This is a genomic window from Parasaccharibacter sp. TMW 2.1888 (assembly GCF_023167265.1).
In the GTDB taxonomy this organism is placed as follows: Bacteria; Pseudomonadota; Alphaproteobacteria; order Acetobacterales; family Acetobacteraceae; genus Bombella; species Bombella apis.
This window is the reverse complement of sequence record NZ_CP030979.1, coordinates 1,080,001-1,137,671: the sequence shown is the minus strand read 5'-3', so window position 1 is coordinate 1,137,671 and position 57,671 is coordinate 1,080,001. Positions and strand designations below refer to the sequence as shown.

The following is a 57,671-nucleotide window of genomic DNA, read 5'->3' as shown; positions in this document are numbered from 1 at the left end:
CAATACTCTGGACCGCATATACCTGCTCAGTGGCCGCTTCCCACGGGAAAACCTCCACATCACCGGGCAGGACATCCTCCATGAAGCCCTGCACCAGAACAGGGGATGCATCATCATGGGGGCGCATATCGGATCATTCGATGCCCTGCGCCAATGCGGCCTGAATGCCTCTGTTCCGTTCCGCATGCTGATGTATCGCCGCTTCATCGGGGCCACATCCCGTTTCATTGAGGCCCTGGCACCGGGCTTCAATGCCGACATCATCGAGCTGGGGCAGCCAGACAGCATGCTGGCAACCCTCAAGGCCCTGCGGAACGGTGAATTCATCGGAATTCTGGCAGACAGGGCCCATAATGGTGGCCGCTCCATACCCATCCGCTTTCTGGGCGAGGAAGCTCCCATTCCCGCAGGTCCATTCCATCTGGCCAGACTGACCGGCGCACCGGTTGTGCTCGTCTCCGCCATAAGGCAAAAAAATGGCACCTACCATATTGCCTGCACAGGTCTGGCTGATACTCTTCTCCCGGAAACAGAGCCAGCCCCCGCACGGGAGGCGCTGCTCTCCCCCATGCAGGCTTATGTCCGCTGGATGGAAGAGCTGTGCCAGCGCCATCCCTACGCATGGTTCAATTTCTTTGATTTCTGGGAAAAAGGCCTCTGACATCATGAAATGCCTGCCCCTCTTCCTCCTTGTGCTGCCCCTCTTCTGGCGGGAGGCACAGGCAGACACTGCGGCCATGTCGCCTCCTGCCGCCAGTGCCATCACCTCGCCCACCGCAGAGGAGGAGGCTCTGGCTGTCAACATCCTGCACCACATTGGTCTGGTCTCGCAGAGGGAAAACCACTTCACGGAGACACGCCAGCTGCACGCTCTCAAAGTGCCACTTCACAGCGAGGGAACACTCCGTTTCATTCCCCCCGATCGGGTGGAAAAACTCACCCTCACCCCTGTGCAGGACAGTTTCATCATGCAGGGGGACACGGCATGGCTCCGCCATGGCCAGACCCCCGCGCGGGCCGTACCATTACACATGAGCCCGGCGCTGCAGGTCATGGCCGCCACAATCCGGGGGCCGTTGCAGGGAGATGTCGCACTGCTCCAGCAGTATTACACGCTCTCCGCCACGGGTGACATGGGACGCTGGACCCTGACAATGACACCCCGCACACACGACACCGGCCAGATCGTCCGGCTCGTCCAGATACAGGGCCGCAACAACTCGCTGGACAGCCTTCATCTTGTCCTGGCCAATGGCGATGTGACCGATACAGCCATCACCTCACCATGAAACGCCGTCTCCCCCTTCTGCTGGCCCTGCTCGGTGCCATCATGGTGGCGGCGGCAACATTCTCTGCCATCCCCCTCCGCATGGGGATGCAGGCCTTCCTGCCCCGCCCCCATGACGCAGCGTCCCAGTTCCTGCTGGATGAGCTGAACCACGGGCCTACCCAGTCCATCATGATCGCCTCCATCAGGGGCAACGATACGGCCAGCCTGCTCCAGACCGGGCACAGATTCCATGAGGCTCTGGCCGCAACGGGGCAGTTCAGCCTCATTCTGGATGGCCCGGCCTCCCTCTCATGGCAGAAGGACCAGCCGCTTTTTTTCGCCCACCGTTATGGACTGGCCCCTCATGACCGGACACGCCTTTTCTCCCCGGACGCCCTGAAAGCCGATACTGCCCAGCTTTATGACCTCCTCCAGTCCATGGCGGCTCCGCTGGTGGAGGATATCGGACTGAAAGACCCGACCGGCGCCTATGCCGACTATCTGGCCAGTCTGGAAAGCAGCACACCCCCCGCCAGCCTGGATGGCCTCTGGCTGACAGCAGACCACCATGCCACGCTCATGCTGCTCCAGCTTCGCCAGCCGACACTCGACCCCGCACAGCTGAAACACCTGCACCAGGCCATCCGGCAGGCTTTCGAGAACAGCAGGCCACCCCATGGCGGGGACTGCCAGCTGCTTCTGACAGGCTCCCCGGCTTTCTCCTTCATCGCCGCCCGGTCCCTCCGCCAGGACATGGACCGCCTCGCCCTTCTCTCCCTTCTCGTTGTGGTCGGCATCCTTTACTGGCGCTTCCGCTCTCTCTGGGTGCTGGCCACACTGGGCGTACCTTTCCTGCTCTCACTGTCCCTCTCCATGCTGGTAGTCCAGCTCTGTTTCGGCTGGGTTCATGGCATTGCAGTCGGCTTCGGCATGACCATGCTGGGTGTGTCGCTGGACTACCCTGTCCTTCTGCTGGGGCACCGGGACAGGGGGGAAGCCATTCCTGTCGTTCTGGGCCGCATTGGCACCAGCCTGAAACTGGCCACCCTCACGGCCATTGTCGGGCTGCTGAGCATGATCTTCTGTGGTCTGCCCGGCCTCATGGAACTTGGCCTTTTCTCCGCCACCGGGATTCTGACCGCCGCCTGCATCACTATCTGGATTCTGCCCCATCTGGTCACACAGGCTGACCTGGCCGCCCATCATCAGGGTATATCCCCCTCGCTGCTGCGCTGGGAGGCACTCCGCCGTTACCGTGTGCTCTGCCTTATGGTAGCACCTCCCGCCATGGCCGTGCTTCTGCTCCATCCCTTCAGGATCGAAAGACAGGGGGAAATCCTCAACCCCATCCCACCAGCCCTGCTGGAAGTGGACCATCAGCTGCACGAGCAGCTCGGCTCCCCCCAACCTGGTCTGATTGCCGTTGTCCACGCCCCGGACAGTGAACACATCCTGCAACAGGAGGAAGAGCTGCTCGGCCACCTGCCCGCCAGCCAGGACATGGACGATGCGGCCCGCCTGCTGCCCAGCAGAGCCCGCCAGCAGCAGCGGCTGGCCACCCTGCCCGCAGCGGACAGCATCCGGGCCAACCTCCAGACAGCCCTTCAGGCCTCCCCCTTCCAGCCCGAGGCTTTTGCCAACCTGCCAGAGGATGTGGAACAGGCCCGCCATCTACCACCTCTCGGGCTGGACGACATCGCCCATACAGCCGTGGGCCACCGCATCGATCTGCTGCTCATGGCCCGGCATGGTCTGTGGTATGGCCTCATCCTGCCCCGCTCACCTGCGGCATCTGCCTCTCTCGAGCGGCTTCACCAGCAAAAGCCTGACCTGCTGCTCGTCAACATGAAAACAGCCGTGGGAGACCTGCTGCGCCCCTATGTCCGAAAAGCGGCTTTCTGGCTGGCCACAGGGATTGCCGTTGCCCTGCTTACGCTGCTCGTCTGCCAACGCAGCCCGGCCTGCACGGGGCGTCTTGCCCTCACCCTTGGCCTGACAGGCCTGAGCGTGCTGGCCCTGCTGCGCCTTCACGGCCCTGTCTTTTCCATCATCCATATCGTGGCACTGGCCTTCGTGCTGGGTGTTGGCATAGATTACGCCCTCTTTTTCGGCCGCCCCCAGCTTGATGCCGCTGAGCGGACCCGGACACTCCGCACCCTGCTGACCTGCAACATGATGACCGTTCTCTCCTTTGCCATTCTGGCAAGCTGTCAAACCCCTCTCCTGCGGGAGCTGGGTCTCACCATTTCTTCTGGAGCCTTGTTCGCCATGATCTTCAGCTTCCTGCTGATGGGCACCATCCCAACCTCCTCCCAGCAGGGAGACCACGCATGACCGCATTGATCATCACGGCCGGAACAGCCATCAGCGCCATGGGGCGGGGCATGGAAGCCACCCGGACCTGTCTGCTGGAACAGCGCCAGACCCTCCAGCCTGACACGTTCCAGTCTCCGGGGCATGGCTATATCGGGCGCGTTGCCGGTGTGGAAGACCATCAGCTGCCAGGAGCCCTGCACCGGTTTGACTGCCGCAACAACAGGCTGGCCGACATGGCCCTGATGACCGATGATTTCATGGAGGCTGTCGCCGATGCCCGGGCCCATTATGGTCGCCATCGCCTTGCCGTTGTCATGGGCACCAGCACATCCGGCATCCTGACAACGGAAAAAGCCTATGCTGCCCGCAAAGACCGGGATGAAGCCCTGCCGCCGGATTTCCCCTATGACGGCACGCAGGACCTCTCCTCCCTGCCACGCTATGTGGCAGCCCGGCTGGATGTCACCGGGCCGATGCTGACAGTCTCCAACGCCTGCGCCTCCTCTACCCGTGCTTTCATTGATGCCGCCCACCTGCTGGCTACCGGTCTCTGCGATGCGGCCATTGTCGGCGGGGCGGACAGCCTCTGCCGCATGACACTCCAGGGCTTTGCCTCTCTCGGGCTGGTCTCGGCCCATCCCACCCGCCCCTGCGATGCCGGGCGCAGCGGTATTTCCATCGGCGAAGCCGCAGGCTTTGCCCTGCTGGAACGGGCCGATGGCCGGCCACGCCCTGCCCGGCCAGCCGGTTACCGTCTCCGCCTTCTGGGATATGGAGCCAGCAGTGATGGCCACCACATGTCCTCACCCGACCCGACAGGCAGCGGCGCCGCTCTCGCCATACAAAAAGCCCTGGCCCGGGCCAGCCTGCCACCAGAGGCCATAGGGTACATCAACATGCATGGCACGGGGACACCGGCCAATGACCAGATGGAAGACAGGGCCATGGCTTCCATCTTCGGCCGGGCCGTTCCCTGTTCTTCCACCAAAGGCTGGTCCGGGCACACATTGGGGGCCTCCGGAATTCTGGAGAGCATGATCTGTGCCATAGCCATACAGGACCAGTATCTACCACATTGCATGAACAGTCAGACGGTTGATCCTCTCTTCCAGAGTGATATTCTCCTTGCACCCCGCCACGGCAAGCTGAACTTCGTCATGAACAATTCTTTTGGTTTTGGTGGCACGAACAGCAGTCTCATCTTCGGACCACTGACATGATCATTTCCATCGCAGGTATCGGATGCTGGGGGGACGGCCTGCATGGTTGGGCGGAAGCGAAACCTGTCCTGCGAGGGGACACCCCCCATGACGGAACCAGCCTGACACTGCCCCCACCCGCCAGTCTGCCCGCCAATGAGCGCCGGAGAGCCAGCCAGGTCATCCGGCTGGCCATGCTCTGTGCCGAGGAAGCCTGCCAGCAGGCTGGGTGCCATGCCGGGGACCTGCCTGCCATCTTTGCCAGCTCCAACGGCGATGGTTTCATCATCAACCGTATTCTGGAGTCTCTCGCCAGCCCGGCAGGAGCTGTCTCACCCTCTCTTTTTCACAACTCCGTCCATAATGCGCCTGCCGGATACTGGATGATAAGCCACAAGAGCCACCAGCCTGCCGTCTCACTGGGGCTGCATGACGAAACCCTGCCCGCCGCCCTGCTGAAAGCGGCTGCCGAAGCCCATGCAGAGGAAAAGCCCGTTCTCTTCTGCCTGTATGATGCGCCCATTCCCGGGTCACTCGGCACGGTCAGGCGGACCAGGGGCTCCTTTGGCTGTGCTCTCATCCTGACACCAGGCCGGGACACGTCACTCCAGCTTGCACTGTCCCTGAAAAATGGCAGGGATGTGCATGACCCTTTTTCCTCCCTGCCTGAAAGCCTGGCAGACATGGCCCGCCACAATCCTGCGGGCCAGATACTGCCCCTGCTGCAGGCCATTGCCTGCGGGCAGGATCAGTCCATTTCCCTGCCCTACGGGGCCAACCATATGACAATTGCGCTGACCCATGCTCAACCGTGATGCCATCCTCCGCCATATCCCCCACCAGGGAGCCAGCTGCCTGCTGGATGCTGCGAACCATTGGGATGAAACACAGCTTGAGGCCACGACCCACCTCCATAACGACCCGGCCAACCCCTACCGGGTGGCGGGCCAGCTGCCCCCCGTCACCGGCGTGGAAATGGCCATGCAGGCGGCTGCCCTGCATGGCGCGCTGACAGCCCATGAGGCACGGCAGGGGTGGCTGACCAGTATCCGGGATGTCCAGATCCACTGTGACCGGCTGGACAATCCCGACTGGCCGCACCTCATCATCACCGTCATCCAGAAGCACCAGGCCCATGGCGGCATGATCTACGATTTCACCCTGCGGACCCCCTCTGCCAGACTGCTGATGGCCGGAACGGGTACCGTCATGCTCCCAACGGAATAAACCACCATGACCCAGTCCCCTCTCCCCTGTGATGTCCTGATCATCGGCGGTGGCCCCGCTGGCAGCACGGCTGCCACCGTTCTGGCCCGACGCGGGCTGGATGTCATCATGCTGGAAAAAGACCAGCATCCCCGCTTCCACATCGGTGAATCCCTGCTGGCCTGCAACCTGCCCATACTGGAGACGCTCGGTGTGCTGGACGATGTCGCAGCCATGGGGGTCTACAAACCCGGAGCCGAATTCGTGACAGATACCGGGGAAGGACGGCTTTCATTCCCCTTCCGTTACGCCATCGACCCGCAGGCAGATCATGCCTATCAGGTTCGCCGGTCAGAATTTGATGAGCTGCTCTTCCGCAATGCCGCCAAAGCAGGCGCAAAGACCTTTGAAAAAACCCGTGTCACGAAGGTCACCTTCCCGACACCGGATGCTCCCCTCGTGGAAGCAAAAACGGATGGAGAAAATCCCCGTTTCTTCACCCCACGATTCATTCTGGATGCGTCCGGCCGGGATACGCTCATGCTCCGCCAGCATGGAAAGAAATACAGCGACCTCCGCAACAACAAGGCCGCCATTTTCAGCCACTTCCGCAATGTCCCCCGGGCAGAAGGCGAAGGAATGGAGGGCTATATTTCCGTCCATCTCGTCAAGGGTGGGTGGTTCTGGATGATTCCCCTGCCGGATGACATCATGAGTGTCGGCTTCGTGGGGGACCATGACAGCTTTAAAAATCACGGTGGCTCGCTGGATACTCTCTTCTGGAAGACCGTACAGTCCAGCCCCAGCGTACGGGAGCGCATGAGCCAGGCGGAAGCACTGGCACCACTCACCACGACCGGCAACTACTCTTACAAGGGGAACAAGGCCTGGGGAGAGCGCTATTTCATCATCGGTGATGCTTTCGGCTTTCTGGACCCCGTTTTCTCATCAGGAATCATGCTGGCCATGCAGGGAGCACTCCGCGGCGCCGATGTTGCCAGCGCCTGGCTGCTTGATCCAGCCCGGGGGCGCAGGGCGGCCCGCAAGGCTGAACGTAAAACAAGACAGGAAATGCGGCTGATCGGCTGGCTCGTCTATCGCATCAACGACCCGCTGCTGCGCTACTTCTTCATGCGGCCAAAGAACAGTCCGCTCCGGATGCGGGATGCCATCATCTCGCTTCTTGCTGGCAATTTCTCGCCCTCATGGCGGATCATGCTCCCCTTCCGGGCCTTCACGGCCATTTTCGCTTTTGCCAAGCGCTTCGGCCGCCAGCAGGGGAAAAACGCCTGATCAGACCGGATCAATCAGTCAACCACTCTGCCGCCACACGCTGCACATTCTGGCTCAGCCGGTTCAATGCCGAACCATAAAGGCGGGGGACTGACCAGAAAAGCGGCATGGAAGGCCGGTGCGCTGGAGGCAGTTCCACCAGGGCACCGCTTCGCAGATGATGTTCCACAAGCGGCAGAGGATGCATGGCCCAACCAAGACCATGAAGGCAGAGGTCCAGAAACGCTGTGGAAGAACGTATCCAGCAGGCGGGGGCACCCAGCGTGACGCCATACACTGCCTCTGCCCACCGGGCCTGAAACATATCCCGCCGATCGAACCGCAGATAGGGAGCCTTCTGCACGGTTTCGGCCGTCACACCCTGAGAAAAATGCACCCCCATGAAGGACGGGCTGGCGCAGGCCACATAAACCATACGCCCCAGCGAGACCGTTCTGCACCACGGGAGCGGATCGGACGATGCCGTCACAGCAGCCATGACATCCCCGGACCGCAGCCGCTCCGCCGTACAGCTCTCATCATCAATGGAAATATCCAGTGTTATGGCAGGGTCCTGCCGGGCAAAGGCCATCATGGCATGAGAAAACCACGTCGTGATGCTGTCCGCATTGACGGCAAGTTTCACCGTAGCCGGAAGTGTGGCCCCTCTGTCCTGCCAGGCCAGCCGGGCGGCCAGATCACTCTCCAGCACCCTGACACAGTCGAAATGACGGCAGAGCATCGTCCCGAGTTCTGTCAGCCGACATGGCTGCCCACGAATGACCAGAACACCCCCCAGACGTTCCTCAAACCCACGGACACGCTGTGAAACGGCAGACGGTGTCAGCCCGAGTACAGCGGCTGCCCTCTCGAAACTACCTTCCCGCACGACAGCACTAACGGCTGTCAGGGCGGCGTAATCGAACATGATGAAGTTTTCCTTCATTCAGTGAAATAAAATAAGCTGTTCTGTATATACCCTGCCTGTCATAGACAGGCCATGCACACGATCATCACCCCCATCATGACCGGTTTCTGCCTTGGCGCCTCTGCCATCATCGCTGTTGGAGCCCAGAATCTTTTCATTCTGCGACAGGGCCTGAAGCGGGAGCATGTCCTGCCCATCATCCTGCTCTGCGCCTGTGTGGATGCGGTCTTCATCACAGCCTCCGTCCACGGCGTTGGAAAAGTTGTCGCCGCCATGCCGTTCTTTACGGACATCCTGACCTATGCTGGCGCTGCTTTCCTCATCTGGCAGGGCCTCTCTGCCTTACGCCACATGACAACCAGCAGCTCTGTCACACTGGAAGACCAGCCTCCGCAGAGCCTGCGCAAAGTCATTGCCATGACCTGCGGCTTCACACTGCTGAATCCTCATCTGTATCTGGATACGGTGCTCCTCATGGGGTCTGTCAGCCTCACCCAGCCTGAAGGCAGCCGCTCATGGTTCGGGCTTGGTGCCGTACTGGCCAGTTTTGTCTGGTTCCCCCTGTTGGGTTACGGAGCCAGAGTGCTGCGTCCCTTTTTCAGCAATCCACTCTCATGGCGAATTCTGGATGGGGTAACTGCCGCCATCATGCTCACCCTGGCAGGAACCCTGCTCTATCACGCTGGCCTGGCAGGGTGAGCCTGCGCCCCCCTGACACGGCAGACACAAAAAAGGCCGCCCATGATGGACGGCCTTTTTCCTGATCCATTCCTGACGCCTGTCAGAACTGCACTTTGACGGACCCTGTAGCACCACTGTCCATGGCATGCTCGCCATACTGCCCCGTGTAGGACAGGTCGAGATCCACAGAATCCGTGACCCGGGCCGCTACACCCGCCTTGATCACAGCAGCATCACGGGACAGCAGCACGCCATTGACATTCATGCCACTGCCATCACCCATGAAACGTTCCGTCCTGCTGGAGCCGAGGCTGCCATAGGCACGGCGGTAAGCCCCCATGGCATGGGCCCGCAGCCACATCTCTCCAATCTGGAAGCTGCGTGCCACACGGAAACCAAAGCTGGTGAAGCCCACGCTACGATCCTTGGACTGACCATACAGGGCAGCCACGCCATGCTCCTGGAAACGGCCTGCGTACTGGTTGACGTAGGATCCCTCGAAGAAAGGTTCAAACTGGAACTTGTCAAAGTCAAACTTGTAGCTCAGCTCCGTAAAGGCACGGGCCGTCCCGTTACGGTAATTGCTGGTCTGCCGGCCACCAAAATCAGCCACCTGCACATGCCGACGCATGTTCATCAGGTTCCAGGTGTAGAAGGCCCCCAGACGCAGATTGAAGCGTCCCCAATGAGACCCGGCATAACTGCCCAGGCTGATGTTGTTGCTGTTACCAGACGAGTTGCTCGTCCCATTGGCATTGAACATGGAATGCCCGTAGGCAATCATGCCACCCACACGCCACCGGTCATCAACTGGTGTATCCACACCCATGACGAATCCGGCTGTCTGATGGTGCAGCAGGCTTGCGTTCCCGCCGCCACCATTATGCCCCAGGCTGCCATAAGCCTGACCCCACATGATGGTGTGGTCGCTGTGGCACTGGGATTCCTTGCGCCGCGTGTAGAAATTGTAATGCCCCTGGGCGGACATTTTTCCATCACCATCACAGCCTGCCTCAACCAGACGGTCCAGCACGGCCTGTTCCAGCAGATAGCTGTCCTGGATCAGGGCAGTCCGGGCAGATGCGTGGATGTCACCAGAGAGATTACCCAGTGCACGACGGGCCTCACCAGCAGAACTGACGCCTGTCATGGCCTGCACCACGCTACTGCCACTGGCCATGCCATCAAGTGCATGGCCAACTTCACGCTCGTTCTGGTTCCCCGCCACGCTGCTGAAGGAGACATTATTACGGGCATAGACCACGTCCACGGCCTGATTCTCGAACGCCAGATAAGGCGACACGAACAGGCCATCTGGCAGATTGCCTGTCAGGGCGTTGTCATGATTGGCACTGACCGTCCCTGTTGCTGTGAGGATACGGTAACCATCCCCTGCATAGATACGGTCATTGTCGTTCTTCACAACATTGAGGGTCGCACTGTTCAGCTGGGCATCACCATTCACATGGATCAGGCCACTATTGAGCTGACGGTAGGAGCCTGTCAGCGAACGGCCGGTCGTATCGATCGTACCATTCTGGCGGCTATACCCCTGAACGTTGTTCAGCGTGATGTAGGAGTTGGACGAAACCGGTGTGGAGCTTGCGCCCACGGACAACACAGACTGGTGACCCGCAGTGCCATTCATTGCCAGAGCCGTCCCCTGATGCCCGGCAGCACCGATATTCAGGGTTCCACTGCTCTGGTTCCAGTTAGCCTCAACGGTACCACCTGCCGCAACTGTCGTGACGGCAGCAGCCCCATTATCTGTTGTGTTACCTGTCAGACGGGCACCATCCTCAACCGTGATCCCGGAAGAAGAAGAATTGTTGCTGTCAGACGCCTGACCATACCCGGAAGCAACGGCCAGCGTCGTGTCCTTGCCCGACACGACCGTCTCACCCTGGTAGCTGTTGTCATGATTGGCCACATACAGCGTACCGCCGCCTGTTGCCGTCAGACCGCCAGTCCCCGTCAACTTGCCTGTCAGATAGGTGCTCTGCTGGTTTGTATCGAATGTCCCATGCCGGACAGCCTCCCCGGAGGGAGTCCCATCGGACAGATAGACATTGGAATCCACATGCAGGTCGCTGCCCTGACGGTTCTGGATGACGCCGTTACCGTACAGGACCACGCCACCATTCTCCTTGGCAGACGTCCCATTCGTCTGAGTGGCATCACTGCTGATACCACTGCTGCCGTTCGTGTCGCCAGCAACCAGAGTACCGGTTGCTGCCCCGGCATTGGACTGATCCTCACCACCAACCCGCAGCTGACCATCGCTCATGATATGAACATTGCCAGCATTGTTGATGGTACCACCAGCAGTCACACCGGCATAATAGCGGGGTGCTGTACCATTGCCCTCACCAATGACCATGCCACCCTGACCAACATTCAGCTGACCACCGGGCTGGGTCACACCACCTTCGGCAGAACCAACAGTCAGAGAGCTGTTAGAGGCCAGGTGCCCGTCCGTGTCCTCGCCACCAACGGCCACGCCATAGGCTGTCACCTCACCACCCTTCTGGATGCTCAGATGACCGGTCCCCTGCTGGCCAACAACGAGGTTCCCCGTGTCGCCGCTACCCGTCAGATCCATTCTGGACTGGACATTGCCACTGGCATTCTGCCCGTCACCGACTGTCACATACCCAACGGACCCAGCCTGATTCCCGAGGGTGACATTGCCATCCGTGGTGACCGTACCGCCATTCCGGACATTCAGCGCCCCCTGGCCCTGGTCACCGACAACCATCTGTACGGCCTGGTCCCCATCCTTCTTGGCTGTCAAGGACGAACCGGAGCCATCAACCGTCACGCTACCCTGGGAGCCAGCACTGCCACCGACAACCACATCGCCACCCACAACGGCCTTGCCGCCCTGCGTGACAGACAGGTTGCCCTCGCCATCAGCCCCAACAAACATGCCACCAGCACCAACGGTCAGACCGCTGCCTGCCCCGGTAACAGACACATCACCCTTGCCGGAGGCCTGGTTGCCGATAGCGACAGTCATGGCACCCACCTGGCCACCATTCTGGACAATCAGACGGTTTTCCTGCCTCGTATCGCTGGCACCGTAGCTCTGATCGCCATTGCCAACAATCAGCTGACCATAAGGCTGCATGACCTTGCCATCACTGTCTGTCTGGCCACGCAGCAGCAGGATGCCATCCTTGTCCACCGTCAGCGTACCAGAATCGTTGGCGGCCAGGCCAACTATCGTTGCCCCCCCAGAAGTGATGCCACCAACCTTGCCATCACTGCCTGTCAGGGTCAAAGATCCGTTACCACGGACAAACGTACGCCCATTATAGACATTCTGCCCCGTGAACGTCACGTTGTTGGGCTGGGTCTGCTGCGTCTGATTGACAGTCTCGCCCGTATTGACATCAACACCACCGGCCTGGTCGATGGCGGCTGTCTGATCAGCACTCCCACGGATGGAACCCGAGAAGGTCTGATCCGTTCCATCTCCTTTGACACGATAGATATCGCTGCCCGTATTGATGACGCTCCCCTGATCGGACAGGTTCGTCACTTCCTTGACGGACGGCTCCTGACCATTGATCGATACCGGCATGGCCGCCGAGACCGTGTCCGCAGCCTGGACAGGCGTAAAGACAGGCCCGAAAGGCGTTACCTCCACACAGAACAAAGCTGCTGTAAAGAAAAGTTTATTCCGCATGACTTTCCCCGCACCCGTACTCCATTGCAGTCCTCTCCTCCCAACAATGCCAGAAAACAGACTGCCCCCCCGGAAGGGCACAGTCCAATGAGAAGAGCGACTATGTTCATCGAAAAGTAATATAAAATTAAAATTAATACAAGTTTTTTGTTAAGCCAATAATAACCATAATGAAACCATATTTTCACTCTATTATGACCGAGCGAGCTCGTGATGCCGACATGACAGAGCCCCTCCGGAATCAGCAGAAATGCTGTCCGGACATGGAGAAGCAGTCTCATCAAAAAAGAGAGGGATCTTATATGGTGAAGGAAATGGGCGCCTGTCTGGGCCGCTCCAGCCCTTCACGCTCGGCCTTCTGGAGAAGATCAGCCAAGGTGATCGCTGAAAGCCGATCCTTGATTCCTTCATTCAGATCAGCCCACAATGGTGCAATCACCAAAGACTGGAGGGGACTGCCATCCCGCTCCTGCAAGGCAGCCACCTGGTCCCGCACACCAACAGCACAGACAATCTCGTGGAGGCTGACCACCCGTGGGGACCGTCCCAGCCGGTATCCCCCTTTTGGCCCACGAACACTGTCCAGAAGCTCCGCCCGTGAAAGAGCCTGGAGCACCGGCTCGATTCCACGCCTCAACAGACCGCTGCGCCTGGCTATGTCCGCGCCACTCACGACCCCGGACCGTCCGGCATAAAAGGCCACATCAAGCATGATGGACAGGGCCGTCAGGATACGATCGTTTTTCAGATACATCATTCACTCTTCAGCCATCAAAGCGTCAGCCTCCTTTTAGCCCATCTCGCGTTATAAGAAAGAAAATTATGCGAATGTTTCGCGATCCTTTACCGTTTCTTCTCCAGTCTTTCCAAAGCGACATGACGAATACCGGGCAGACCTGCTAGTCTTGTTCTTACATTCATCATGGCAGGGAGTACCAACGATGACAGAACCTCGCTCATCAGATTTTCCTTTCCCTCTTTCCACGACCCCGTTCGCAGCCCCCCGTGGGCATGTCTATCCTTCTTTCATGGAAGTCGTGGGCGGCACTCCGCTGGTGGCCGTTCCCCGACTGACAGAAAAGGAAGGGTTGAAAGCCAACCTGCTGCTCAAGCTGGAGTTCTTCAACCCTCTGGCCTCCGTCAAGGACAGGATCGGCGTGGCCATGCTGCGGGAAGCACAGGAAAAGGGACTGATCACACCGGGCAAGTCCGTTCTCGTGGAGCCGACATCCGGCAATACCGGCATCGGCCTCGCTTTTGCGGCAGCCTCCATGGGCTACCGGATGATTGTCACCATGCCGGAAAGCGCCTCGATGGAGCGGCGTAAAATGCTGGCCCTGATGGGAGTGACCCTGGAGCTGACCCCCGCCCCGCAGGGCATGAAAGGGGCCATCAGCAAGGCACAGGAGATCCTTGAAAAAACCGAAAATGCCTGGATGCCCAGCCAGTTCACGAATCCAGCCAATCCGAAGGTTCATGCCGAGACAACCGCTGAGGAAATCTGGACAGACACGGCCGGTGCCGTGGATGCCGTCGTGGCAGGTCTGGGTACTGGGGGAACGGCGTCCGGCATTGCCCATGCTCTCAAGCCACGCAAGGAAGGGCTGAAAGTGTTTGGTCTTGAGCCCTCCGAAAGTGCCGTCCTCAATGGTGACGATCCTGGCCCGCATGGCATCCAGGGGCTTGGCCCGGGCTTCAAGCCCGATACGCTGGACATCCGTGCGCTGGACAAGGTCATCCCCGTCACCGAGCATGATGCCCTGACAACAGCCCGCCTCTGCGCCCGCACGGAAGGTCTGCCCATTGGCATTTCCGCTGGGGCAGCCCTGTTTGCCGCCATGGAGCTCGCCAAAAAAGACGAATGGGCTGGCAAGACCATCGTAGCCATCGTGCCTGACTTTGCCGAGCGTTACCTTTCAACGGCTCTGTTCTCCGGCCTTTGAGAGACCTGATCCCGCCTGCCAGACCGTAGGCTACTCTCCGGCTGGCAGACATGCAGCGATGAAAAAAGCCTCCGTTCCCGGCATGGGAACGGAGGCTTTTTTTAAAGACTCGCGGGCCTGCTTCGGCCCTGCGCCTTACTCGGCGGTATAACCACCGTCGATCACCAGCTCGGTTGCCGTGACGAACTTGGATTCGTCAGAGGCCAGGTACAGAACACCGTAGGCCACGTCTTCCGGCGTGCCCAGATGACCGACCGGATGGATGTCCACCAGATGCTGATAGGCGGCCTTGTCGGTACGGGTCAGCTCATCAACCAGCGGTGTCTGGATGTAACCCGGGCAGACGCTGTTGATGCGGATCTTGTACCCGCTGCGGGCACAATGCAGGGCAGCAGACTTGGTGAGCATCTTCACGCCGCCCTTGGAGGACCCATAGGCAGCCAGATTCGGGATACCAACCAGTGCAGAGCTGGAACACATGTTGACGATGGAACCGCCCTCACCGCCATTCAGCTCCCGCATGATCTCGACGGCATATTTGGTGCCGAGGAACACACCATCCAGATTGATGGACTGCACACGGCGCCAATCCTCCAGAGACGTGCTCTCGATGGTCCCGTCATAGGCGATGCCAGCGTTGTTGACGACAATGTCCAGACGGCCATCATGTTCCTTGATGGCAGCCATCGTCTTCTTCCACTCGTCTTCCTTGGCCACGTTCAGGGGCAGGAAGCAGGCCTTGCCGCCAGCCTTGCGAATTTCTTCCACAACCTCTTCACCACCCTTCGGGTTGAGGTCAGCCACGATGACCTTGGCACCTTCCTTGGCCAGAACCTTGGCAATCCCCTTGCCAATGCCGCTGCCGGCGCCTGTCACGAGTGCAATCTTTCCAGCAATCCGTCCCATCTGTCATCTCCTCAGATAAAGGTGTCTGTTGTCACGCTACTCTCTTTGCATGAAAGGTCTTTGATTTATATCAAATTAACTACTGCCCTCTGCCACTCCATTACTGTTTCCCGTCATCGACTCCATCATGCTCCGCAGTCTTCAGCGCTTTTTCATTCAGCATCCATTAATGCATATCATCCATGCCCTTACGGCACTCCCACATGGCCCGATGGGGAGCCGGTCCCCCATCGCATGCCACAATAACCGGGCCATCAATTAATACGAAATAATATAGTTGTTTATAGAGAACTGGAAAAAACACGCTACCAGGCCTTTCACCCAGCAGGATCACTTCACAAAAATATATATAAAACAGTATGTTATGAAAAAATTTACTCAAAATGACATTTTTCACTTTCAAATAAGATGAAATACCACATTATGACATTAGGATATGTTGTTTTATAAAATGACTATCATAATTCGTTTTATGGAGTTCCTACCATGGCTTCCACCGCTGCTGCTTTCGCTCCGCTACACCGTGCCCCGGTCACCCTGAAGGCCATCCCCCTCAGCCCGGCCATCGGCGCCATCGTAGAAGATGTGGATATTTCACAACCCCTGTCTCCGTCGCAGAAGAACGACATCCACGAGCTGCTTCTGCGCCATCAGGTCCTCTTCTTCCGTAAACAGACCATCACACCCAAACAGCAGCGGGACTTTGCCCGCAACTTCGGCAAGCTGCATCTCCACCCCATATTCCCGACCGTCCCCGACGTGCCGGAAGCCATCGTGCTGGATACCGCCAAGAACGACCTGCGGGACAATGCCCTGTGGCATACGGATGTCACCTTCCAGCAGGAACCGCCAAAAGCTGCCGTGCTGACCAGCCGCCTCCTCCCGGAAACAGGCGGGGGAGATACGCTCTGGGCCAGTGGTACCGCTGCCTATGATGCCCTTTCCGACGGCATAAAACAGCGCATCGACACGCTGACAGCCCAGCACGACTTTCTCCGCTCCTTTCCTGTCTCCCGTTATGGCCGCACGGATGAAGAGCGGAAAAAGTGGGCTGAAACACGCAACAATTTCCCACCCGTGACCCATCCTGTCGTCCGCATCCACCCGGAAACGGGAGCAAAGGGGCTGTTTGTCAGTGAAGGCTTCACGACCGAAATCAACGATGTGGACCCCGAAGAAAGCGCTGCCCTGTTGGCTTATCTGACCCGTCATGCCACAAAACCTGAGTTCTCCGTCCGCTGGCGGTGGGAAGAGGGTGACGTTGCCTTCTGGGACAACCGCATCACGCAGCATTATGCCGTGAATGACTATCTCCCCGCCCGGCGGATCATGAACCGCATCACCATCATCGGGGACCGCCCCTATGGCCCCGGTCAGAAAGGATAACGTACCCGATGAGCCAGCCTCCTGCGTCACCGTCATCCTCGTCCGGTGCCCCTGCCGCAAGCCGTTTCAAAGGGCTGCATGTCGCCATGATCTCCATTGGCGGCATCATCGGGGCGGGGCTGTTCGTCGGAACGTCCGCCACCATCGCCGCAGCCGGTCCTGCTGTCCTGCTGTCCTATCTGGCAGCGGGAATCGTTGTCTGGCTGGTGATGCGTCTGCTGGGAGGGCTGGCCATCAACGCACGGGGGCAGGGGTCCTTCATCACCCACATCGCCACCCATAACGGCCCCAGGGCAGCCTTCATTACAGGCTGGAGCTATGCCTTCCTCTGGGCCGTGACGGCCGGAGCACAGGCCGTTGCCGGTGGCATGATCATCGGACGGCTGGCAGGCGTTGCCCCCCTCTGGGGAGCGCTTGTCCTTGTTGCCATTGCCTGGACGATAAACCGTCTCTCCCTGCGCCATTACGGGCAGGCAGAAACAGGTCTCTCCATTTTCAAACTGCTCTTTCTGGGCGGTTTCATCGCCCTCGGCCTGGGCTGGCTGGCTCTCTCCGGTCATCCCTTCGCCATAGCGCTCGACAACATCACCGCACATGGAGGCATCTTCCCCAAAGGAAGCTGGGCTGTCATCGGGGCTGTCCCCATGATCGTGCAGACCTTCACCGGCTGCGAGATTGCCATCATCGCCGCCACGGACAGTGACCGCCCCCTGCGGGCCATCGCCCATACCATGCGGCGCCTCCCTTTGCAGGTCCTGTTCTTCTATGCCGGGTCGGTACTGGTCATCATCTCCCTGTTGCCGTGGAATGGTGTGCATGTAGGGCAGTCCCCCTTCCTGAGCGTGCTGGAATATCTCCGTGTTCCGCTGGCCCGCTACGCCGCCATTGCCGTAACACTGGTCGCTGTACTCTCCTGCCTCAATTCAGCTGTCTATGTCGTGTCCCGCACCTTGCGGGAACTGGCCGATCTGCGCCTCGCCCCGCAGAAACTGACAGAAGAAACAGACCGGCAGGTCCCCATCTGGTCCCTGCGCCTGACCACCCTGCTGGAGCTGGCTGTCATCGCTGCTGCCATCGGCTCGCCGGAAACACTCTATCCCGTTCTTCTCGGCTCATCAGGCGGGCTGATCCTGTTCATCTATTTCATGATCGCCATCGCCTACTGGCTCTGGGCCCGGCAGTCACAGACAGCCACGGCCCTGCCGCTGGCCAAGGGACTGGCCGTGCTCATCCCCGTTCTTGGAGCCATCCTGCTCATTCTGCCCTCCGCACGCGGGGATGCCCTGCTGTCACTCGCCGTCATTCTGCTTCTGACGCTGACCAGCCTGACTTTCATCACCCGGCGATGTCTGAACAGGGCCTGATACCTCTCTCATAAAACCGAGGTGCCCCAAAGATGGGGCACGACTCCGGCACCTGCCCTTTCACCGTCTCAACGGATCCGTCATGCCATCATATCGCCATCTGTTCTGGATGGGCCTCACCGGCCTGTCCGCACCCTTTGTCGTGCCTGCTTCACTCCAGGCCGCCGGTCTCCATAACAGCCCGGAAACTGACCGTCACACCCAGCATCTCACGTCTCGCCATGCAGACGGCAAGACGGGTCGTCTCCGATCATCAGCCTCTCATCCGGGGGGCGCTGCCACAGCTGGGGCCAGCACGAAACGCCATGCCCGCAAGGCCGTTCATGGCGGGTATGAGACCCTGTCCGTCCGCACCCGTCACATCGTGCAGGGCACGCAGCTCGTGCTGGGACACAAGCAGCTGGAACAGCAGGTACCCGGCACCAACCCCCTCCGCACGCTGGCCCAGATGCCGGGCGTGCAGTTCCAGTCCGACGACCCGCAGGGTGTGGACACCTACTCGACCCAGATTTACATGCATGGCTTCATCCAGAACGAGATCGGCATGACGCTGGATGGCCTGCCCCTCGGGGAGCCGACCTTCCGCAACTATAACGGGCTGAACCCGCTACAGGCCATTTCCTCGGAGAATGTGGAACGGCTGGAGGTCACCCAGAGTGCCGGGGCGGAAAGCACGGCCAGCACCAACAATCTGGGGGGCAGCATCAATTACGTCTCCAGCAACCCCAAGAACAGAACGGGAGGGCTGGTTGCCCAAACCTTCGGCAGCAATGCGCTGTTCCATTCCTTCTTCCGGTTCGACTCCGGCAGGCTGAATGAGAGCGGCACGAAGTTCTACGTCTCCTACATGCGCAATCAGGGCGACAAATGGAAGGGCGGCGGAGACCAGTTCATGCAGCAGGTCAATGCCAAGCTGGTCCAGCCCATCGGGGAACGGAGCCAGGTTTCCGCCTTCTTCAACTGGGATGCCCTCCAGATGGTGAACTATCAGGATTACGCTCCCAGCTGGCTGGACCAGGCTGGGTCCCGGCTGGACAATTTCTACGGGCGGCCCGGCGCATGGGCCAGAGCCTACCGGGCCGCACGGGGGCAGTACCCTGCCGCCTATGACCGGCTGTCAGACCCCAAGGATGTTTCCTACTACGACAGTACGGCCAGCTCGTCCGACCTGTTCGGAGGCATCAAGGCTGACCTTGCCCTGACCGACCGCCTGACATGGAAAAGCAGCCTCTATGGCCACAGCGAGACCGGCCACGGCACCTATGCCAGCCCCTATGCGTACCAGAATGGCGTCGATACCGTTCAGCTCAATGGTGGCCCCATTTTCGAGCAGGTCCGCCATCCTTCCATCGAACGGTTCGGCGGGCTGACTTCCTTCGATTACCGCCTGAAGCGGCATGATCTCTCCGTGGGGTTCTGGTACGAGAACAACCGGTATGATTCCTACGCCTATGCCTACCAGCAGCCCGACAGCCCCAACGGCACACCCCTGAATCCATTCAAAAGCTTCAGGAACGTTCCCGGCCGGACCCTCTGGGGGCAGCGTTACAACACCAACAGCTTCACGGCCTACGTGCAGGACACCTATCACCCCATCAGGTCCGTTGCGCTGCATTTTGGCTTCAAGTCCATTCTCAATACGACCCGTGTGGGCCATGCCACCAACTGGGAACCCCGCTTCCCGGCTCTGGCCAGCGGAGAAAGCCTGACGACTGCCAAGGCCTTCCTGCCCCATATCAGCGGGGACTGGCACTTCCTCCACCATCATGAGCTCTTCTTCGACATTTCCGAGAATGCCCATGCCTACAGCCAGTCCGGCTACAACTCCAGCAACTCACCTTTTGCGGTGTCCCAGCTTGCCTACAACGCCACGAAGAACAGCCTGAAGCCGGAAACGGCCTGGACCTTCGCCGGAGGCTACCGCTACACCGACCATCTCATCCAGAGCAGCCTGTACCTGTACCGCACCAACTTCCATAACCGCCTCCAGCAAATTCTGGGCAGCGCGGGTGCCGGGTCCATCCTCACCAACAACACCTCCACCGTGCAGAATGTGGGGGGCGTGACCATGAATGGCGTGGATGGGGCCATCACCATCACGCCGCTGCCCGGCCTCGCCCTGCTCAACAGCATCAGCTACGACAAGGCAACGTACGACCAGAACATACGCAGCGGCGGAACGCTCTATGCCACGAAAGGTCGGCAGGTGGTGGCGTATCCCCGCTTCATGTACAAGGCCCGCCTCTCCTATGAGTGGCGGCATCTGCAGGCCTATGTCGATACCCAGTATTATGGGAAGCGCAGCTATGACTATGTGGGCGACTACAAGCTGCCAACCTACTGGCTGGCCAATTTCGGCCTGATCTACACGCTGGACATGACCCGTCTCGGAATGCGCAACCCTACGGCCGTGAGGAATCTGGTCTTCGCCTTCAACATCTACAATCTGGCCAACACCAGATACGCCTCCACCGTGGGCCAGAACGGCTTCACGATGGATAACCAGGGCGGAGCAGCCTACAACAACCAGTCCATCCTTCTTGGCGCACCCCGCCAGTTCTTCGGCTCCGTCAAGGCGGAGTTCTGAGACACCCCACCTGCAAGAACGGGCCGGAAAGGACAGTCCCTTCCGGCCCGTTTCTGTAGGCTCTCCCAGAAGCCGCCCCCTCAGGCGGGGCTGACGGCGGTATTCTGATAGTAGAACTGATAGCGTCCCAGCTGGTCTTCCCAGTCCTTCACGTTGGCCCCATCCAGCAGAACCGCGCTGTCAAACCCGCAACGTCTGAAATGAATGGCCTGATCCGGCAGAAGATGGCCGGACGCCCGGATTTCCCCTTCATACCCCTCATATTCCCGCAGGGACCGGGCCTGCGTGAATGCCCGCCCGTCCCGGAAGACGGGGAACTCCAGCACGATCAGTGTCAGGCTGCCAAGATGGGAGCGCAGCTCCTCCACCTCGACATCCGGTGCCAGAGAGATGGCCGTGCCCTGCCGGGTTTCCTTCCACTCCTCGAAAGGAACGGGAGAGGCCGCCTCCAGCGTTTTACGCCCGCTGAGATCAAACAGTTTCATAAGCCACCTCCTTGAAAGCCTTCAGGCCACACCGCTTGAGCATCGCAGCGAAGGTCTCCCCCTTCTGACGCTGCCCGAGATAGAACTCCACGATGCGGGCCACGGCATCCACGGCTTCATCCTCTGCAAAGGACGGGCCCAGAATCCCGCCAATGGCCGCATTCTCCCCGGCATCCCCGCCGAGAAGAATCTGGTAGGTCTCGGCCCCCCGCTTGTCGACCCCCAGAAGACCGATATTGCCCACGTGATGATGCCCGCAGGCATTGATGCAGCCCGACATGTGGATGCTCAAGGCCCCGATCTCGGCCTGCAGGTCGGCATCACCGAAACGGGCCCCCAGCTTCTGCGCCAGTGGCAGGGAGCGGGCATTGGCCAGATTGCAGTAATCCAGCCCCGGGCAGCTCACGATGTCGCTGATGAGACCGACATTCGGTGCGGCAAGGCCCAGTGCCTTCAGGCCCTGCCATAGTTCATGCAGCTGGTCCTTGCGGACATGCCCGAACACCAGATTCTGAAGATGCGTGACCCGTACCTCACCAAATGAATGACGCTCGGACAGATCAGCCAGACCGTGCATCTGCTCGGCCGTCACATCACCGGGAATGGCCCCCGGTGTCTTCAGGGAGATGACGGCACAGATATGGCCTTCATCCTGATGAGGATGGGTATTGCTGGCCACCCAGCGGGCAAAGACGGGATCAGCCTTCCTGTGCTGCTCCAGCACGTCGGCCGCATCTGCCGGGGCCTTGAGGTCCGGCAGGGCGAAACGGGCACGTATCTGCGCCACATGCTCCGGTGTCAACCGGTAGGCGGCACGGTCCATGCGGGCCAGCTCTTCCTCCACGGCCTTGCGGAACGCCTCCAGACCGATGGTCTGCACCAGAATCTTGATACGGGCCTTGTAGAGATTGTCCCGCCGTCCGAACGCATTATAGACACGCAGAACGGCCTCCAGCGTGGCGATCAGGTCTTCTTCCTTCACGGAATCGAAAAGTTCCTGCCCGACGACCGGCGTCCGCCCCAGTCCACCGCCCACGAAAAGACGGAACAGCGGACCATTCTCACCAGGACGGGCCAGCAGACCGATGTCATGGAAGCGGGCCGCCACCCGGTCTTCCGGGCTGCCGGAAATGGCGATCTTGAACTTGCGGGGCAGAAAGGTGAATTCGGGATGCAGGGTGGACCACTGCCGCACGATCTCGGCATGGATGCGGGGATCCATCAGTTCATCCTTCGCGGCCCCGGCAAACTCGTCCGACGTGACATTACGGATGCAGTTGCCGCTGGTCTGGATGGCGTGCATGTCCACCTCGGCCAGCTCCCGCAGGATGGTCGGGACGTCCTTCAGCGCAATCCAGTTGAACTGGATGTTCTGCCGGGTGGTGAAATGACCGTAATTCCGGTCATACCTGGCCGCAATGTCGGCCAGCCTGTGCAGCTGGCGGCTGTCCAGCACGCCATAGGGAATGGCCACCCGCAGCATGTAGGCATGAAGCTGGAGATAGACCCCGTTCATCAGCCGCAGGGGCTTGAACTCTTCCTCGCTCAACTCGCCGGAGAGACGACGGCGGACCTGCCCTTCGAACTCGTTGATGCGCTCCTGAAGGAAGGTCCGGTCCCGCTCCTCATACTGGTAATGCCCGACAGACCGTGACGCAGGCTGTGTCATCCTACCTTCTCCTTTTCCCGCACCGGGGCATGATCGTAAGAAAAATCCGGGTGAACGCTCGGCCCGTGGGCCCGGATGGCTTCCCGTGTCGTGACAGGCTCGGGAGGCCGGGTATCCCTGGCCACGACCTCATATACGGCCACGACCTCTTTCTGTTCCGCCTCGGCCAGGGCACGCTCCAGAGCCGGACCGGCCTCCTCATAGGTGAAGCGGACAGCCTCGGCGATGGATTCATGCCAGTGATCCCCCTCGCCAAGCCAGACAATACGGCCATCCAGCAGACGGCTGGCCGTCAGCAGCAGGATTTCCCCTTCTCCCGGGCGGGAAAGACGTTTCATCAGGCACTCTCCTTCGATGTGCTGTAACCGGGCACAGCCTGCACCACCTCGCCACGGTGATGCACCACTTCTCCCACAATGATCAGTACGGGACTCTGAAGCCCCTGACGACGGACATCTTCAGCAATCGTGCCCAGCGTGCCCGTCACGCAACGCTGGTCTGCACAGGACCCCCGATGGACGACCGCCACCGGCCAGCTTTCCGGCAGGCCATGATCCTGCATCTTCCGGCACAGCTCCGCCATCGAGCTCAGTCCCATGTAGATGACGACCGTCTGCCCTCTGCGGGCAAGGCTGGGCCAGTGCAGGTTCAGCGTTCCATCAGCCCGGGCATGGCCTGTCACCACCACGCAGCTCTGGGCGCAGTCCCGATGGGTCAGCGGAATCCCGGCGGCGGCGGCACAGCCATTGGCCGCCGTGATGCCGGGCACGACCCGTACCGGCACATTGGCAGCCAGCAGGGTTTCCATCTCTTCCCCCCCACGGCCGAACACGAAAGGGTCACCCCCCTTCAGCCGCAGGACACGTTCACCCCGCCTGGCCCGGCGCAGCATCTCGGCCTCTATGTCGCTCTGCGGCAGGGTGTGATGGCTCCGCTTCTTGCCGACATAGACACGCTCGGCATCACGCCGCACACGGTCCAGCACGTCCGGCGCCACGAGATTGTCGTACAGGACACTGTCCGCATTCTGCATCAGGCGCAGGGCCGCAAGGGTAAGCCAGTCCGGGTTTCCCGGTCCAGCCCCCACGAGCCAGACCTCACCCTGCGGGCAGTCCGCCTCGCCTTCGGCCTCCGCCACGAGCTGCTCCAGCTGCTCCCGTGCCCGGTCTTCCTCCCCGGCCAGGGCAGCCTCATAGGCCGGACCATCCACGAAAGATTCCCAGACACGCTGCCGCTGCTTCATCCCCGGCAGGCGGTCCTTCAGCCAGCCCCGCTGCTTCTGCATGAAACGGGCGGCCTCACCCATTCTGGCCGGGAGCATGGCCTCGACCATCTGCCGGACACGACGGGCCAGAACCGGAGAGGCCCCGCCAGTCGTGATGGCCACCTGCACGGGGGACCGGTCTACCAGAGCCGGAGTTATGAAGCTTGAAAGAGCCGGGGCATCCACCACACAGACGGGTACCCGCAGCGCATGGGCCTGACGGGCCACCATCTCATTGACAGCCTCATCATCCGTGGCGGCAAAGACCAGTGCCATGTCTGGCAGAACGGCCTGAAGGGCGTCTTCTGCCACCCTGCCCTGACGGAACACGGCCTGCCCCTGCTCCACCAGAGCTGCCAGCTCGGGATGCAGTGTTTCTGCCCAGATGTGGATCATCCGGCATCGCCCCTTCAGCAGACGCATTTTCTGCACGGCCACCTGCCCGCCCCCCACAAGGAGGGCGTCACGCTGGTCCGTCCGCAGAACGATGGGCAGATAGGAAAAGGGCTTTGTCGTCATGCGGGGAGCATGTCAAATCTGGGATAAAAATCAACTTTTTATTTTGTTGTTTTTATAAATCACTATGTTTTTTAGTTTTAATAAATTCCCAAGCTCACAGGGGGAAAAACCGCCATTCTGCCCATAATGGATGGCTGCCTGTCCCGCTTTATCTTACAGCCCTGTCATCTCATCACAGGAATGTGAAAGCGCTTGCGAAATTAAACTACTTTTTATATTTGATGATGATAATCATTCTCATGTTAAAGAGGCCGTTTTGCTCCGTCCCGTTTCATCCAGATCATTCCGGGGGCTTCTCATTCTGGGAGGTTTCATCCTTCCATCATGCGTCATGGCAGCCGAGGCACCGCTCCCGCCAGAAACACGTAAAAACACGACACACAAAGTGTCCACGCCCCCCAAACCACCTGTCGAATCAATCCTTGTCCGTGGCAGGGCCCGTGCCCTCCTTGCCGGTACGGGACAGGCGGCCCTGAAAACGGCCACGCCGCTGGAAACCACACCCCAGAACCTGACGGTCATTTCCCGGGCCAGAATGGACATGCTCAACAGCCGCACCCTGACGGAGGCCATCCGCTACAGTGCGGGTGTCTCCGACTATGGCGGGAAAGATGACCCACGGGGCTATTTTGGCACCATCCGTGGCTTCACACCCGACATCTATCTTGATGGCACACGCACGCCCAACGCCGCCACGTCGCAGTCCTTCTCCATAGAACCCTGGGGGCTGGAGGAGATGGACATCATCCGTGGCAGCAGCTCCGCACTGTACGGGTCCGGCCAGCTTGGCGGCATCATCAATGCCGTCAGCAAGCGTCCCACACAACACCAGACCAACATCATCTCCGTACAGGGAGGCAGCTATGCCCGGCGGCAGGGAGCCGTGGACATTGGAGGCAGCCTTGACGGGCAGGGCCACTGGCTGTGGCGGTTCAACGGGCTGATCCGCAAATCGGGCACCTTTGCCCGCCACATCAAGAACAATGAAATCTATGTGGCTCCCTCCCTGCGCTGGCAGCCTTCCTCCCGTACGGACTTCACCTTCCTGAGCAGCTATGAGCAGCTGGATGCGGGGTCCAGCTCGCAGTTCCTGCCCTATGTCGGCACGGTCGTGCCCACCCGGCATGGCTATCTGCCCCGCAACTTCCTGTCCGGCGACCGGAATTTCGATGTCTATTCCAAACGTCAGCTTTCAGTCGGCTATGCGCTGAGACAGGAACTGCTGCCGGGCTGGACGCTCTCGCAGAACATGCGTTTTGCCCACATGGACGTACTGTACCGCACGGTTGCCCAGCCAAAGCTGGTCAACACGGACACGATATCCCGCACGGCCCTTTTGCAGTCCGGCAATTACAACACCACAACGCTTGATACACGATCGGAATGGAAAGACCATTTCGGTTCCCTCCACAGCATTCTGCTTACCGGTGTCGATTTCCGCAGCGACTTCATGGCGGAACGGCGTGGCGAAAGGAAAGCGCCCAACCTGTCCCTCTATCAGCCAGTCTATCGGGCCATCGCCATGCCCGCCTATGCGTCCAAACGAAATTACAACACGACTGGGACACAGACGGGCCTTTACGGGCAGGAGCAGGCTGATTGGCACCGCTTTTTCCTCACCCTCTCCGGTCGTGGCGACTTCACCCAGAGCGTGCAGGTCAACAACAATACGGGCAAGCGCACACCCCAGAAGGACAACGCCTTCACCGGCCGGGCGGCCCTGCTCTATCAATCGGTCTGGGGTGTGGCTCCCTATGTCTCCTACGCCACATCCTTCAGTCCGCAGCTTGGCACGACCTATGATGGCACCGCCTTCTCCCCGACACGGGGACGGCTGCTGGAGGCCGGAATAAAATACAGGCCCCGCAAAGACTCCATCTTTGGCGACCGTTTCCTGCTCACACTGGATGTCTTCACCCTGAAAGAACGGAATGACCTGGTGCAGGACCCTCTCCATTCCAGCGACAAGATACAGCTCGGTGCCCAGCGGACCCGTGGTTTTGAAGCAGAATTTGTCGGGCGTCTCCCCTACAGGATCGACCTCCTCGCCTCCTTCACGGTGCAGGACCCACGCATCACCAAAGGCAGTGCCGCCACACAAAACCAGGTGGGCCAACGCCCCGTGACGGTCCCCTCCCGCATGGCTTCCTTCTTCATGCGGCGCAACTTCATCATCACACGCACCTTCAGTGCCGGAATTGGTGGGGGCGTCCGCTATACGGGCACAACGGCCGGTGCCCTGCCAGCCACCATCATCGTACCCTCCCAGCTGGTTGGCGATATTGAGGCCCATCTTGATTACCGGAGATGGCACCTCCAGCTGAACGGCACAAACATTGCCAACTCGAAATATGTTTCCGTATGTACCAGCACGACCAACTGCTCCTACGCTCCTGGCCGTGCCCTGTTTGGTGATCTCTCATATCGATGGTGAAACAAAGCAGAAAAACTACAGGAAATCTGTCTTGCCGTACAGGAGGATAACAGCTCTTGACGTCACGTTCCCATTAACATCAACTGCTGCCGATGCGGTGCGACACGGTGACAATCTGCAGGCCGTAGCTGTGGCAACCCGCCACGTGGCGCTTTGCGGGGTTCATTGCAGGCCCCGCCACCGCATCACCGGGCGAAGCTTCCCGAACACAAAAAACCAAGACAGCGTATGGGTGGGGCCTGCCGCAAACCCCACAATAACGCAACTACCCTAACGGGCGGCCCAGGCCGGCAGAATATCGCCTGATCACCATACGCTGCACCACCGATAATAGGTAAAGCCACAGCCTTCATCAAGACATTCAATAATGGTGAGACCCCGCATGGGCGGAGGATAGATAGTATGCCGCCTGCTGCTGGAGACAAAAACAACCCATACCCGCTCCGCCATTCAAGACATGCGGTATATGACTGGCCGGAGAGAGTGACCCCGAAAGTCTGACTAGCAGAACTGGTGAGAGGGATGGCATACTGAGACATGACGATGACCTGATGAGGCTGGAGAGATGCTGAAAAGACGTGTGCTGTATGCCGCCATGGCGGCTTGTGCCGTGTCATGTTCTGCCCATGCCGCACCGCCAATGACAGACGCTGAGTGGACCGCCTACGAAGAATCGCACACACGGTTTATCTTTCAACAGTTCGGCGCTGATCCGGAAACGGCACGATGGGCGGCATGGGCGATGAAGTATCAGCCATCATCACGGTGCGCCATGTCTGCACGCCCCGTTTTTCACGCCGTAGAGGGAGGAATGAGTCTCTTTCCCGGCGAGGGGGAAGGCATGGTGGTCGACCATATCTGCGAGCCAGAAGCGTTGAAGCATGATGCTCTCACGATCCCACCATTTTCAGCCATCGAGGGAGAAAATGAACGCCTGCAATGGGGCGTGACCAGCACTGCGAGAAACAAGGCGATAGCCGCCATATTGGAAAAGCAGAAGCAGGACGCCAGAGAGTACAGGAAAAACCTGCGCCCTCCCGCATACCTTACTGCTCCTGATAGCAAGTATTTTGTAGATCAGTGTCGTTTCATAAGGGTTGAGTTCCCTGAAACGGCGCAACAAGAAGGCAGAGAAGGGCATGTTGATGCGACATGTCATTTCCAGAAAGGTAATGATAATTACTGGCGGGCAGATTCATGCCATTTTTCTTCTCCAAAAGGTACTGGTGATGACATAATTAAATCAGCTAAGGATTTTGTCACCGCAAAGTGCTGGTCATCAGAAGATTTTGACATAAAGATCAATAACTATGGTATCGGGACAGCAGAGGTTGATTTCACGCTAGGGGATGAATAATTAACCGCTAATTTTCTGGGGGATTTTATTCCCCATATTGTCGGCTTCAACAGGTGTCCAATTTTTCATTACCACCCGTTTTTTCGCCCCGAAACGCACTTCCTGCAAAGTCATTCGGACGACCAGAAGATCGCACCCTGATTGAGATGTGCGGTCGAACTCGTAGCCGGATAGGGTGACTTCGCTTGATTTATACCCCGGCATCCTCAATATGAGGATGTTGGCCTCTTTGCGCTGTTCCTCAAGTTTTTTAAGGACTTTCCCCTGATCCCCAGCTGTTCCCAGGGAGTCTTTCATGAAGACAGCTCATCCCCGCATGGGCGGGGAACAGGAACAGGGTCTTTACCGTGAGGGTAAAGACGGCGGTTCATCCCCGCATGGGCGGGGAACAGTTTCCCGGCCCCCAGTTGTAGGCGGCGAGGGCCGGTTCATCCCCGCATGGGCGGGGAACAGGAGGTCCTGGCCGCTCCATCAGCCAGACAGGACGGTTCATCCCCGCATGGGCGGGGAACAGTGGATGACGAGGCTCGTGGCCGCTTCTTGGCTCGGTTCATCCCCGCATGGGCGGGGAACAGCTGCCAGCTGGCCGAGACCGTCAGTTCAGTGTCGGTTCATCCCCGCATGGGCGGGGAACAGAGCTTCATATCCCCTTCATTTAACGGGGTGCGCGGTTCATCCCCGCATGGGCGGGGAACAGGAAGATTCCAGACACATTCACGGCAGGGACGACGGTTCATCCCCGCATGGGCGGGGAACAGCGGCACGGCTGCTCTTCACCCGGGAGGCCGGGCGGTTCATCCCCGCATGGGCGGGGAACAGCTTCATCTGTGATCTGTTTGGAAAAGGTGAGCCGGTTCATCCCCGCATGGGCGGGGAACAGAGAGTCCTCCAAAATTGAACCCTTTGGCCGTGCGGTTCATCCCCGCATGGGCGGGGAACAGCCTACGTCCTCATCAGGCACAATGACAACGGACGGTTCATCCCCGCATGGGCGGGGAACAGATATCCACGGGTTACCTCTCAGACAATCAGGACGGTTCATCCCCGCATGGGCGGGGAACAGACTTCCTGCAACGTACTGTAAGACATGACTTTTTTTATTGTCAAAGACCGTACCAACTTAAACCAGAATTTAATACTTCACTCCTTCGCTTTATTCCGGTCGAAAAGCAACCAGTTTCAATCCATCGAAATCAACCGGCATCCGGCGATTGTGACCAGCTGTACGGAACTCATATCCCTGATCGTTGGGAACATGCCAAACCATGACAGCATCACCCTCAGGCCCAAGGCCAAGCAGTACTTGCTCCCAGATCATCTCCCTTGTCCGTCTGGAGTAGCTGCCCACATAGACCCCAGCCCGTATTTCCACCAGCCATGCTGCCAGACGGCCACGCAGGCGGGGTGGCGCATTGGTGACCACCACAACCAGCATCAACGGTGCCCCGGATCGCCAAAGGTTTCATCTTCAAAAGCGACGGGCACGGCCTCCGGTGGGGGCTCGGGGCGAGGCAGACCGCCAGCCGAAAGAACCTGCTCAATGGTCGGAATGATTCTCTCCAGCAGCTTTTCCTTGCGGAACCTGTCCCGGCAGGCCAGGCGCACGGCCCGGTCTGGGGACATATCCAGCCGCCCCTTTTCCGCCTTGCCTGCAATACGGAAAGCTTCTGGCACAACGGTTTCCATCTTGAAGATGTCTGCCACATCATACACGAAAGAAAGAGGCTTCCCGCTATGCAAGAACCCCACTGCCGGGGCATAACCTGCTGCCAGCACAGCAGCCTCGGACAAACCATGCAGGCAGGCCGTGGCCGCTGAGAGGCAACGGTTGGGAATGTCCGAGCCGTCCCAGTCCTTTCGGTCGTAAGAGCGGCGTTTCCAGCTGACACCATATTGAGCAGCCAGCAGGGCGTAGCTTTCCCTTACACGGGCTCCCTCAATACCACGCAGCTGATCCACCGACCGCCGGGCAGGTGGCTCCTCCTTGAAACGCCGCTTGTACATCTCTCGCACGACACGCAACCGGGCCTCATCATTCAAAGCCAGACTGGCCTGCCATAACAGGCGGTCCGCCCGTGCTCCACCAGGCTGGCCGGAAGAATATAACCGCACGCCAGCTTCCCCTACCCATGTGATCAACGTGCCTACACGGGCGGCCAGCGACACGGCTGCATGAGAGATACGGGCACCCGGCTCCAGCATGATGCCCGCCAGACCGCCAACGGGAATCTGGGTTCTCGTACCATCAGCATTCACCGCTACAAAGGCACCATCCAGCACATCCAGCTGCGCCCGTTCGACAAAAATCAGGGAAGCCCGATCTTTCAGGGGGATGGGTTTTGGCGGGGCCAGACCGGGTAACCCGCCTTTCCCCGCCCCGCTCATGAAGCCCGCCGGATCAGCATGAGGCCGCAACCAAAGGCCTTGGCCCGGCCAAAGCCCCGGACCAGCTGGGCCAGAAACGCCTCCGGGTCTGTCACCTCCAGCTGGCCTGAGAGGTCCAGAATACCGAAATCAGGCCGGTTGCTCCTCTTCCGTTCGTTTCCAAAACGTGGAAGCGTCTCGGTATGATAATCATCGGCAGATACATGATGCGGCACAAAACCCGCTTTCTCACCCTGTCGTGTCAGCCAGGCAAGACCTGCTTCTTGGGCAAGGTCCATGCGTTTCTCTGCCCGTTCCTCCTTCGGAATAGCGTGAATCGCATCCAGAACGACATCCACACGCTTGCCCGTATCACGCTTCATCCGTGTCGCATTGACCTGAAGCTGAAACTCGAGCCTGTCCCCTGCCTTCAGTTCAGGGGCAAAAAGCTTGCACTGAGGAGGCTCGAACAGCTCGTTATCATCCCGTGGAAGGCGTGGAGAGAGGGTAAGAAAGCTCCCGTCACTTTCTGCACGCCAGAGAAAATCCCGCTTCTGGTTGGGATCAGTCGCAAAGGCAGACCAGAGCATATGATGCTGCGATGACCGCCTCAGCCCCGTATCCGGCTCTCTCAGGGCGGCTTCCAGAACACGGACGGCAGGGCTGCGGGAAAGGCGGATTCTACTTAGATACCAGCTCATTTCATCGTCTTCCCTAGCAGTTCAACATGCCGTATTCCGACATCCCGTGCAGCAAAGTGCCAGCGTTGCCGGTCCAGTGGGACATCATGCACGTAATCCCGCTGGCTGCCCTGCTCGCCGACAACCATGACCTTTTCAGAAAGATCAACATGTCTGGAAAGCCAGAAAGGCACTTTCACCTGCCCCAAGGCCTCCTCGACCGTATCGGCCTGTACGACCTGAGGATTCAGAGGGGATGAAAGCGGGCAGGATTTACGGCCAAGATAGAGCGTAAAATGCGGTTTGCGTAACGCTGCCGCTATCTCCTCCAGCCCTTCACCCTGCACGGCCACGCCATAGAACACTCCCGCCCGATAATCGCGCAGAGTGATGCTGGTTGTCAGCCGTTCTCCCGCTTTCCGAATTGCCTCCGGGCGGGAATTTGGCTTCTTCACCGCCGCCGCAGGGACGGACTGAATGGTATGGAAGTCACGCAGAGCCGTGCCGCTGTCAAACACCGCCACGTCAATCTTCAGACTGTCCAGCCCAGAGAAATCGCCATCACGCCGTATGCCTAACGCAGCTCCCATCAATCCGATCAGTGCGGAATGGCCCGGCCAGAGCAGCGACCCCCGCCGCTCATGCCCGGCCAGCTCGCCCATCGACCCCAGGGAGGCCGAGAGCGAAAACACCAGATAAGGGGAAGCCATCACTCACCCCGCACGGCTTTACCTGCAAAGGCGACCAGTTCATCCAGTGTTCCGGTTTTGCCCACACACAATTTAGCTTCGGCAGCCCAGCACGGCCCGTAGGCATCATCAATGGCCTTCCGGGTCTCTTCCAGCTTTTTAATGGAGCTTTCCAGCAGATTCTCACCTTTTACAGCATGGAAGAACGCACCTGAGAGATCACGGGGTGCCTGCTCACCCTGTTCTGCCAGCATGTAATGTGCCCGTGGCCGATGGGCATAGCTGTTCTGCTTGCCACGAGGCGTGGCCTGAGACAGCGCCCGAGCCAATGCTTCCATGGCCTTGGCTGCAAGTTCCCTGTCACCGGCCAGATTCTCAACCAGCAAGTCCAGATTGACGCAGACATACTGGTAGAACACCCCCGTACCGAAGGCGCTTTCACCGATATGGCCAGCACCACGCTCATCATCCTTGTTCAGATCATCCACAGCGGAGAACCAGTCTTCCTGCGCTACTGAACGATGGGTCGTGAACGCATGAGCCACCTGCACGGCGGCATCCCGGTTGAAGTCGGCATCGGAGGCCAGCATACGCCCGAACATGGCAATATCCACCGCCCCATCAGCCCGACGCAGGACCTTTTTCTTCAGGTCTTTATCTTTGGGCGGTTTCTCCCCGGCAGCGACATTTTCGGCCAGCTCTTTTGCCAGTTTCCATTCATCTGGTGAAATAAAAGCGAGCGTCGTGGCGATCTGTTCGCCCGTTTCCTTGTCAGCCGCTTCCAGTTTGCCGAAAATGCCAGCAACAGTGCTTGCACTCTCCTGAGCCTTTTTCTCGGCAACGCCTTTACTCAAAAGATGCTGCACCAGCCCACCATGCAGGCGTTTAGTCCTTGTCCCCATATGGTCTGCAAGGTCGTTGCTGAAGAACGTGCTTTCCCGCAAGGCCCGTTTGACCGACTGTGAGGAATGGCGCATACGCACCTCCCCACCAATCACGGCCTGTTTGGGGCGGCCCATATCGTCACGATTGGGATTGGAGAGACCATAAGTTGTCAGAACATGGAACTGGACAAAATTTGTCATGACACAAAAACCTACTTGATAAATGGATAAAAACGAGACCAGCAACACATGTGCTATTCTGTCTTGTCTCCCGAATTCGCAGCACCAAAATAATCGAGACACCAGCGGGTCTTGGTCCGATCATTCCAGAACATGACATCCCGTGCGAGGGCTGCAACGTTGCAGCGATACTCTGCCATCTGCACAGCACGCCGCAATAACGCAGCCAGCTCTTCATCTTCCGCTGTCATTAACTGCTTGAACCTTAGAGGAGACAATAATGGCTCCTTATCTGCCCCTCTCAACCGCTCTGCCAATGTGCTGTGGCTATTGGTCCGCACACTGCCCAGTATCTCAACCAGCCGACAAAAACGTTTCAGCTCATGCTCCCGCACATTCAGCGTACGCACCAGATGATGCACTTCCGGTTCAAACAGAAGATCAGGGAAACCCCCACGACGCAACTTCGCACTGAGCGTGCGTGCCGCTGTTTGGCCCGGCATCTTTTCCGTTTCGCTCTTCCCGCTTTCTTCTGCATCCTTCGACGCAGACTGCGTGCGTGGAGCAAGATTTTTCTGCCACCACTCAAAGACCTTCACGCCAATGTCTTTTTTTTCACTCATGCGGCCTTCCTCTTCTTCTGCGGGACGGGGAGACCCAATGCTGTAAACAGGGCCGGACCTGCCTTCTTGCCGTATCCCCACAACTCTATGTTCAGAAGCTTCCGGGCTTCGGCAATTTTCTTCATGCTCTGCATGTCACGCTCGGAAAGCCCCGGCAGAGCAACAGCTTCAAACTGACCCAGAGCCTGCTTTCGCAACGCATTCAGCCACTCTTCAGAGGGTCTCTCGCCGGCGGCTATCTGATGGAAGCAATGATAAAAAGCGGGTTCAGTTTTCAGGTAAAACTCTTCACGTTGCGCTTCCCGTGCTTCACCAGTATCCAGAACGGATGACAATGCCCAGTTCAACATTGCCGCCACCATCTCGGCAGCTTCAATAAAACCTCGCAAAATCTCTTCAGCATCCTCGGACAGGCGAGAAAGCGGCTGACGGGAATAGACAAAATCTCTCGGACTCATGTTGTTCATGGCCCAGCCCGCTACAATTACGGACGCCTCATCCCCTCTCTCTCGTCCACACCACTCTCTCACGATCAGTGCCAAACTGGCCAAACGCTCTTCATGCGCTTTCTTGGGCTCACCTTCAGCAATGATACCCAGCCAGTTACGATAGCCAAACCGCCCAGCCCGTGGATGGCGTGGAAGCCAGTCCTCTGTGACCTTGAGCCGGTAATAAGGGCTTAAAGGATGCCGCCACCCGGCATAGTTCGTGCCATAGGGCCTCTGTATGACACCTGTTATACCCTCGTCATCCCCTACAAGGCGCAGACGGCGGGGCATGCCAAAAAACGCTTCCACGTCAAAGTGTCTTTTTTCATCAGACGGATAGACGGATGCCCGCCCAGGCTCCGATGTCCGTGTCGGCCTCATCCACGGCAGGTCTTTCATGTCGGATGGCTGACCGAACGGAACATTGAGCCAGACGAGGTCCCATAATTCTTCGCCGGGATCGAGAAGTGTCACGAGTGGCCCACCACCACGCATGGAGGTGCGGTTTCCAGCCCCACCAGATGGGGCGAAGTCCTGCAATGTGTAAAGCGCCATCGCCGCTTCCGGCAGAGAAAGACATGAATAACGGCTGCGATGTACCATGACGTCAATGTTATTGCGCATGGTCTGCCCACCCGCACTATCGATGAACAGCATGTCAACCGGATTAGGGGAGCCTGAAAGCTTCTCCATGTCCTGAAGAAAGCGGGGACCATCACCCAGAAGATGAAAGGCCGGCTCATAAGCAGCCAATTTCGTTTTCAAACGCTCTGGATCAGCCCGCCTGCGGGCCCGCCAATCCTTCTTGTTCGCTGGTGGATCTGCCAGATAGACAAGCCCAACCAGCAGCTCCAGACAGGCAACATTCAAGTCAGGACGGACCCAGTCCGGGAAGAGTATACCCTCTTCTGCCATCTGCCATGGTGCAATAATCCGCCTGCTACCATCGTCGCATCGTACAGGAATCCACGGGTCTGTTATCAGATTTAGAGACACCAGAAACCTCTAGGGGTTACAAGATCAACCATCTGCTGCGTCTCCATGCACCAGCAGAAGAATACAGCACTCCGATATCACTCTGTGTCATTTCCAGCCCATTAACAAGTCACAAATCAAAACAGATGAGGAATAATGGGATGGAAAAATCAATGAAATTACCAGATCAGGAAGAATAGTATATAAGCAGTCCTATATCACTCCTATAACAAACACCCTGACAGATAGCTCCATCTATTTCATGAACCGGGCAGATCGTGACGGCTTTCTTCTTCCATTGTGGCCAGTATCTTTGAGCTTCCTGAATATCGGCCCTGTCCTGATCTGGAAGGTCCAGCCCCACAAGCCGCTTGCTCCTCACAGAAACTTCCGACAATGCCCATAGAGCTGCCAGCTCACTCCTGCCCAACTCATCAGAAGGAACTCCTTCGGCCTGTGCCCATGGGACAAGGCCATGGTCCGTCTGACGGGCCAAAGCAAGAATCCGGGTTTCATCCCCAAGCCGGGTAGGATAGGTCGTATCATCCGCACCGCAGCCGCCCTTCCGGTAGCCATCTTCAATAGTGGCAAGATTCTGAAGAGCACGATGCCGCGCAGCCATGGCCTTTCCGCACCCTTCTGCCTCCGCCCCATCCAGTACGGAGGGCAGGTTTTCCACCTCATCGCCATGTACAGCTTCTATCAGGGAGCGCAAACCATCTGGGGTCCTGATCTGGCCAGCCTTGAACAGAACCGAAGCCGTCCGCCACATATCCGGCAATGAGTAAACCCAAGCCCCTCTCTCCAAAACTTTCTGCAACCAGCGGTCATCCTGCACTTCGGCAGGGTCTGGTGACAGGACCTTCAAAACAGGTGCCGGGACGGGACGCTGTGTGGCAGGCCGCACATCCATATGCCGCCATAGACGGCCAACACGCTGTATCAGGGAGCCAATCGGGGCCAGATCGGACACCATGACATCAAAGTCCAAATCCAGCGAGGCTTCAACAATTTGTGTCGCAACCAGAACAAATCCCTTGCGGCCAGTCCCATTCCGCCCCACACGATCCAGCACTTCCTGTTCCAGCTTTTTGCGATCACACAAAGCAAAACGGGCATGTAGCAGATGGGCCTGCACCCCCTCAGCCCGCAACGCATCAACCGCAGCAATGGCATCATCCACGGCGTTGCGAACCCATACACAGGCAGCTCCACCTGCTGCAGATTGGGCAATATATCGCACCGCCTCATCCATCGTGGAAAGCCGCTCCACCATGACAGGCCCTTTCTGGGGCCGAGCATCATCATCAAACTGTGTTACGGTCTCACCTCCGGCGACAGTTATGGCCGGATAGGCGTGAGATTCAGAAATGCCGCCGTACGTCTCCAGAAGGCGGGCCCGTAATTTGAGTGGCAGAGTCGCTGTCAGCAATATAGCTGAGCCCCCCATGGCCCTGTGCATCTGCAACAGAGCCACCAACTCTTCCGCAATATAGGGCTCACCCATTTCATGAACCTCATCAACCACCAGTATCTTGGAAGCAAGGCCATAATGCCGCAATGTCTGAAACCGTACCGGCAGAACGGACAGCAAAGCCTGATCAATCGTGCCGATCCCAACATCAGCCAACAGGGCCCGTCTATTATCTGAAGCCAGCCACTCAGCACTTGTCACGCCGGACTGATCATCAGATTTACCCGTCCTGCTTCCTTCATTGACAAGGTCACGAAACGGCACGGACAGACCGGCCCGACCGTGAGCGAGGGTCAAGGACGGGTTTGTAAACATCGTCTCCATGACCCGCCTGGCCCGCCCAAACATGGCATCAGCTGTGGCCATAGTAGGCAGAGCAAAAAACAATCCCCGCCCCTTCCCTGCCAGTATCATACGCTGCACCAGAATAAGAGCGGCTTCCGTTTTACCAACCCCGGTTTCGGCTTCCAGCACAACCAGTGCGGGGCCTTCTGGCAAGGTCAGAGAAACGCATGCCTCTTGCAGTGGCCTCAGTGCAAAATCAAACAACTCCCCTTCACGGGCTGTTGTTCCACTCAAGCCAGCTTCTTCCACGGCTTTTTGGGCAATTGCCCGTGCCTCTTTCAGGTACGCCTCCGGTTCCAGCTCCAATTCCTTTGGAGAGAACCATGTCGTATTGGACCCTATCCAATCGGCTGCCGTACAGAACCCAGGCAACCACCAGGAAAAACTTGTCGCCGCTTCTTCATCCAGGGAATCAAGAGAAGCCTCCGGCCAGAGCTGCCTGAAAATCTCCAACAAACGTCGTGCTGCTTCATGGCCATCTCCGACAGCCCGCAGGCACTTCCTCAGCTCCCGTCTCTGCAAGTTTGTCTGAGGAGGGCGGCCATGATGCCCGGCCACGGCCGCATATAAAACTTCCCGAACGTCTTCGGTACCGCCCAGCCACTCCGCCAACCAGTCATCTTCAGTCAGCAGAAGAATTTCAGTCAGTTCCCAGTGCGTGAATGGTTGATATGCCCCCTCACGTAACATTCCTCGAAATGTTTCACTGAATTTTCCTAAATCATGCAGGCCTGCCAGTGCAATAAAAGCCTGTTTCAATGCAGATGGCCAAGGCGATTCCGCAAGCAGCTGCTCAGCGACAGCCGCTACATCGAGCATATGATAAATTGCCGGATGTTCAATAGTTTCAGGAGGATGAGCACTCTTGGCGGGCCAATCAAGCCATTCTTTCATCTGATTTCTCTCCCCTGGACATACAACTATCGACCATGTCGAGCGTAACAGGCGATTGGAGAAGTTCAAATGAACTTTTGGGTCGCCAGACAAACACCAGCATTATTCCGGGCGGTTTTGATCATGTTGGGCTGAAACTGACTGGGAAGACGCATGAATACAAGGCGTTCCGTGACCTTGCTTCCCCCTCTGACATATCCTGCAGCCCCCCTCCTGACAGCTCCAGCTGCCTTGTGATGGGCGCAAATGGTAGTTCCATCAGGACATGTCAAAAATGCAGTGCCAGACAGGTACGTCTCTTCCTCTCTAAGGACTTGACAACTCCAAGAGCATAGAAGGTCTCATAAAGAAAATATAAAATAACTTCACTTTTTTGTAAAAAACAGAACATGTCAATCTCGTCATGACCACTTTATCCACAGGGGAAACTCATGCCATCCATTGCAAAGTTAACAACACAAAAATATTATGACATGATCTGTCTTGGAAGATTATCACCGTCCCTACACCGAGAAGCCCCTCCATATGCCTTTTTCACGCATTAAAACTACACGAAATGGCCAATTTGAAACCTTGCGGGTGCAAGGCCAGCCCGTCACGGAGCTCTGGGAAGATATCCAGGATGTTCTGCAGGCATATGCTCAACAGTTTCCCAAAGCCCAGCATCTTTCCCTGGCACAACCTTTTGGCAACCCTGCCGATGGCACCATAGATTGGTATGGCCCTGCATGCTCTCCCATCCCCCCGGAAAAACAGAGCCAGATCAACCAGATTTATACACAGACCCGCGACTACATCATCCAATGGGCGAAACAGAATAGTGGCCGCAACATCGACCCGGATATCGTATCCCTACTTCCAACAGCCCTAACAATCCCCAACATCGACAACCTGTATTATAACCCCCATGGGCTCATTCTTACGGCTTGGGGGCATCGTGCAATTTCCGGCATGCTGGCCAAAGGCAACCTGCAGGGTAAAACCCTTCCCGACGTTCCCTCAGCAGCGCCCGACCCCGAGCCCCGCCCTGAACCAGAAGAAAAAACCACTTCCGAAGAGCCGGCATCCCGGCCCTCTTCCCCCCATGCATCAGCACCCAATGACCAGACCACCAGTCAGCAAAGAACCTCCCAGAGGTTCACCAGCAGCCACACTTTTACGCAAGAAAGACTTGTCATCCTTCCATGGTACCGCGTGTGGTACACACGATGGCTGGCCCTCTTTCCGGCCTGGCACTGGTTCCCCGCCCTGACATTCGGTCTTCCCCTTTTTCTCCTCCTCCTCCTTGCCCTGAGCACATCTCTGGGGCCTGCCTTGTGGGGAGTCGGACTGGGCTGGGCGCTTCTTGCGTCACTTCTTATCGGCCTGGGGCTCTGGGTGCGACGTTTCTGGCGGTGGGGGTTCGTTCTGCTGGGCCTCCTCCTGCTCTTATGGCTTCTGGGCACCTTGCTCATGGGGCTCTTTTCTGCACGGCACCTGTCTGCCCCTCCCGGCCTTGGCAGCATTAATGGAGTATCCTCCTCCATCGGGGGTGCTTGCAGTAACGGTCAGCTCCCTGTCCACACTCCTTTGGCACCCCCTGCCGCCCCTGTTCACACAGCAGTGCCCCTTGACGCACCACACAGACAGACTGCCATGAATGACCTTCAGACAGCACGCAGCCGGGGAGGCAACAAGGGAGCTCTGGAAATCTCTCTGGCCTGGAACGACCCCAGCGACCTGGACCTGCATGTCCAACCTCCTGCCGGTCAGGAAATCAGCTTCTCCAAGCGTGCATCACAGGGAGGCGTGCTGGACGTGGACGCCAACGTGGGAACGCCGACCTCTCCCATCGTACAGCATCCCATCGAGCATATCACCTGGCCGGTCCGTCCACAGCCCGGTACGTACAGCATCAGGGTCATCCCTTATCACATGCGCTCCAACGGCGAGCCTGTCCCATACCATGTGACCGTCTATGAAGACGGGCAGCCCGTCCAGGAATACAACGCAGAAGCCCGCACCGATAACGACCGGCAGAGCTTCAATTTCACCCTGCCCGAACCCCCGGCCGATACGCAGGACCAGGGTGCTGGTCAGGCTCCTTCCCCTGCCCCCGATCAGGCCCCGCAGGCACCAATCGACGGGGATCATGCACCCCACCCAGGAACGCAGTCTTTGCCTGATGGCGGCAGCTCTCCTCCTCCTGCTACCTCGTTGTAAAAGGCACTCCCTTCCAAACCCGTCCATTCCTTATCCGATTTTGGGTTTTTATCATGACAGAACTTCTTCTCGTTCCTGACAGCCTGTTGCAGTTTACTACCCTTCATTTCGACCTGGCTTCATTCCGTGAGCGGGTAGAACAGGACTATATCTTCAGTCTTGTCTCCAACCCTGCCTCAAAAGAGCAGGAAACTCTGGTCATCACTCGCAACTCGGCAGGGAAACGGGTTGAAGGCGAAGAAATTTTCCTGAACCTCGAAGGAACCGTTGCAAAACTCTTTGAGGGGCGCTGGATTCCACTGCCCTGGCTGAACACGTTCAGCGATAGTGACTCCCAGAAGAGACCTTCCAGCACAGAAGATCCAACAGACATAGTTGACCTCCAGGGCGGCCCTTCCAACTGGATTCGTGGTCGTCTCAAAAAAGATTCGACAACAAAACAATTCTTCATGGAAATTGTCATCGATACCACGATGGAGCGTACCCCCTCCAAGGACCCAGAAGGCAATCCCATCTACAACGGCCCCAAGCCGGATGACAACGGAGCAGCAACCTACGCACTGCCCCCCCTCACCAGGATCAAAGATTGGCTGAGTGTCAATCACTGGGTCCAGAATATCATCTTTGCCGCCCAGGCTGAGAGCGTGAAAGCGTATCTGCCTTCCTTTGATGATGATACACCGCCGCCTCCACGGCCTGGAGATCTGGATCACCGCCTTACAGCTCTTGCTGCCTATCTGGCCTTGCTGCAGGGGCTTACCGCCGATAAAGACCTGCCTGTCATCAAGTTTGTTGACAATGCAACAAAACCAATCGATGTCGATCTCGTCCTGGACCTGGGGAACTCCAGAAGCAGCGGTATCCTTATCGAGCAGAACGCCGATCAGGCACTCTCCAAAAATGGCCGGTTCGGCAACTGCCGTGTGCTTGGCCTCCGGGATTTGCGTGCTCCACAGACCATCCATTCCGGGCTTTTCTCAAGCCGGATCGAATTCAGCAACATAACATTTGGAGATGTCCGGCTTTCCCGGGAATCTGGGCGCGATGATGCATTCCTCTGGCCCTCTCCTGTCCGGGTAGGCGGAGAGGCCGAAGAAATGATGGCCGCTCGGGAAGGAACCGAAGGCTTTTCCGGCCTCGCTTCCCCCAAACGCTACCTTTGGGATCGCACTCCTACATCTCAGGGATGGTATTTCAATGATGCTCTCACCAGCGCGGAAGCCATTCCCCCCCATCCCGCCCAAAACCCACGGGTATCAGGCTCATTCCGAAGCAAACTTCATGAAATCCTGATGCGGCAGAACGAACGGGGCATCACAACATTCAGCACTGATTTGAAGGAAGAGCTATACGATGGTGCCAATGCGGGACCGGACATAACAGCCGCCAGAAAGGTGAAAGTCTGTCAGCTATCCAAAAGCGAGATTTCCATCCTCATGCTCAATGAGCTCATCCTGCAGGCCATAGCCTTCATGAACTCCCCGCAGGAACGCGAAAGTCGCGAGCAAAGCCGGACACCACGCCGGCTGCGTTCCCTTGTACTGGCTTTCCCGCCCGGCATGCCTCTGGCTGAGCGCCGCATCCTTACCAAACGTACCCGGACGGCCCTCACCATGGCCTGGGAGAGCACCAGGCAGCAGGAAACATGGAAACAATTTGGGGACGCCTACACACAGCCACCTGAGCTTGAATGCAGCATAGATGAGGCAACAGCCACTCAGCTTGTCTGGTTGGAGAATGAAATAAACAACAAGATGGGCGGCAGTGTTGACGAATTTTTCCATCTCTATGGCCATGCTGCCTCCTCCGATGGCAAAGAACGCCTCCGCATCGCCAGCCTTGATATCGGCGGAGGGACAACAGACCTCATGGTGTGCGATTATCGGCGCAACAAACATGAAGAAATGCTCCACCCGCATCAGCTCTTCCGCGAGAGTCTGCGCATTGCGGGTGATGACCTGCTTGAAGACATAATTTCAGGGCCAATTATCACGGCCTTCATGAATCATTTCAGAACATATCATCTTCCTGAGCCACGAGCTTTTTTTAATACCCTGTTCAAACTGGGTGCCGCAGACTCAACCATTCAGGAGGCAACGCAGCGACAGCTTTTCATTTCCACAATTCTTGAACCTGTCGCACTGAGCATCATCAATGCCTACGAAAATGTGGAAACATTCTTCTCTGGAGAGCTGATAACAGGCCGCTTGCACGAGCTTCACCAGATTTCTCCGAAAGCCGCCGAACGCACACGTGATTATTTTAGGGCAGCCCTCAAAAAACACCTTTCCATTCACGGCACGCCTTCCTCTTCCGCTCTGACCAGATTTCTTGACCAGAACGATGACACGCAAGCTGCCAACGAAGATATTTTCGACCCTCTGGATGCCAACATACATGTAACAACCGATGACATGGAAGGTATTATTACCAGAAGGCTGGGCCAACCCCTGCAGATACTGTGCAGTATTGTTCAGGCCTATGGCTGCGATGCCCTCCTGCTTTCCGGCAGACCTTCCAAACTGCCACATGTCTGCAGCCTGATCCTGAGCGCTCTGCCAGTGGCTCCGCAGCGTGTCATTCCCATGCATAACTATGTGATTACTGGTGACTATCCTTTCTCTGACAGCAGCAACCGGATTGGAGATCCCAAAAGTACTGTCGTGATGGGAGCCGTCATCTGGAAGAAGGCTTGCCGTGCGGAGATTGGCAATTTCAAATTGGCCTCCAAAACCAGATATGAAAAATCAACGGCGCATTTCATTGGCAACATGAAAATCAACGAAGGAACAATCATCCGTCTCTTCAACCCTCAAGAGGAAAACGGATCCCCTATCGCTTACGACCTCTCAAATGTCACAGCGGAAGACAAGCTGGAAATAAAAATCGATACATTCGAAGGCAGCATGATACTCGGGACAAAACAGCTCCCCAACAAGGACTTTCCCAGCAGTCCATTCTACAATCTTGCCCTGACATCCGCAGGACGGGATTTCCTTCAGCAGCGGCGCATTGACCTTAACAGCCCCCTGTCCCTTACGCTCTCCCGCACCAGAACCCCCTCCACCAGCGAAGCTGAACGGAAAGAGCTCTGTGAAAATCTGGTCATCACGGAAATTGAAGGCCAACCCATCACTCATGATGGCCCTCCCATAAAAGTGCCAGCCAGAGACTTCATCAGCGCAACACTACAGACAACCCTCACCCCCCAGGGACACTGGCGTGACACCGGCGCCATACACCTGACAACCATCCAAGACCAATCAACAGTCTGATCCGCCCTATCTCCCAGCCTCCTTCACCGCCCCAAGAAAGTCTACGCCATGGATGCCATATCTCCCGACGCCCTGAAGCGCGTATCTTCAGCACTTGCCACCACTGCAGAAACCCTTTCTGCCTGGATGGAGCACAACAAGCCTCATGCAAGGGAAGGGAGAGAGGTGCGTGCTTGCCTGCGTGCTGCGCAGGCAATCGATCACACCGCTGATGCACCCCAGACAATTGCCGTTTATGGAGCCTCCCAGGCGGGAAAATCCTTCCTGACCGGCGCCCTGACCTCTCCCGAGACCGGCCCCCTCATCATCGACTTTTCAACTGACCACCAGCTGGACTTTCTGAGGGAAATCAACCCGCCAGGCGGTAAGGAATCCTCCGGTCTTGTCTCCCGCTTTACCGTAACTCCTCCCTCCCTCCCCACAAACGTGGGTGCGGACACACCAATTTGCGTCAAACTGCTCTCGGCAAGAGATGTGGTCTGTATTTTAGGGAATACCTATTTCAGGGACTTCAAGCTTACCGAAGATGCTGTTAAAACCACTGACATACTTGAAACCATAAAAAACATCATCCCACGTGAAAAAAACGATCCGCAGCAGGAACCATTTTTTACGAAAAATGATGTTGAAGCATTGCAGGATTATTTTAACAGCTCGTTCCTCTCTGAAAAAAGCTATACGCCATTTTCATCAGACGGGACTGATAATGAATATTGGGCTTTTCTCGCAGAGAACATATCTTCATTTGATCTCGATACAGCCATAAAAGCTCTTTCTCCATTATGGGGTGGTCCGAGCTCGCCTTTCACCGATTATGCGCACAAACTGCTCAAAGCCCGCTTCAGTCTCGACAGGGATGAACTGGCTTTTTGTAATCCCGATGCCCTGAACGCCCCCAATAATGGCAGCATACTGAATGTTGAAACCCTGTGGGGTCCGGGAGCCAGCATGAATACCGCCCTGAAATCCCCCAGTGGAAAACTGGTTGGAATGGGGCGTGACGTTGCAGCGGCCCTCATCTCAGAGCTTATTCTCCCCTTGAAGGCAGCACGGTGGGAGTTCCAGAAAAAGCGGATCGATTTACTTGACTTCCCCGGAGCGCGATCCCGCGGGGAATATCCATCACTCAGCAAGGCCACGAACATCCCCGAGCTTTTTCTCCGCGGGAAGGTCGACTATCTGTTCCACCTCTATAAGAGCAACAATGACCTGACATCTGTCCTGTTATGTATTGGCGACAGTAACCAGGAGGTCGTTAGCCTGCCGGCGATGATTGATGGTTGGGTCAACACGACCATTGGCGCTACGCCAGAAGAGCGCAGCACCCAGCATAACTCCTTATTTATCATCCTGACCAAATTCGACACGGCATTAGCCTCCACGCCAGGACGGCCAGATGATGGAGTTGAACGCTGGGACACGCGGCTCGATGCTTCTATCATCAATTATTTCCAAAACTCTCCCTGGCTTAATGCGTGGGAACCCGCCCAGCCAATATTCAATAACATCCAATGGCTGCGCTCCCCCACCTATGGGGATACGATCTACAATCGCGATGCCCAGAAAAATGAAACTACCATGCTCCCTGGCTTCAAGAGCCGGCTGCCAAGCCTCAAAACAGGGTACGACAGTTCAGCAAAAGTCAGAACCTACATCAGGAACCATGACAAAGCCTTCGATGCCGTACTCAAGCCCAATGATGGCGGTGTCAGCTATCTTGCCGAGCGTCTCCTTCCTCTCGCAGAAAAAGATATCAAGACCAGCAAGCTGTATCTGAAGCTGCGCAGGATACTCCAGAACCTGCAGGAGACAGGGAAGAAATTCTACTTTGACAATTCGCAGGAAGCCGTTCACGCCGAAGCAGAGCGCTCCGTGGATAATTTCATCAGGGCAACCTGCCTCCCTCTCGCCCAGAAAGGACGGTTTGGCGTACTGCTCCAGCAACTCTCCCTCAGTGCAGAGCTTGTTACTCGGGAATGGATTGCCTTCAACAAAACCAAACCGCAGACCACTCACCAGGAAATTCAGTTACTTGAAAGTCTCCTCTCACCCTCTCCAGCCGAGAAAAACGTGTCCGCTGACGCTGCACCAGAGGAAGATGATTTTGACCGTTTCGCCGCACATATCCTAGAATATTGGGAAGACCATTGCCGGGAAAAATTCTCTTCTGACAACATGAGTACCGAAAGGGAACGAAACTGGCTTCATGTCAACAACGATGCCTTCTCGCCTTTCCTGGCACAACTTTTCAAGTTGGCTGAAACGAACAATCTGGCTGGAGACATTGCCAACATTTTGCGCAACACATGTAAAAATGTCAGCAAGCTTGTCCAGAATGGCGAAAAACCTGGAATCCTTACGGCCGAGACCATCAGCAATTTTGTGACATGGCTCGGATATCCCCCCGTTGACAGAAAGGACGCCCCAGCAAACCGGCCGGTTTGTGAAAAAACGGGTATGCCAATCTTCCTTCTTCCCGAAGATCCAGCCGGGAAGCTCTATCCAGATCTTCCGAACATAGGCAATAGCGGCGTACTTTTCCTCCTGGACTGGGTCACCGCATTGAAGGCCCGTTTCCGGGAAGCCGGTCCGCAGTATGACGTGGAGGAGAATGCCAAGCTGGGCCAGTACCTGGAGACACTGAGCAGGCTCGACAATGCACATGATAACAGGAAAGACATAAACAGATGAATCAAATTACCCTTGCCGACAAAGCCATTCCATTACAAGAAGAAATGACTCTTGGCCTGGTCATTGCATCGGGTGACGTCTCGACGCAACAGAACGTCACTGTGCAGGTTGACGACACATTCCTGCCGGATTGCCCAATAATCTCGCATGACGGGCATATGGTCATTGCCCTTCTTCCGCGCAAGCAGGCCGAAGCCTGCATTGACCCGCTGGCCGCTTCCGCTGTCAGTATTCCGGCACTCGGCATAACAGAAGCAGAAATCGACTGGGTTGGCTTCCCTGCGAACAGACAGCCCCAGACGGCTTCACAAATCCTGCAAATGGCATCGGAGACAGAAGAAGAGCAATCCCAACAACAGGCAGCCTTCTCTCCGCCTCCTGCCGCCCCCCCCGAAGCCGTGCCTTTTCCACCACCTGATGCAACGGCCACCCAGCATCCTGCCGACGGGACGCCTGAAGACAAAAAGCCGGAGGATGCACCCGAGACAACGCAAGCGATGGATAAAACGCCTTCCTCCTCCAGGAAGAAGGGACTGCTCATCCCGGCAGGGGGGGCAGTGATCGCACTCTGTCTTGCCACGGCAGGAGGATGGTTCTGGTTTCACAAACCATCTTTTCTCGCAACACCTGCTTACCAAAACATGAGTCCGGCAGATGCCGTCAAGCAGCTGGTCACCCCGGCTGCCATTGGTCAGGAGGGGTGGCGACGTATCCGTGCAGGCCAGGGTGACGCAGGACTGCGGCTGCTTGGGTATGCAGCAACCAAACATGACCCGGTCTCCCTCCAGAGAATGGGAGAGCTGTATGATCCTGCCAGGTTCCGTACCGACGGCCCCATTCCTCAGCCCAATCCCCGGGAGGCAGCACGCTACTACCGCGAGGCCCTTCTCGCAGGAAATCAGGACGTTCGCAGTGAACGGGACAGCCTGCTCGCAGCCCTTCGCAAGAAAGCCGAAAATGGCGACCAGGAGGCCGCTTTCACCCTTCAGGAATACGCACGATGACCCCAACATTTCTTTCTGCCAGCACGCTGTTCTCCTTTTCTTCCAAAAAAGCCAGGATCATCACAAGACTGATGGGGTCCACCCTGTGCGGAATAATCGCCCTCACCGGGCAGCACGGCTTTGCCGCTCCTTTGCTGCAAAGGGCAGGGGGCACTCTTTATCAGCAAATACTTACACAGCCTGGGGCCATCATCACGCCAGATGAACACACCGAACAGGGCACCCCTTCTCCAGGATTTCTGGCCTATTACGTCTTTGCCAGGGCGAATGACAAACTTCAGATTGGCAGTACGAAAGATCATCCCAATGGCTGGATCAAGGCATCCCAGACACTCAGCTGGAATCATCGCCTGAATGCCCAGTTTGCTCCGCTGGCAGGTCGATCGCGCGCCATCTTCATGAGCACCCGGCAGGCCGAAGAGAATCTGCTGAATGGGAATGACCCTGCCGCCGATGCCCGGGCCATCCTCAGCGCCGGAGATCACCAGCCTCCCAACAGCCAGGCTGCCGCACTGGAACCTGATGCCTGGATTGATCAGAAAAAACATTTTTATCTGCTGCCCATCCTGGACGCACATAATAGCGAGCCCGATTATACCGGTGCCATGCTGATGCACGTCGCCGGGGCCACCTTGCCTCCCCCCCACGAACAGAAAAGCGACGCAGCACCCCCATTCCGCGCAGGTCTGGTCTTTGTCATTGATACGACACAGAGCATGCAGCCTTACATCGAGCAAACTCGCAATGCCATCAATGACATTGTCTCACAGATCAACAACGCTCCCCTAGGACACAATTTCCGTTTCGGGCTTGTAGGCTTCAGGGATCAGTCCAGAAAGGATGATCCCAGACTTGAATATGCCTCAAAAATTTTTGCAACTCCCGATTTCACCCAATCGAGCGATGCCATCACCAGTCAGATCGCTTCCGTCAACGAAGCACATGTCTCCTCCTTCGGCTTCGACGAAGACCCCATCGCTGGCCTGAAAACTGCCATAACGGATATTGACTGGTCCTCCATGCAGGGCCGCTATATCATTCTGGTAACCGATGCCGGTGCCCGCGATGAACACAACCCTCTAAGTTCAACCCACCTTGGCATCACCGACCTCAACCGTTTGGCCGAAAAACACGATATTGCCCTCTTCGTGGTCCATCTTCACACACCCGCCGGGAAAAAGTTCAACGATACTGACCGGGCAGAAGCGCAATACCGAACTCTCTCGGCATTCCCGAATACGTCCAGTCTCTATTATCCCGTCGGTAATGGTACATCCGATAATCTGACGAATGATTTCAACCTCGTTGTCCGACAACTGACACAGGCGATTCTGACCCAGGCAAGTCACATTTCCGGTCAACATGGCAGCCAAACGACACCTGAGGGCCCCTCCAATGACCGCATGGCCATTGTAGAGCAGGCCATGCGTCTGCGCTACATAGGCCAACGTGACAATGCCAGCCTTCCGCCCATGATCGAAGGCTATGTTGCAAGCACCGATCCTGTCAGCAATAAAACTGCCTTGCGCGTCAATTTGTTGATGAAACGAAATGAAATGAGCAATCTCGCCTCTTCGCTTGAAACCATTCTGGACCAGGGTGAACAAAGCCAGCTGGCTCCCGAGCAATTTTTCCAGCGGCTGCAATTTGCCTTCGCAGCCTCGGCCCGTAATCCGGATGCCCTCTCACATGATGGCGATGCCGCCCATGGAACACTGGGCAGCCTGCTGCCGGAATATCTGAATGGCCTTCCCTATCGGTCTCGGATTGCCCAACTCACCCAGGAGCGCTGGAATAGCCTGAGCGCCGGGGAACAGGACGCCATACTCAGCGACCTGCGTGCGCTTATTGAACGCTACAAGCTTTATGAAAGTGATACGGACGGCTGGCATTCCATCAACGGGGGCAATGATGAGGATGAAAAAGTTTATTCCGTAGGGTTGGATGACTTGCCTTGAACACAGCCCCAACCATGGTTCAGAGTGAAAGCTGTCCTGCCGATCCCCCCCTTCTCCACGCCGAAGCCTTGACCTGGCAGGCACCGGGGGGGGATTTTACGCTCGAGATCCCCTCATTGACACTGCACAAGAGAACATGCCTCGGGGTTATCGGACCATCAGGATGCGGGAAAAGTACACTGCTTGGTCTACTTTCGCTCGCCCTTCTTCCAACAAAAGTTCGTTGCCTCTCTTTGCTCGAGAGGCAGCTCGCCCCTTATCTTTCACCCGGGTCACACACCACAAACCGCAAGCGTGAACGGCTATTCACTACATTACGGGCCGAGCACGTCGGTTTCATTCCGCAAACCGGCGGCCTTCTGCCGTTCCTGACAGCGCGCGAAAATATTGCCCTCGCTTTGAATGTGCTGGAAACTCCCCCCTCCGGGCAGGGTGCTGGGCACATCGACATGCTTGCCGAGCGGCTCGGGATCATATCCTGCCTTGAAAAACTGCCCTCTCAATTATCTGTCGGTCAAAGGCAGCGTGTTGCCATAGCACGAGCCTTAATTCACACACCCCCTATCCTTCTGGCTGATGAACCAACAGCTCCCCTTCACCCTTCCCAGGCTGCGATCGTCCTGGATTTACTACGCAATTATGCAGAAACACAAAACGCCGGCGTCATTGTAGTAAGTCATGACATAGACGCCCTACAGAAGGCCGAATTTTCACTGGTTCAGGCTCAGATGAAAGGGAATAAAACTATCATCCACAATTAACAATTTTCATATATAACTTTCTCTAAAGGAAACGCTCATGCCGTCCCGGGGTCACACGCACTTTCGTCACCTTCTTCTTGCCTGTCATCTAGCCTGGCAGGACCTTTTTTCCAATAAAATACTTGCCCTGTGTATTGTAAGTGGTCTTGCCAGTACTCTGCTGCCCATGTTGCTCCTTGCAGGATTGAAGGCAGGTCTCGTTGATCATATGCAACAGACTCTGCTGCACGACCCCTCGGCATTGGAAATTTCAAGCGCCCGAAATTATCCTTACTCCGAACAACAACTGGAGGCCTTGAGAACCGACAAGAGAGTGACCTTTCTCCTCCCCAAAACACGCACACTCGCCGCAAGCGTACGGTTACAGGCAACCAACACAACATCAGTATTCGAGGGAACAGACGCCGAACTTCTTCCATCCTCTCCCGGAGATCCTCTTCTGGGAAAGAGAATTGAAATGCGCCTGACAAAATTACATGCGCAGATTTCATCTCCAGATATCCCGGTTGTCATGTCCGCCCATCTGGCAGAACACATGCACCTTCAACCCGGGGACACCTTCGTCATGCTCATTGACCGACATGCCGCAGGCACTGCAAAAATGGCTCTCATACAATTAAACGTTGCTGCTATCGCAGACGAGACCGTTACATCCCGCTTCCAGCTATTCGTGTCACTTCCTGTAGCGCAAGCGGCCGAAGAATGGCGCGAGAACACCAACCTCTCCTCCTGGCAGGAAGCCCTGACCCTGGGCGAACAAAAAGCAGCTGATTTCCTGAAAGCACGTACACCAAAAGCAACATGGCCCGGTTTCAGACTTTATGCGCGTTCACTATCTGACGTCATCACATTGGACAGAGATCTGACACATCAGGGGTTAAGCATAACCAGCGAGCTTCCCCGTGTTAAAACCATTCTTAATATCAATCAGCAAACAACACATCTTTTTCATCTCATGGCTTATATCGGGGCCATAGGCTTTGCCGTTACTTTGGGTACGGCCATCGCAGCGGAAACTGAACGAAAGAAATTCCATCTCGCAAGCCTGACATTTCTTGGACTGAATAACGCTCGTATCATCCCTGTCGTGCAGACCATTCTCCTGGCCACTGGAGGAACCTGCCTCGCCTTTTGCATAGCCTGGGGATTAAGCTGGCCCATGAATCGCATACTTCACAACACGTTTCTACAAGACGAAACGTCAGCATCCTCCATAAATATTACAATCGCCTTTGCCTTGCAGCTAGTTGCTTATATTATCCCAGGATCGACCATCATGGCCTGGGCAACAACACGCTCCCTGCACCGGGTTTCACCATGGCAAGGCATATGCAACTCCTGACAGCCTGTCATCATGATTGACATGCCTTTATAAGCAAAGGACCACCAATGTCTTATTTACATTTCACTACAGCAACAGAATTTTTAGCATTCCGAAAACCATCCCTGCGCATCATGGCTCAACTTCGCCCATCAGCGCCCGTCTTTGTCTTGTCAGCCCTGCTCTGTACAGGTCTCTCCAGCCACACAGCACGGGCACAGTGCACAACCTCCACTCCAGCACAGATCAGTTGGAACAAAGCCATCTATGACCCCAAGCCTTCACCAGATTCCGATGCCGAGGAACTGGTTCTTCCCATGCCCTGCGGAGGGGGCATGGTTTTTCGCCGTGTTGAAGTACAACCTACATCAGCCAGCACAGGAGATGCCGCTTTCATGGCAAACCGGCGGATCACAATTGGCCAGGCCATGGATTTGAAAAGTACTCAGGCCTCCCATAGCAATGGCTATAACCTTTTCATACATGAAGCCAATCTTGCCGCTCCCTTTACTGATAAAAATCAGCATCCTGTCTACTATATCGGAAAATATGAGGTAACCGCGGCGCAATATAAACTTGTCATGGAAGGTCAGGGGGCTCCTCCCCCTCAGCGCAGGAATTTTCCTGCCAGCAATATCTCCTTCCTGGAAGCACAGCAGTTTGCAGAGAAATGGACGAGCTGGCTCATGAAGAATGCTCCTGACCGTCTGCCGAAGCGAGGAGACAAGCCCGGCTTTATTCGCCTGCCAACTGATGCTGAATGGGTTTTTGCCGCTAGTGGAGGGATCAAGAACAGTTCCCTGAACACACAACCTGCCCCTTGGCCACAACCGGGCAGCGATTGCCAGAATCAGATTGATGATTGCATTGTTGGCAGCAGTCAGGGGATTTCTACCGATCATGGCGTCATCCCCAAACCGATTGGATCACTCAATATAGCCAATCCCCTCTCCCTGTACGATATAGTCGGCAATGTCAGTGAGATGGTTCTTACACCCTACCAGATGAGAGCTTACCTGCATTACTGGAACCAGGGACTTACAGGCGGGACGCAAGTTTTCGGAGGCAGTGTCCTGAATTCCGCCAGAGACATTTCCAGCGCTTATCGTGCGGAATTTGCCCCTTATGACGACAATGGAGACGCAAAGCGTGCTCCTGAGGTCGGGTTCCGTGTTGTCATCGGTGCCATGACAATGAATAGCCTACAGGAAGCTTTGAAAGCACAAAAAGGGTTCGCTGCGCTGGTCAATGATGCTGCCAACGCTGATACCAGCAAGGTCAAAGAAGAGCATGCCAACGAAAACGATGCTCTCAAAAACCTTCAGTCTGCCCTGGGCCAAAGTGACCAGAACAAAGCTGAGCTACAAGCCCGTCTTACCCAATTGAACCAGGCGATGGAGGCTGCACGGGAGGCACAAAATCAGGCCAATGCAGAACGTAATCAAGCTGACCTAGATAGCGCTGTCGCCAACCTGACTACTCTGTTGACACTCAGCAAGCAGATCGCCTCGAACAGGATTGACATTGTCAATTATACGGCTTTCGTCAATGATCCTGACAATGCCCGTAACCCCAATCTGAGCATCTATAAAACCTCCATCTCGACAGAACAGGTTTCGCTTGATGATACAGTGAACGCTTACCTCGGCCTGTTAAAAACAGTATCCCGTAATAGCCAAAGGGATACCCGTCTAGAGGATGCCAAGATCATCATAGTAAACAATCTCAAAAATAATTATAAAGACCTTCCCCTTTCCAGGCGCCTCGACTGGCTAGACATAGCCATACAAAATACAAAAGACATATCCTCCGGTAAATCCCTTGATACTGAGCGGGATATTATTGCAAAAATAGAACAGGCGGCTCATATGCATTATTATAACAGATAAAGGAAAAGCACAGGGATACTTCACATCCCTGTGCTTCCATAAAACTAGCAAAAACAATTTAAAATATTTTAAAGTGAATGAGTTTCAGCAGATTTCTTGTTGAGTTCGTCAACTTTAGAAGCATATGCTGCATTATCTATTTTAATGCTATAATCGAAATGACTCTTTATCTGAGACACATTCCTGATTTTTTCGATCAACTCTTTCATTTTATCGGAATCGCCATCAGCTTTTGCCTGATCATACTGCTGCTGCAGGGAAACTTCCTGTCTAAGAAGATCATCACGCTGCGCTTTTTCCTTAGCAATCTTCTGTTGTAGCTGCGCCATTTCCTGACGTAGTACGGCAATCTGCTGATTGATGGACATTAGATGAGCATCTTGTATCTGAACAGCCTGTTCCTGCACGCTACGCTCATTTGTCAAAGCCTTTGTTCTTTTCTGGTAGCCTCCCCCAAACGAACAAGCCATCTGGGTAAACATTTCATCCTGTTTATTCGGGTCACAATCTGCTGCTGAACAACCAGCCAAAAACAGCATAAGAGATGCTGTTGAGAGAGACACATACAATGAGCGTCTCTTTGAGACCTTAACAATCATAACATACCCCCCTTTCATACAGAAAAACGCCTAGTAAAAATAATATACTAGGCGTTCTATCAAGAAAGGGAGCATATAAATATATGCTCCCTTCAAGATATATAATTTCAAATATTAATCGCCATTATTCTGAGCATTAGACTTTGCAAGCGCATCGCTCTTGGTCTGCTGCAGTTTGTTAGCCATTGCCTTATATTCCGCTACACGCTGCTTCTCATTTTCCAAAACAGCATTTTTACGAGCAATAACCTGATCCTGGGCTTTCGCAGCATCGCCTTCAAGACCATTTTTCTTGGCGACTGCTTCATCATAAGCCTTCTGGGCTTTCTGCACATTCGCCTGAGCGATACGCAGCTTTTTCTTGGTCGTGGCAATTTCAGCGTTCAAACCATTTTCCACAGCCTTCTGCTGCTCATTATTTCCCTTGGCTTGAGCATGTAACGTCTGAAAGGCTAGGCCAGCACCGGCACCAATCAAGGCACCTTTCTTTCCCCCGGCAACTCCTCCAATGGCGGCACCGTTGGATGCAGTCCCTGCATTTTCGATATCACTCAAGAATCCTGCATAACTACTCTGTGTCGAAAACGCAAAAACGGCACATGCTGTTATCGCAAAAATAGAACGACGCATACTCTGAAATCCTTCTTTAATGTTCCCGAAATATCAGGCACAGCCTCATGCTATCATTGTTTTATGTTAACACAAAATTTTATATTTTGACTTAAACAGAAGGTTAAATGCAGAATCAGACACTTGAGAGAAATTCTCTGGACAAGTCTGAAAGAATGAAGAACAGTGACAACCCACTACGGCGAGGGCATCCTTGCGACGGAAGCCGGAGCCCCCCTTTCATACCGTTCCTCCATATTCAGAAAGAACACGGAGAGAGTATCTCCCTAGGCAACTCTGATTTGGGCAACCAATCAGCCCACTGGCCGAAAGTTACAAAAGACTGGACATGAAAAAGACACAGTTTTTCGGCTACACAGCCATGACATTGACTGGCACCGAAGCGCAATCTATGGCGATATCCCTATTTTCAACGGAGCCTTCAAGGAAAAAGAAAAATACGCCTTAGGATTCCAATCCGATCCCCGACAGGAAAAGCATTTTCCAAGAATGATGGTGAAAAGAATAACCGAACAGCATCTTCCCTAAGGGAAGATTTCATACACGACACGGTTCAAGCTAGTTAGAACGGCTGACACTGTTCATGGTTTTCTAAAAGGAAATAGGCCATGGACCACAAGAAAACCCCACTGTTTCGGTCTGCGGCCTAATCCTGAAATCCCATTTCATTCAGTTCCTTGATGACAGGAACAAGCTGCCAGGCATTAACTATTTTAGTTCCAGACCTACGCAGATCGATGCACAGTATCTTAAGCTTGAATGAGCCCGGCACTATCTCTTCGTCTCTGGCCCCATCATGGCAAAAAGGACCGCTAGTCAGCAAAGCTCACCATATTGACGTCCACCTATTTGAAGAACATGGCAAAACTGCTGCAATTCGTTCTTGATAAAAGGACAGTGTCCCAGCGCTCTGTTCAGCTCCTCCCGAGAAGCTTTATACGCCCGAACCATTTCAAAACCATTATTCTTGATGATAGTCTTATCCGACAGCCTACCTCAGAAAAGCTTACACTTCTCTCAAATGGCGTTGAATGGCCCTTATATGCGCATGATGACAAGCGCCACTGCTGCCAATAGGGTAACCTGGAACCCAAATCCAAACGTAATCTGGGATATCACCTTCCTGGCCAACACTCCCGGGTCAGGCATTGAGAGCGCTTGCTGGGCAGAAAATTGCCCGAACAATCCACCCAAACCATTCATGAGCCCATTTGTAGAGCTCTGCAGGCACGCTTCCCCACAACATAGCTCTACCGTTAACAAGCAATATGCCGATGGTTCCGTATCAACTTGTTTGGGAGTATTTGTGGGTATGGATGCGGGGGTAGGATTTGAACCTACGACCTTCAGGTTATGAGCCTGACGAGCTACCGGGCTGCTCCACCCCGCGTTGGTGGGTGGTTTTTATGGGGGTGGGTGAGCGAGGGGACCTGGCGGCGACCGACTTTTCCGCTCCTTAAGGAGCAGTATCATAGGCGCTGGAGGCTTTAACGGCCGAGTTCGGGATGGGATCGGGTATGGATCCTCCGCCATGGCCACCAGGTCTTCCCGCTCACCCATGTGGGTGTTTGGGGGTGTTTTGGTTGGTGTTTTCTGGAGTGTGACTGACTACTGTGCATGTGTTCTGGTGTGTGAGAGATATGGGCGATTAGGATCAGTCAGCTACACATGTTGCCATGCTTTCACACCTGACCTATCGACGTCCTGGTCTTGGACGGCCCTGTGAGACCTAGTTTTGAGGCTGGTTTCCCGCTTAGATGCTTTCAGCGGTTATCCATTCCGAACTTAGCTACCCGGCTGTGCCGCTGGCGCGACAACCGGTGCACCAGAGGTTCGTTCATCCCGGTCCTCTCGTACTAGGGACAAATCCTCTCAAGTCTCTTACACCCACGGCAGATAGGGACCGAACTGTCTCACGACGTTCTAAACCCAGCTCACGTACCACTTTAATCGGCGAACAGCCGAACCCTTGGGACCTGCTCCAGCCCCAGGATGTGATGAGCCGACATCGAGGTGCCAAACCTCCCCGTCGATGTGGACTCTTGGGGGAGATCAGCCTGTTATCCCTAGAGTACCTTTTATCCGTTGAGCGATGGCCCATCCACGCGGGACCACCGGATCACTATGGCCGACTTTCGTCTCTGCTCGAGCTGTCACTCTCGCAGTCAGGCGGGCTTATGCCATTGCACTCGACAGCCGGTTTCCGACCGGCCTGAGCCCACCATCGCGCGCCTCCGTTATTCTTTGGGAGGCGACCGCCCCAGTCAAACTGCCCACCATACAGGGTCCCGGACCAGGCTGACTGGTCTCGGTTAGATATCAGAAAAGTTCAGGGTGGTATTTCAAGGATGGCTCCACCGGAGCTGGCGCCCTGGTTTCAAAGCCTCCCACCTATCCTACACAAAACTTTCCTGATACCACTGTAAAGCTGCAGTAAAGGTTCATAGGGTCTTTCCGTCTGACCGCGGGTACCCCGCATCTTCACGGGGAGTTCAATTTCGCTGAGCCGATGCTGGAGACAGCGGGGAAGTCGTTACGCCATTCGTGCAGGTCGGAACTTACCCGACAAGGAATTTCGCTACCTTAGGACCGTTATAGTTACGGCCGCCGTTTACCGGGGCTTCGATTCGACGCTTGCACATCTCCTCTTAACCTTCCGGCACCGGGCAGGCGTCAGACCCTATACGTCATCTTTCGATTTCGCAGAGTCCTGTGTTTTTACTAAACAGTCGCTACCCCCTGGTCTGTGCCACCCGCCGATGGTTGCCCACCAACGGGTCTCGTTTCTTCCGAAGTTACACGAGCAATTTGCCTAGTTCCTTCAGCATCGTTCTCTCAAGCGCCTTGGTATACTCTACCAGTCCACCTGTGTCGGTTTCGGGTACGGTCTATATGCCAGAGCTATTTCCTGGAACGGTCCAAAAGCCAGCTCAATCCGATAAGAGCTGACAACATATCCCGTTCGTCACTTCTGGCAGGCTCAGGACTATTAACCTGATTCCCATCGACTACGGCTTTCGCCCTCGCCTTAGGGGCCGGCTCACCCTGCGTGGATTAACCTTGCGCAGGAACCCTTGGACTTTCGGCGACAGTGTTTCTCGCACTGTTTGTCGCTACTCATGTCAGCATTCGCACTTCTGATACCTCCAGAGAGGGTCACCCCGTCTCCTTCGCAGGCTTACAGAACGCTCCGCTACCGCGCATAGTAAACTATGCACCCACAGCTTCGGCACGTGGCTTGAGCCCCGTTACATTTTCGGCGCAGGGT

At 56.4% G+C, this 57,671-nt stretch carries 41 protein-coding genes, 1 tRNA gene, 2 rRNA genes and 1 pseudogene (2 of these 45 only partly in view); 22 read left to right on the top strand and 23 right to left on the bottom strand.

Annotation, left to right across the window (positions count from 1 at the left end; all coding sequences use genetic code 11):
• The 7 genes in view from DTQ13_RS05200 to DTQ13_RS05170 are tightly spaced (at most 6 nt apart) and all read left to right on the top strand, a layout consistent with a single transcriptional unit that may run on beyond the window.
• Positions 1-661, top strand: partial view of an acyltransferase gene (locus DTQ13_RS05200; RefSeq protein ID WP_248460265.1) — the 3' portion only. It extends 251 nt beyond the left edge of the window; the window shows 661 of its 912 coding nt (coding positions 252-912); the start codon falls outside the window, past its left edge; the stop codon is at positions 659-661.
• Between the two features lie 4 nt (positions 662-665).
• Positions 666-1,289 (top strand): LolA-related protein, encoded by a 624-nt coding sequence (locus tag DTQ13_RS05195; protein WP_086431687.1) that lies wholly within the window; start codon positions 666-668, stop codon positions 1,287-1,289.
• A complete protein-coding gene (locus DTQ13_RS05190; protein WP_248460264.1) occupies positions 1,286-3,604 on the top strand; it encodes an MMPL family transporter in 2,319 nt (772 codons plus the stop codon). The genes DTQ13_RS05195 and DTQ13_RS05190 overlap by 4 nt, the downstream gene beginning before the upstream one ends.
• Positions 3,601-4,806, top strand: a complete 1,206-nt coding sequence (locus DTQ13_RS05185; protein ID WP_103765731.1) for a beta-ketoacyl-[acyl-carrier-protein] synthase family protein — start codon at positions 3,601-3,603, stop codon at positions 4,804-4,806. The genes DTQ13_RS05190 and DTQ13_RS05185 overlap by 4 nt, the downstream gene beginning before the upstream one ends.
• The gene (locus DTQ13_RS05180; protein WP_248460263.1) at positions 4,803-5,600 is read left to right on the top strand and encodes a beta-ketoacyl synthase chain length factor; all 798 of its coding nucleotides are present in this window, start codon (positions 4,803-4,805) and stop codon (positions 5,598-5,600) included. Before DTQ13_RS05185 ends, DTQ13_RS05180 begins: the two co-directional genes overlap by 4 nt.
• Positions 5,587-6,012 (top strand): hypothetical protein, encoded by a 426-nt coding sequence (locus DTQ13_RS05175; RefSeq protein ID WP_043561832.1) that lies wholly within the window; start codon positions 5,587-5,589, stop codon positions 6,010-6,012. The genes DTQ13_RS05180 and DTQ13_RS05175 overlap by 14 nt, the downstream gene beginning before the upstream one ends.
• 6 nt (positions 6,013-6,018) lie before the next feature.
• Positions 6,019-7,284, top strand: coding sequence for an NAD(P)/FAD-dependent oxidoreductase (locus tag DTQ13_RS05170; RefSeq protein ID WP_043561835.1), 1,266 nt, complete (start codon positions 6,019-6,021; stop codon positions 7,282-7,284).
• A 10-nt stretch (positions 7,285-7,294) separates the two neighbouring features.
• Here DTQ13_RS05170 and DTQ13_RS05165 read toward each other — a convergent pair whose 3' ends face one another.
• Positions 7,295-8,191 carry a LysR family transcriptional regulator ArgP gene (locus DTQ13_RS05165; protein ID WP_154980887.1) on the bottom strand — a complete coding sequence of 299 codons (897 nt, stop codon included), beginning with the start codon at positions 8,189-8,191 and terminating at the stop codon, positions 7,295-7,297.
• Between the two features lie 72 nt (positions 8,192-8,263).
• Here DTQ13_RS05165 and DTQ13_RS05160 point away from each other — a divergent pair, with 72 nt between their 5' ends.
• Positions 8,264-8,890, top strand: a complete 627-nt coding sequence (locus DTQ13_RS05160) for a LysE/ArgO family amino acid transporter (protein WP_248460262.1) — start codon at positions 8,264-8,266, stop codon at positions 8,888-8,890.
• A gap of 82 nt (positions 8,891-8,972) precedes the next feature.
• On the opposite strand, the gene DTQ13_RS05155 is transcribed toward DTQ13_RS05160, so the two are convergent.
• Both DTQ13_RS05155 and DTQ13_RS05150 read right to left on the bottom strand, forming a co-directional pair.
• The gene (locus DTQ13_RS05155) at positions 8,973-12,563 is read right to left on the bottom strand and encodes an autotransporter outer membrane beta-barrel domain-containing protein (protein ID WP_248460261.1); all 3,591 of its coding nucleotides are present in this window, start codon (positions 12,561-12,563) and stop codon (positions 8,973-8,975) included.
• A gap of 298 nt (positions 12,564-12,861) precedes the next feature.
• Positions 12,862-13,317, bottom strand: a complete 456-nt coding sequence (locus DTQ13_RS05150; RefSeq protein WP_043561842.1) for an Rrf2 family transcriptional regulator — start codon at positions 13,315-13,317, stop codon at positions 12,862-12,864.
• Between the two features lie 187 nt (positions 13,318-13,504).
• On the opposite strand from DTQ13_RS05150, the gene cysK reads away from it, so the two are divergent.
• Entirely contained in the window at positions 13,505-14,506 is a 1,002-nt protein-coding gene (cysK, locus tag DTQ13_RS05145) for a cysteine synthase A (RefSeq protein WP_043561845.1), read from the top strand.
• Between the two features lie 135 nt (positions 14,507-14,641).
• On the opposite strand, the gene DTQ13_RS05140 is transcribed toward cysK, so the two are convergent.
• Positions 14,642-15,412, bottom strand: coding sequence for an SDR family NAD(P)-dependent oxidoreductase (locus tag DTQ13_RS05140; protein ID WP_043561847.1), 771 nt, complete (start codon positions 15,410-15,412; stop codon positions 14,642-14,644).
• A gap of 486 nt (positions 15,413-15,898) precedes the next feature.
• Between DTQ13_RS05140 and tauD the strand changes: the two genes are divergently transcribed.
• The 3 genes from tauD (at position 15,899) to DTQ13_RS05125 (ending at position 20,749) form a co-directional block, all read left to right on the top strand.
• Positions 15,899-16,798, top strand: coding sequence for a taurine dioxygenase (gene tauD / locus DTQ13_RS05135; protein WP_248460260.1), 900 nt, complete (start codon positions 15,899-15,901; stop codon positions 16,796-16,798).
• An 8-nt stretch (positions 16,799-16,806) separates the two neighbouring features.
• A complete protein-coding gene (locus DTQ13_RS05130; RefSeq protein WP_086431680.1) occupies positions 16,807-18,162 on the top strand; it encodes an amino acid permease in 1,356 nt (451 codons plus the stop codon).
• 82 nt (positions 18,163-18,244) lie between these two features.
• Positions 18,245-20,749: a TonB-dependent receptor gene (locus DTQ13_RS05125; protein WP_248460259.1), complete on the top strand. Its 2,505-nt coding sequence runs from the start codon at positions 18,245-18,247 to the stop codon at positions 20,747-20,749.
• An 80-nt stretch (positions 20,750-20,829) separates the two neighbouring features.
• On the opposite strand, the gene DTQ13_RS05120 is transcribed toward DTQ13_RS05125, so the two are convergent.
• Genes DTQ13_RS05120 through cysG form a run of 4 tightly spaced genes read right to left on the bottom strand, consistent with a single transcriptional unit; the run spans position 20,830 to position 24,686 of the window.
• On the bottom strand, positions 20,830-21,234 hold the full coding sequence (locus DTQ13_RS05120; RefSeq protein WP_248460258.1) for a DUF934 domain-containing protein: 405 nt from the start codon (positions 21,232-21,234) through the stop codon (positions 20,830-20,832).
• The gene (locus DTQ13_RS05115; protein WP_248460257.1) at positions 21,221-22,903 is read right to left on the bottom strand and encodes a nitrite/sulfite reductase; all 1,683 of its coding nucleotides are present in this window, start codon (positions 22,901-22,903) and stop codon (positions 21,221-21,223) included. The genes DTQ13_RS05120 and DTQ13_RS05115 overlap by 14 nt, the downstream gene beginning before the upstream one ends.
• A complete protein-coding gene (locus DTQ13_RS05110; RefSeq protein ID WP_052349231.1) occupies positions 22,900-23,241 on the bottom strand; it encodes a DUF2849 domain-containing protein in 342 nt (113 codons plus the stop codon). The genes DTQ13_RS05115 and DTQ13_RS05110 overlap by 4 nt, the downstream gene beginning before the upstream one ends.
• Positions 23,241-24,686 carry a siroheme synthase CysG gene (cysG, locus tag DTQ13_RS05105; RefSeq protein ID WP_248460256.1) on the bottom strand — a complete coding sequence of 482 codons (1,446 nt, stop codon included), beginning with the start codon at positions 24,684-24,686 and terminating at the stop codon, positions 23,241-23,243. The genes DTQ13_RS05110 and cysG overlap by 1 nt, the downstream gene beginning before the upstream one ends.
• A 331-nt stretch (positions 24,687-25,017) precedes the next feature.
• Here cysG and DTQ13_RS05100 point away from each other — a divergent pair, with 331 nt between their 5' ends.
• Together DTQ13_RS05100 and DTQ13_RS05095 are read left to right on the top strand one after the other, a co-directional pair.
• On the top strand, positions 25,018-27,120 hold the full coding sequence (locus DTQ13_RS05100; protein ID WP_248460255.1) for a TonB-dependent siderophore receptor: 2,103 nt from the start codon (positions 25,018-25,020) through the stop codon (positions 27,118-27,120).
• Positions 27,121-27,685: 565 nt separating this feature from the next.
• The gene (locus DTQ13_RS05095) at positions 27,686-28,477 is read left to right on the top strand and encodes a hypothetical protein (protein ID WP_248460254.1); all 792 of its coding nucleotides are present in this window, start codon (positions 27,686-27,688) and stop codon (positions 28,475-28,477) included.
• Here the strand turns inward: DTQ13_RS05095 and DTQ13_RS05090 are convergent, their stop codons facing one another.
• From DTQ13_RS05090 to DTQ13_RS05045, 10 genes and pseudogenes are all read right to left on the bottom strand, one after another.
• A complete protein-coding gene (locus DTQ13_RS05090) occupies positions 28,478-28,774 on the bottom strand; it encodes a hypothetical protein (protein WP_103765720.1) in 297 nt (98 codons plus the stop codon).
• An 856-nt stretch (positions 28,775-29,630) separates the two neighbouring features.
• Positions 29,631-29,912, bottom strand: a complete 282-nt coding sequence (cas2e, locus tag DTQ13_RS05085; protein WP_043561864.1) for a type I-E CRISPR-associated endoribonuclease Cas2e — start codon at positions 29,910-29,912, stop codon at positions 29,631-29,633.
• Positions 29,912-30,862 (bottom strand): type I-E CRISPR-associated endonuclease Cas1e, encoded by a 951-nt coding sequence (gene cas1e / locus DTQ13_RS05080; RefSeq protein ID WP_043561865.1) that lies wholly within the window; start codon positions 30,860-30,862, stop codon positions 29,912-29,914. Before cas1e ends, cas2e begins: the two co-directional genes overlap by 1 nt.
• Positions 30,859-31,542 carry a type I-E CRISPR-associated protein Cas6/Cse3/CasE gene (gene cas6e, locus DTQ13_RS05075; protein ID WP_103765718.1) on the bottom strand — a complete coding sequence of 228 codons (684 nt, stop codon included), beginning with the start codon at positions 31,540-31,542 and terminating at the stop codon, positions 30,859-30,861. Before cas6e ends, cas1e begins: the two co-directional genes overlap by 4 nt.
• Entirely contained in the window at positions 31,539-32,231 is a 693-nt protein-coding gene (gene cas5e, locus DTQ13_RS05070; RefSeq protein WP_192848510.1) for a type I-E CRISPR-associated protein Cas5/CasD, read from the bottom strand. The genes cas6e and cas5e overlap by 4 nt, the downstream gene beginning before the upstream one ends.
• Positions 32,231-33,295, bottom strand: a complete 1,065-nt coding sequence (gene cas7e, locus DTQ13_RS05065) for a type I-E CRISPR-associated protein Cas7/Cse4/CasC (protein ID WP_154980878.1) — start codon at positions 33,293-33,295, stop codon at positions 32,231-32,233. The genes cas5e and cas7e overlap by 1 nt, the downstream gene beginning before the upstream one ends.
• Before the next feature lie 53 nt (positions 33,296-33,348).
• Positions 33,349-33,897, bottom strand: coding sequence for a type I-E CRISPR-associated protein Cse2/CasB (gene casB, locus DTQ13_RS05060; protein ID WP_248460253.1), 549 nt, complete (start codon positions 33,895-33,897; stop codon positions 33,349-33,351).
• Positions 33,894-35,381, bottom strand: a complete 1,488-nt coding sequence (casA, locus tag DTQ13_RS05055; RefSeq protein ID WP_193599764.1) for a type I-E CRISPR-associated protein Cse1/CasA — start codon at positions 35,379-35,381, stop codon at positions 33,894-33,896. Before casA ends, casB begins: the two co-directional genes overlap by 4 nt.
• 166 nt (positions 35,382-35,547) lie before the next feature.
• On the bottom strand, positions 35,548-37,332 hold the full coding sequence (gene cas3, locus DTQ13_RS05050; protein WP_232086398.1) for a CRISPR-associated helicase Cas3': 1,785 nt from the start codon (positions 37,330-37,332) through the stop codon (positions 35,548-35,550).
• A gap of 225 nt (positions 37,333-37,557) precedes the next feature.
• Positions 37,558-37,998, bottom strand: a pseudogene (locus tag DTQ13_RS05045) (CRISPR-associated endonuclease Cas3''); the annotation flags it as partial.
• 1,710 nt (positions 37,999-39,708) lie between these two features.
• Between DTQ13_RS05045 and DTQ13_RS05040 the strand changes: the two are divergent.
• The 8 genes from DTQ13_RS05040 to DTQ13_RS05005 are packed head-to-tail and all read left to right on the top strand — an operon-like array spanning position 39,709 to position 53,174.
• Complete coding sequence (locus DTQ13_RS05040; RefSeq protein WP_248460252.1) at positions 39,709-40,275, top strand: hypothetical protein; 567 nt, start codon at positions 39,709-39,711, stop codon at positions 40,273-40,275.
• Positions 40,276-40,328: 53 nt separating this feature from the next.
• Positions 40,329-43,550: a virulence factor SrfB gene (locus DTQ13_RS05035; protein WP_248460251.1), complete on the top strand. Its 3,222-nt coding sequence runs from the start codon at positions 40,329-40,331 to the stop codon at positions 43,548-43,550.
• 48 nt (positions 43,551-43,598) lie between these two features.
• A complete protein-coding gene (locus DTQ13_RS05030; RefSeq protein WP_248460250.1) occupies positions 43,599-46,241 on the top strand; it encodes a virulence factor SrfC family protein in 2,643 nt (880 codons plus the stop codon).
• Positions 46,238-47,245: a hypothetical protein gene (locus tag DTQ13_RS05025; protein WP_143539961.1), complete on the top strand. Its 1,008-nt coding sequence runs from the start codon at positions 46,238-46,240 to the stop codon at positions 47,243-47,245. The genes DTQ13_RS05030 and DTQ13_RS05025 overlap by 4 nt, the downstream gene beginning before the upstream one ends.
• Positions 47,242-49,203 (top strand): vWA domain-containing protein, encoded by a 1,962-nt coding sequence (locus DTQ13_RS05020; RefSeq protein WP_248460249.1) that lies wholly within the window; start codon positions 47,242-47,244, stop codon positions 49,201-49,203. Before DTQ13_RS05025 ends, DTQ13_RS05020 begins: the two co-directional genes overlap by 4 nt.
• Before the next feature lie 14 nt (positions 49,204-49,217).
• Positions 49,218-49,964 carry an ABC transporter ATP-binding protein gene (locus DTQ13_RS05015; RefSeq protein ID WP_248460248.1) on the top strand — a complete coding sequence of 249 codons (747 nt, stop codon included), beginning with the start codon at positions 49,218-49,220 and terminating at the stop codon, positions 49,962-49,964.
• A 37-nt stretch (positions 49,965-50,001) separates the two neighbouring features.
• Positions 50,002-51,306, top strand: a complete 1,305-nt coding sequence (locus tag DTQ13_RS05010) for a hypothetical protein (protein ID WP_248460247.1) — start codon at positions 50,002-50,004, stop codon at positions 51,304-51,306.
• Positions 51,307-51,353: 47 nt separating this feature from the next.
• Positions 51,354-53,174, top strand: a complete 1,821-nt coding sequence (locus DTQ13_RS05005) for an SUMF1/EgtB/PvdO family nonheme iron enzyme (RefSeq protein ID WP_248460246.1) — start codon at positions 51,354-51,356, stop codon at positions 53,172-53,174.
• 68 nt (positions 53,175-53,242) lie between these two features.
• Here DTQ13_RS05005 and DTQ13_RS05000 read toward each other — a convergent pair whose 3' ends face one another.
• The 5 genes from DTQ13_RS05000 to DTQ13_RS04980 form a co-directional block, all read right to left on the bottom strand.
• Positions 53,243-53,773, bottom strand: coding sequence for a hypothetical protein (locus DTQ13_RS05000; RefSeq protein WP_192848499.1), 531 nt, complete (start codon positions 53,771-53,773; stop codon positions 53,243-53,245).
• A gap of 114 nt (positions 53,774-53,887) precedes the next feature.
• A complete protein-coding gene (locus DTQ13_RS04995; RefSeq protein ID WP_146046929.1) occupies positions 53,888-54,403 on the bottom strand; it encodes a hypothetical protein in 516 nt (171 codons plus the stop codon).
• A 1,313-nt stretch (positions 54,404-55,716) separates the two neighbouring features.
• Positions 55,717-55,793 (bottom strand) — tRNA-Met (locus DTQ13_RS04990).
• A 38-nt stretch (positions 55,794-55,831) separates the two neighbouring features.
• Positions 55,832-55,946 (bottom strand): 5S ribosomal RNA (gene rrf / locus DTQ13_RS04985).
• A gap of 85 nt (positions 55,947-56,031) precedes the next feature.
• Positions 56,032-57,671 (bottom strand): 23S ribosomal RNA (locus DTQ13_RS04980); it runs 1,097 nt beyond the window's last position.

Coding starts and splice junctions, on each gene's coding strand:
- DTQ13_RS05015 (WP_248460248.1), top strand. CDS start 49,218: ATGGTTCAGAGTGAAAGCTGTCCTGCCGATCCCCCCCTTCTCCACGCC.
- DTQ13_RS05040 (WP_248460252.1), top strand. CDS start 39,709: ATGAATGACCTTCAGACAGCACGCAGCCGGGGAGGCAACAAGGGAGCT.
- DTQ13_RS05100 (WP_248460255.1), top strand. CDS start 25,018: ATGGCAGCCGAGGCACCGCTCCCGCCAGAAACACGTAAAAACACGACA.
- cysG (WP_248460256.1), bottom strand. CDS start 24,686: ATGACGACAAAGCCCTTTTCCTATCTGCCCATCGTTCTGCGGACGGAC.
- cas7e (WP_154980878.1), bottom strand. CDS start 33,295: ATGACAAATTTTGTCCAGTTCCATGTTCTGACAACTTATGGTCTCTCC.
- DTQ13_RS05125 (WP_248460259.1), top strand. CDS start 18,245: ATGCCATCATATCGCCATCTGTTCTGGATGGGCCTCACCGGCCTGTCC.
- DTQ13_RS05005 (WP_248460246.1), top strand. CDS start 51,354: ATGTCTTATTTACATTTCACTACAGCAACAGAATTTTTAGCATTCCGA.
- cas6e (WP_103765718.1), bottom strand. CDS start 31,542: ATGAGCTGGTATCTAAGTAGAATCCGCCTTTCCCGCAGCCCTGCCGTC.
- DTQ13_RS05090 (WP_103765720.1), bottom strand. CDS start 28,774: ATGAAAGACTCCCTGGGAACAGCTGGGGATCAGGGGAAAGTCCTTAAA.
- DTQ13_RS05150 (WP_043561842.1), bottom strand. CDS start 13,317: ATGTATCTGAAAAACGATCGTATCCTGACGGCCCTGTCCATCATGCTT.
- DTQ13_RS05180 (WP_248460263.1), top strand. CDS start 4,803: ATGATCATTTCCATCGCAGGTATCGGATGCTGGGGGGACGGCCTGCAT.
- DTQ13_RS05120 (WP_248460258.1), bottom strand. CDS start 21,234: ATGAAACTGTTTGATCTCAGCGGGCGTAAAACGCTGGAGGCGGCCTCT.
- DTQ13_RS05195 (WP_086431687.1), top strand. CDS start 666: ATGAAATGCCTGCCCCTCTTCCTCCTTGTGCTGCCCCTCTTCTGGCGG.
- DTQ13_RS05025 (WP_143539961.1), top strand. CDS start 46,238: ATGAATCAAATTACCCTTGCCGACAAAGCCATTCCATTACAAGAAGAA.
- DTQ13_RS05110 (WP_052349231.1), bottom strand. CDS start 23,241: ATGAAACGTCTTTCCCGCCCGGGAGAAGGGGAAATCCTGCTGCTGACG.
- DTQ13_RS05130 (WP_086431680.1), top strand. CDS start 16,807: ATGAGCCAGCCTCCTGCGTCACCGTCATCCTCGTCCGGTGCCCCTGCC.
- casB (WP_248460253.1), bottom strand. CDS start 33,897: ATGAGTGAAAAAAAAGACATTGGCGTGAAGGTCTTTGAGTGGTGGCAG.
- cysK (WP_043561845.1), top strand. CDS start 13,505: ATGACAGAACCTCGCTCATCAGATTTTCCTTTCCCTCTTTCCACGACC.
- cas2e (WP_043561864.1), bottom strand. CDS start 29,912: ATGCTGGTTGTGGTGGTCACCAATGCGCCACCCCGCCTGCGTGGCCGT.
- DTQ13_RS05175 (WP_043561832.1), top strand. CDS start 5,587: ATGCTCAACCGTGATGCCATCCTCCGCCATATCCCCCACCAGGGAGCC.
- DTQ13_RS04995 (WP_146046929.1), bottom strand. CDS start 54,403: ATGCGTCGTTCTATTTTTGCGATAACAGCATGTGCCGTTTTTGCGTTT.
- DTQ13_RS05170 (WP_043561835.1), top strand. CDS start 6,019: ATGACCCAGTCCCCTCTCCCCTGTGATGTCCTGATCATCGGCGGTGGC.
- cas5e (WP_192848510.1), bottom strand. CDS start 32,231: ATGGCTTCCCCTTATCTGGTGTTTTCGCTCTCGGCCTCCCTGGGGTCG.
- DTQ13_RS05035 (WP_248460251.1), top strand. CDS start 40,329: ATGACAGAACTTCTTCTCGTTCCTGACAGCCTGTTGCAGTTTACTACC.
- DTQ13_RS05155 (WP_248460261.1), bottom strand. CDS start 12,563: ATGCGGAATAAACTTTTCTTTACAGCAGCTTTGTTCTGTGTGGAGGTA.
- DTQ13_RS05095 (WP_248460254.1), top strand. CDS start 27,686: ATGCTGAAAAGACGTGTGCTGTATGCCGCCATGGCGGCTTGTGCCGTG.
- DTQ13_RS05010 (WP_248460247.1), top strand. CDS start 50,002: ATGCCGTCCCGGGGTCACACGCACTTTCGTCACCTTCTTCTTGCCTGT.
- tauD (WP_248460260.1), top strand. CDS start 15,899: ATGGCTTCCACCGCTGCTGCTTTCGCTCCGCTACACCGTGCCCCGGTC.
- DTQ13_RS05140 (WP_043561847.1), bottom strand. CDS start 15,412: ATGGGACGGATTGCTGGAAAGATTGCACTCGTGACAGGCGCCGGCAGC.
- DTQ13_RS05190 (WP_248460264.1), top strand. CDS start 1,286: ATGAAACGCCGTCTCCCCCTTCTGCTGGCCCTGCTCGGTGCCATCATG.
- DTQ13_RS05000 (WP_192848499.1), bottom strand. CDS start 53,773: ATGATTGTTAAGGTCTCAAAGAGACGCTCATTGTATGTGTCTCTCTCA.
- DTQ13_RS05160 (WP_248460262.1), top strand. CDS start 8,264: ATGCACACGATCATCACCCCCATCATGACCGGTTTCTGCCTTGGCGCC.
- DTQ13_RS05030 (WP_248460250.1), top strand. CDS start 43,599: ATGGATGCCATATCTCCCGACGCCCTGAAGCGCGTATCTTCAGCACTT.
- DTQ13_RS05115 (WP_248460257.1), bottom strand. CDS start 22,903: ATGACACAGCCTGCGTCACGGTCTGTCGGGCATTACCAGTATGAGGAG.
- cas1e (WP_043561865.1), bottom strand. CDS start 30,862: ATGAGCGGGGCGGGGAAAGGCGGGTTACCCGGTCTGGCCCCGCCAAAA.
- DTQ13_RS05020 (WP_248460249.1), top strand. CDS start 47,242: ATGACCCCAACATTTCTTTCTGCCAGCACGCTGTTCTCCTTTTCTTCC.
- DTQ13_RS05165 (WP_154980887.1), bottom strand. CDS start 8,191: ATGTTCGATTACGCCGCCCTGACAGCCGTTAGTGCTGTCGTGCGGGAA.
- DTQ13_RS05185 (WP_103765731.1), top strand. CDS start 3,601: ATGACCGCATTGATCATCACGGCCGGAACAGCCATCAGCGCCATGGGG.